Raw genomic sequence first — 57,671 nt, 5'->3', positions numbered from 1 at the left:
AGGGAACAGCGCCACCACCTCGCCTTCGCGTGGCGCCCAGCCCTCCAGCACATGCACCAGCCGGCCGTTGGCCAGGTATTCGCTAACCGCCTCCACAGGCAGCAGCGCTACGCCAACACCGGCCAGGACACCTTCGCGCAACACGGCCAGATCGTCCGAGACCAGCCGTGGACGAAACTCGATAGAGGCTTCGGCGCCCTGCGGCCCGACCAGATCCCAGGTGTAGTCGTGCACATTGATGCCCCAGCACAGGCTTGGCAGCGCTGGCAGTTGCGCGGGGGTTTGCGGCTGGCCATGTTCAGCGAGCAGGCTCGGGGCAGCCACCAGGCAATGCCGACTCGGCGCCAGCCGGCGCATGATCAACTCGCTACTTTGCAGCGGCTGGTGGCGCACGCTCAGGACCAAATCGAAGCCCTCGCCGATCACGTCGACCCGCCGGTTATAGCTTTTCACCAGCAGTTCCACCACCGGGCACTGGGCCATGAAACGCGCCAGGATCGGCGCCAGGCGCGAATCCAATAGCGACGTGCTGCTGGCCAGGCGGACGATGCCGCGTGGCTCGAGCCGATTACGCTCGATCGCATCCTCGGCAGCTATTGCTTGTTCGAGCATGCCCAGGCAATGGTGGTAATACTCCAGGCCCACTTCGGTAACCGCGAACTGCCGTGTCGAGCGCTGGATCAGGCGCACGCCCAAGCGCTCCTCCAACTTGGCCACGCGACGACTCAAGCGTGACTTGGGCAAGTCCAGGATGCGTCCGGCAGGGGCAAACCCGCCGTGCTCCACCACCTTGGCGTAAAGATACAGGTCGTTCAGGTCAAACATCGGCATCACTCGTCCACGACTCACGCGTACATCATCCGCCTTTACGCAAGGATTGTGGTGCCCGTCGTGGTGCCGACCCGGGCCTCCTTGCAGAGGCCCAGGTCTTGCGTCACTTGGACTCGGTGAGTGTGCTGTAGCTGGTCATCAGGTTGCGGTAATCGGGAATGTGGTTGGAGAACAGCGTCCCCAGCCCCTCGATATCGTTGCGCCAGTCGCGATGCAGCTCACAGGCCACGCCGAACCAGGTCATCAATTGCGCCCCAGCGGCCTCCATGCGCCGCCAGGCCGAATCGCGGGTCAGCTCGTTGAAGGTACCCGAGGCGTCCGTCACGACGAACACCTCGAAGCCCTCCTCCAGTGCCGACAGTGCCGGGAAGGCCACGCAGACCTCGGTCACCACCCCAGCGATAAGCAGTTGCTTCTTGCCGGTGGCCTTGACCGCCTTGACGAAGTCCTCGTTGTCCCAGGCATTGATATTGCCGGGCCGCGCCACGTAGGGCGCATCAGGAAATTGCGCCTTGAGCTCCGGCACCAGCGGGCCGTTGGGGCCACTTTCGAAACTGGTGGTGAGAATGGTCGGCAACTTGAAGTACTGGGCCAGGTCAGCCAGCGCCAGCACGTTGTTCTTGAAGCGGTCCGGATCGATGTCGCGCACCAGCGACAGCAAGCCGGTCTGGTGATCGACCAGCAGTACCGCTGCGTTGTTCTTGTCCAGACGCTTGTATTGAAATGCCATGGTGGATCTCCTTGCGTGGATGGGAAAACGCGCCCCGCGTGGGGTCAGCTACGTTGCGAATCCAACTGCTCGTTCTGGCTGACGACGGCCTGGGCCTTCATGTAGCTCTCGATCAGCAGCTGGTAGTGCGGGAATACTGCGCTGTAGGCCTCGGCCCACTGGGCGGCGTCCGGCCGGTTCCAGGTGCGTTGTACCTCCGAGCAAACCGCTGCGGTGTCCATCGGTACCACGCCAGCCTGGACCACCCGCGCCAGGGTCACTTCCTGGGCCATCTTCGAGTAGGTACCTGACGCGTCGATGACAGCGAACACCTGATAGCCGGCATTTACCGCGCTGATGCTGGGGAAGGCCATGCAGACACTGGTGATGGTGCCGGCGATGATCAGTTGCTTGCGCCCGGTCGCCTTCACGGCGGCCACGAACTCGGGATTGTCCCAGGCGTTGATCTCACCCTTGCGCGCGACGTACTGGGCGTGCGGAGCGGCTTCGTGAATCTCTGGAATCAGCGGGCCGTTGGGCCCCTGGGGCACGGAGGCGGTGGTGATGACCGGAATCTTGGCCAGGCTGGCGACTTTGGCCAGGGTGATGGCGTTGGCCCGCAGCTCGGTCATGGGCATGTCCTTGACCGTCTGGAACAGGCCACTCTGGTGGTCGATCAGCAGCATCGTGGCATTGTCAGGATCAATCCGGGGGATCTGGCCTTCGAAGTTGGCAGCTTGCGAGAAATTGCTCATCGTTCTCTCCTCTTGTTTGGAGAACCGGCCATCCTGGCCAATGCGGTCGGGCCGCGACCCACAGGTCCACAGTGGGGATTATGAGAGTAGGCAACGCAGGCTGAGTGAAACGACCGTCAGTCGGCGACCTGAAGTTATTGCGCTCGCCAAACAGGCTGAGCGCACGACAGGCGTAACGGTAAAGGCCGGACGAACCGGTCGGTAGCCCCATTGGCGCACCCTCAGAGTTCCATTGCGTGAACGATGACTGGCACTTGGACGGCAAAGCGCACGCTAGCGCTGCCCTGCTTTGTTCAGAAATTCCTGAAGTGATTATTTGCCCACAGCGATTTTTCCCTCGCCCCTCCCTCACCAGAATCGCATCACCACAATCACAATAACCGTGAGGCCACTCCCGTGGACCAGACACTCCAGGTACGGCAAGCCGCCGCCGACCTCGTCGCCGCCTTTGCCAGCAACGACAGCGCCCGCTACTTCGCCTGTTTCAGCGAAGATGCCACCTTCCTTTTCCACACATTGGCGCACCCCCTGCTGTCACGCCGCGCTTATGAACAGCTTTGGGCCCAGTGGCAAGCCGAAGGCTTTACCGTGCTCGCGTGCCAGTCGAGCAACGTCCACATCAGCCTGCAAGGTGAGCTGGCGATCTTCATCCACGATGTCGCCACGCGCATTCGCATCGCCGGTGAAGAGCACGCGCTGAGCGAGCGCGAGACCATCGTTTTCCGCCGCCAGGATGAGCGCTGGCTGGCCTGCCATGAGCACCTTTCAGTGGTTAGCCAAGCCTGAAACCGTTTTAGCCTTTGCGGCCCTGCCGCCACTGCCAACGCACCCACAAGAGGGTCTGCGCACTGCGCCGACCTACAACAACCGCGCTGGAGCATCATCATGAGCCACTCGACCGGTATCGAGACCAATGGCGTCGAACAGATCCCCGACGATCAACGCGACGCCACCCCGCTTGACCTGTTCCGCCTGATCTTCGGCGGCGCCAATACCTTCGCCACTGCGGTACTGGGGAGCTTCCCGGTGCTGTTCGGCCTGTCGTTCCAGGCCGGCGTCTGGGCGATTCTGCTGGGGGTCGGCATCGGCGCCTTGATCCTCGCCCCGATGGGCCTGTTCGGCGCGCTCAACGGCACCAACAATGCGGTGTCGTCCGGCGCGCATTTCGGCGTGCACGGGCGTATCGTCGGCTCGTTCCTGTCACTGCTGACTGCCGTGGCGTTCTTCTCGCTGTCGGTGTGGAGCTCGGGCGATGCCCTGGTCGGCGGCGCCAAGCGCCTGGCCGGGCTGCCGGAAACCGACCTGACCCTGGGCCTGGCCTATGGCTTGTTCGCGGTGCTGGTGCTGGTGGTGTGCATCTTTGGTTTCCGCTTCATGCTGTGGGTCAACAAGATCGCCGTGTGGGCCTCCAGCCTGTTGTTCCTGCTGGGCCTCTTCGCCTTCGCCGGGCCTTTCGACGCGGGCTTTGCCGGTAGCGTCAATCTCGGCCAGGCAGGCTTCTGGGCGGCCTTCGTCGGGGCGGCGATCCTGGCCATGAGCAACCCGGTGTCGTTTGGCGCGTTTCTCGGCGACTGGTCGCGCTACATCCCGCGTAAGACGCCCAAGGCGCGCATCATGCTGGCGGTGATCGCCGCCCAGGCGGCCACCTTGATCCCGTTCCTGTTTGGCCTGTGCACCGCCACCCTGGTGGCCAGCCAGGCGCCGGACTACATCGCCGCCAACAACTACGTCGGCGGGCTGCTGGCCATTTCGCCGAGCTGGTTCTTCCTGCCCGTGTGCCTGATCGCGGTAATCGGCGGCATGTCCACCGGCACCACCGCCTTGTATGGCACCGGCCTGGACATGTCCAGCGTGTTCCCCCGACTGCTCAGCCGCGCAGGTGCCACTTTGCTGATTGGCGTTGCAGCCATTGGCTTCATCTTCCTGGGGCGCTTCACCTTCAACCTGGTGCAGAGCGTGTCGACCTTCGCCGTGCTGATCATCACCTGCACCAGCCCATGGATGGTGATCATGATCCTCGGCCTGATCACCCGTCGCGGCTTCTACCATGCCGATGATCTGCAGGTGTTCACCCGCGGCCAGCGTGGCGGTCACTACTGGTTCCTGCATGGCTGGAACTGGCGTGGCATGGGCGCCTGGCTGCCGAGCGCGGCGGTCGGCCTGTGCTTCGTCAACCTGCCGGGGCAGTTCGTCGGCCCGCTTGGCGAACTGGCCGCAGGCATCGACCTGAGCCTGCCGGTAACCCTGGGAATCGCCGCTGTGCTGTACCTGCTCCTGCTCAATCTGTTCCCTGAACCTGCTGGCGTGTATGGCCCTCTAGGCCCGCGCTGGGTGCGCTGCAAAAGCACCCCACACATGCCGGTAACCCCTGCTGCCGAAATGGCCTGACTGGAATTCGCCCATGACCACTCCTCACTACATCGACGGCCGCTGGGTCGAAGGCCAAGGCAACGACTGCATCACGGTGCATGAGCCAGCGCTGGGCTTGCCCTTCGCCGAACTGATGTCGGCCAGCACTGCGCAAGTCGACCAGGCAGTGGCAGCCGCCCGCCGCGCCCTGCCGGCTTGGAAGCAGACCTCTGCCGCTGCAAGGGCGGCGCTGCTGCGCGGTTTCGCCGAGCAACTCGGCGCGCGCCGCGACCCGCTGATCGCCTTGCAGATGCGCAACAACGGCAAGCCGCGCCATGAGGCCGAGATCGATCTGGACGATGCCGTGGCGACTTTCGCCTACTACGCCGATCTTGCCGAGCAACTCCCAGAGAAGAATCGCGACGTGCCGCTGGCGGTGCCTGGCTTCAGTGCGCGCACGCGCCTGGAGCCGGTCGGCGTGGTGGGCCTGATCGTGCCGTGGAACTTCCCGCTGGTGACCAGCGCCTGGAAGCTCGCCCCTGCCCTGGCAGCTGGCTGCACGGTGGTGCTCAAGCCCTCGGAAGTCACCCCGCTGATCGAGCAAGCCTACGGCCAGATTGCCGACGTACTTGGCTTACCGGCAGGCGTGCTGAACATCGTCAACGGCAAGGCCGAAACCGGTGCGGCACTGAGCAGCCATAGCGGCTTGGACAAGCTGTCGTTCACCGGCAGCAATGGCGTTGGCAGCCAGGTGATGCGCGCCAGCGCGGCGCAGTGTCGGCCGGTGACGCTGGAGCTGGGTGGCAAGTCGGCGATCGTCGTGTTCGACGATTGCGATGTCGAGCAGGCGGTGCAATGGATCATTGCCGGTATCACCTGGAACGCCGGACAGATGTGCTCGGCGACCTCGCGCCTGCTGGTCCAGGACGGCATTGCCGATGCACTGCTGGCGCGCTTGCAAGCAGCGCTGGAGACGATGCAGGTAGGTAATCCCCTGACTGAAGAGGTGCAGATGGGGCCGCTGACCAGCCAGGCGCAATGGCTGAAGGTTGCCGGCTACTTTGCCACTGCACGGGAAGAGGGGTTGCAGTGCCTGGCGGGCGGCAAGGTGCTCGATCGCGATGGCTGGTTCGTCAGCCCCACGCTGTATGTCGATGTGCCTGAACACAGCCGGCTGTGGCTGGAAGAAATCTTTGGCCCGGTGCTGTGCGCTCGGCGTTTCAGCACTGAACAGCAAGCCATTGCCCAGGCTAACGACAGCCGTTTTGGCTTGGTCGCCACCGTCTGCTCAGCCGACTTGCAACGCGCCGAGCGCGTGGCCGATGCGCTGGAAGTGGGGCATGTGTGGATCAACTCGGTGCAGGCGGTGTTCGTTGAAACCTCGTGGGGCGGCACCAAGGGCAGCGGGATCGGGCGTGAGCTTGGGCCTTGGGGGTTGGCGGCGTATCAGTCGGTCAAGCATGTGACGCGGTGTCTGGGCTAAGCGCAGGCCGCTAAATGTGCTGCGTTCATGAGACTGAGCGCCGCTCGTGCGGCGCTCGATCTCAAAGCTGAAACACTGACTTACTGCGCAGCAGGCTCAAGCAGGCTCGTCGGCCGGCCGCTGGCCTTCTTGCACCAGCACCATGCTCTGCGGCGACGACAAGGGAATGTCTTCGTCTCGCAGACGCCCCAGCACAGTGAACAGCAGATCACTGCGCGCTCCCGACACCTGCCGTGGGCTGGCCACGTAGCCGCTGACACTCAGCACCATGCCACTGGCGGTGAGGTCCTTGAAGGTCACCGAAGGCGTCGGTGCATCGAGGATCGCTTCATGCTCGCGGTAGGCATTGAGCAACAGCTCGCGCACCTGGCTGGCGTCGGTCTCCAACGGCAAGGTCAGGGTAATGCTCACCACCCCCAGCGCATTGCCCATGGTCACGTTACGCACGTTCTGCGAAATGAACTGCGAGTTCGGCACGATTACCGTGGAGCGGTCAGACATCTGGATCTCGGTGGCGCGCACGTTGATGCGGCGGATGTCGCCTTCGACCCCGGCAAGGCTGACCCAATCGCCCACTTTGACCGGGCGCTCGGTCAACAGAATCAAGCCAGAAATGAAGTTCTGCACGATCTGCTGCAAACCGAAACCAATACCGACCGATAGCGCACTGACCACCCAGGTCAAGCTGGTCAGGTTGATGCGCAGGGTCGACATCACCAGCATCGCCAGGAACAGGAAGCCCAGGTAACCGACCAGGGTCACCAGCGACGCGCGCATGCCGGCATCCATGTCGGTTTCCGGCAGCAGGCGCTCGCTCAGCCAACGCTTGACCACGCGAATGGCGAACAGACCACCGAAGAACATCGCCAAGGCCAGGAAGATATCCTGCGGAACGATGTTGAGGTTACCGAGCACCTTACCGCCGCTGCCATCCCAATCGGCCAGGCTCATCAGCAGCTCACCCGGGCTGGTGCCCGACGGCATCAGCGCGAGCAGCGCGGCGGCGAACAACAGCAAGGTGCGGCCAATCCCGGCCAGGATGGTGCTGGCCTGGGCTTGGTGACGCTGGGCCAGGCCGAGTGCCGAGGCCAGCGCCAAACCGCCCGGCTGGCGCGGTGAAAGCAGAGTTTCGCAGAGGTCGCCGAACACCGTGACCAGCAGGTAGGCACAGGTCGCGACCACGCTGATCCACAACAGCTTGGCTGTAAGGAAGTAAGCCAGGGTCAGGTAACCGGTCAGCAGCGCCAACACGGTCAGCGCCAACCATACGACGATGACGAACGGGATCAGCCCGGCCAGGCCTGGCGGCCGCTCAAGCTTGTGCAAGCGACGGGTTCGGCGGTAGCGGACCAAGGCGGCGAAGAAGATCGACGCCACCACCAAGGCGGTCAGGCCGTTGGTGGCCAGGGTCAGCGCCAGGCTGGTGCCGATCACGCTGTTGATCCGCTCCTGGGTGAGCAGCACCATCAGCGCCAGTGCCAGCAGTTTCGGGAACCAACCCAGCGCACTGGCCACCTCGTCCGGGATCGGCGGCAAACGCCAAGAGGGACGCTGCAGCATCAACATGGCACGGCCCAGGCCAGTGATGAAGGCGCTGAACACCACCAGGGTCAACACATGGTTGATCAGGCTGGCGATGTCGGCGCCCAGCTCGGCGCTGGTCTCAAGGCCCCAACGCACCAGCGACACCGAGCCGGAAATGGTGCCCAGGGTCGCCAGGCTTACGCTCAGGGCCAGGGCGCTGCGGCGCAGGCGACCTTCAGGCAGCCAGCGGATCATCGCATCGGCCAGCAGCCGCTCGAGTACCCGTCTTACCAGGGTCCACACCAGCAGCGCCGCGATCAGGCTGGTGATGAACAGCCAGCGGTTTTCAGGGCTGAAGGCACTGGCCAGGGCATCGGCTGCTTCGCCGCGCAGGGCCCGCAGGCGGGCAACGTCATCGTCGGTCGGCCGGATAAAGCTCGACCAGAATGCTGGGCTCAGTGGGCTCGCCGCGCGGCTGGTGATCTGCGAGTTGAACTGGCTGCGGCGCAGGTTGACGATCTGGGTCGACAGGTCGCGCGCCGACTGGGTCAGCTGGGTGGCGGTCTGCTGCTGGGCGAGCAAGGCCTTCTTGTCGCTGGTCAGTTGCTGACGCTGGCGGGTGATGCTGTCGGCTTCGTCCGGCAGCACTGGGCCGAGCACCTTGAGCTGGTCTTCCACGCGCTCCAGATCGGTCGTGCGCAATGCCACCTGGGCATCGGCCTGGCGCTGCACCTGCATGGCCGCCTGGCGCAACTGCGAGAGCTGGTCGTCATTGGCATTGGTGGTCACGCCCTGGCGTATCTGGTCGAGCCGGTCGCTCAGTTGCTCCAGGCTGGCGTTTTCTTCCAGCGCAGGCATTTCCCCGGCCAGCAATTGCCCCACAGGGGTAGCACCCGCTGACCAAGCCGGTGTGGCCACCCACAAGAGCAAGGCCAGAATCCCTACGCAGAAACGGTCAAGGCTTATACGCCTCATTGAAATCCCCTAATGTTCACAAGCACAACTGGCGGGGAATTCTACGCTGCTGCGCGTGATCAGGAGAGTGCCGTCTCTCGGTCCAGCAATTGCCGCTTGCGCTCGCCCCCCCAGCGATAACCACTGATATCGCCATCCCGACGCACTACCCGGTGGCAAGGGATGGCCACGGCGATGCGGTTGGCAGCGCAGGCCTGCGCCACCGCGCGGACCGCCTTGGGCGCGCCGATACGCTCGGCGATCTCGCTATAGCTGACGCGCTGGCCTGCCGGGACCTCACGCAATGCCTGCCAGACCCGCTCTTGAAAGGCTGTGCCTTGAACGTCCAGTGGCAGGTCCAGACCGAGGGCGGGTTGCTCGACGAACCCCACTATCACGGCGATCAAGCGCTCGAAATCGGGATCAGCGCCGATCAGCTGCGCCTTGGGGAATTGATCCTGCAAGTCATTGAGCAACGCTTCAGGGTCGTCACCCAGGAGAATGGCGCAGATACCGCGCTGACTCTGCGCCACCAGAATGGCGCCCAGCGAGCATTGGCCAAGGGCGAAATGCATGATGGCCCCTTGGCCGCCTGCACGGTACTGCTTGGGCAGCATGCCCAGACGCTGGCCGGCGCTTTCGTAGAAGCGGCTGTTGGAGTTGTAGCCGGCGTCGTAAATGGCCTCGGTCACCGAGCTGGTTTTGTCGCCCAGGCGATCGCGCAGGCGCTGGGCGCGGAAGGCCGAGGCGTAGGCTTTTGGCGTCAAGCCGGTTTCGGCCTTGAACAGGCGGTGCAGGTGGAACGGGCTGAGGCACAGTTCGATGCCCAGCTGATCGAGGTTGGGGGCGCTGTCGCTGGCTTCGATCAGGCGACAGGCGCGGGCGATCAGATCGCTGCGCCGGGATGCTCCAGCGCAGCGTTGGCAGGCGCGAAAGCCTGCCGCTTCGGCGGCGCTAGGGTCAGCAAAGAAGCTGACGTTTTCGCGTTTGGCCAGGCGTGACTTGCAGCCAGGTTGGCAGTAGATGCCCGTGGTGCGCACGGCGTAGACGAAGTGCCCGGCTGCGCTGTTGTCGCGGTTTTGCACGGCGAGCCAGCGCTCGGCGTCGGTGGCGTAGGCGGGCTTCATGGGGAGTGGCTCCTGGCGGTGGATGGGAGTGAGATTGCCAGGTGCCGATGCCGGGTTCACTCCGATTCTTGCGCGTAAACTTCATGATTACTGGGCCGCTGCGTGGCCCTTCGCAGGCAAGCCCGCTCTCATGGAACAAAACATAATTCTTTGATTTGACTGGGGCAGCGTGGGAGCTGGCTTGCCCCGCGATGCAGCGTTTGGCACCGGCTTTGCCGGTGATCGCGGGGTAAGCCCGCTCCCACGCTGGAACCCTGTTTCCCTGCGCGGCAGCGCAGCCCCATCAACCTACCGCCCGCCACAGATACCAGGCGGCCACCGTCCGGTGCGGGCTCCACACACTGGCCAGCGATCTCATCTGGGCGGGTGTCGGCGCCTTGTCCAGCCCCTTGATCCGCCGATAGCCTTCGCGCACGCCGAAATCATCCACAGGCAGTATGTCCGAGCGCTCCAGGCAGTAGATCAAAAGCATCTCCACTGTCCACCGCCCTACTCCACGCAAGGTCACCAGCCGCTCGATCAGCACCTCATCGGTAAGCCCCAGCGCTTGCTCACGACTGGGCACGATACCTTCCAGGCGGGCCTGGGCAATGCCCTGCACGGTCGCCAACTTGCTCGCCGAAAAACCACAGGCGCGCAACGCCTCGGGGCGGGTCGCCAGCAGTTGTTCAGGGCTGGGAAACGCCGAACCAGGAAACAGTGCCAGCATCCGCCCCAGGATCGCCTCGGCCGCACGCGCATGCAGTTGCTGGTAGGCAATCGCTCGCACCAGCGCTTCATAGGGCTCGCGCCCGGGCGTTGCCTGATGCAGGCATGGCCCGGTCGCAGCAATGTGCTGGGACCAGTGCGGATCGAGCGCCGCGAGATAATCTGCAGCTTCGCGAAACGCGGCGGGCGAAAGATCGGCCAGAATCATCGACGACTACCCAGTGCAGAAAACCTTCATCTTAGCCCTAATACGGTTCACTCAAAGCCCTTGTCGCCTGCTTTTGGGCCGCTCTGCGCCGCTCGGACCGGCGGCGCTATACCTGTGGGAGCGGGCTTGCCCGCGAAGGGGCGCAGAGCGGCCCAAAAAATCTTAAGTGAACAGCATTATCACTTTAGCCCAGCCGTTTATCGGGGAAACGCCGGATCTTGCGCGATAATTTTCTGGTATACCGTTGCCCTGGCTCATCGACCCCGCCTAGAATTGAGAACTATTAACAAACGCAGTTACTTCCAGGGTCAAGGCCGTTGCCACGATGCAGATGAACGACACGCTCAAGCCGGCCGAAATCGATCTGCTCTATCAGTCCCATCATGCTTGGCTGCGCGGCTGGCTCAAGGCCCGGGTCGGTTGCCGGGAGAACGCCGCCGACCTGGCCCAGGACACCTTCGTGCGCCTGCTGCGGGCGCGCCAGGTTTCGCCGTTGAAAGAGCCACGCGCCTACCTGAGCAGCATCGCCCGTGGCCTGATGATCGATCAGTTCCGCCGTCGGGCGCTGGAGCGGGCTTATCAAGAGAGCCTGGCCAACTTGCCAGAAGGCGAGGCGCCCAGCGAAGAGTATCGACGGGTGATTCTCGACACCCTCGAACGCCTGGACCGTGCCCTGCACCAGTTGAAACCGCGGGTGCGCCAGGCTTTTCTACTGGCCCAACTCGATGGCCTGAGCATCGCCCAGATCGCCCTGCGCCTGGATGTCTCGCGCGCGACCATCGAACGTGACTTGGCCAAGGCCCTGGGCACCTGCTATCGGTTGCGCTATGCCGACGCCTGAGCGCATTCCCGCACAAGCCCAGGTCGATCAAGCCATCGACTGGCTGGTGAAGCTACGTTTCGACGAACCCAGTGCGCGCACCGAGCGGCAGTTCCAGCAGTGGCTGGCCAGCCACCCGCACAACGCCTTGGCCTGGCAGCGGGTGAGCACGCTGAGCGACGAACTCGCCGGCCTGCCCAGCGACCTCAGCCGGCGCACCCTCGAAGGCAGGCGGCGCCAGCAGATCAGTCGGCGCGATCATCTCAAGCTGCTCGCCGTCCTGGCGGTGGGTGGCAGCCTCGGTTGGGCGGCGCGCGAGCCGCTGGGCCTACCCGCCCTGCTGGCCGACAGCAGTACCGCCACTGGCGAGCGACGTGACGTGCAAGGCAGCGACGGCAGCCGCATCCAGCTCAACACCGCCAGCGCCATCGACTTGCGCTACAGCGCCGATCAACGCCTGCTGACGCTGATTCGCGGCGAGCTGACCCTGGACAGCAATGCCAACGACAAACGCCCTTTCATCATCGACACCCAACTCGGTGCGTTGAGCACCCACGACGGCCAACTGTTACTGCGAGAAAACGCTCAAGGCCTGTTACTGGCGGTGCGCCGCGGCGAGGTCACCCTGATGCCCAACTCGGCGCCATTACGCCAGGTGCACCCAGGCCAAGTGCTGCAGCTGGCCGCGTCCGGCGCAATCCAGCCAGCGCTGGTGCATGGCGACCCCTGGGGCTGGACCGATGGCGTACTCAGCGTGCAGCAAATGCCGCTCAGCGAATTTACCGCTGAACTGTCGCGTTATCGCCCGGGGCTGTTGCGCTGCGCACCTGAGGTAGCCGATCTGAAAGTGTCCGGCACCTATCAACTGGCCGACACCGAGCAAATCCTCCAGCTGCTGGCGCGCAGCCTGCCGCTGCGGATCGACTACCGCACGCGCTATTGGGTCAGCATCGGGGCTGCATGAAAAACCTGAAAATAAATGAGGTGGAATCTCATTCTCGCTCGGCCTGAAGGAACAAAGCCCGAAAAGTGGTCTTCACAACCTTCAGGAGCGCGTCATGATTCACCTTTGTTCTCCCCGCAACGACAGGCTACGCCACGCCGTACGCGCCGCCGTGCTCGGCTTGAGCCTGGCGAGCAGCTGCGCGCTGCCGCTGGTGGCCCACGCAGCGGCCAGCCAGAGCCAGCAGTTGGACTGGAACATTGCCGCTGGCCCATTGGCCCCTGCGCTGGACCAGATGGCCCGGCAAGGTGGCCTGAACCTGTCGTTCGATGCGAACAGCCTGCAAGGCAAGACCACCCACGGTGTGCAAGGCCACTATGACAGCGCCCAGGCCCTGTCGATTGTGTTGCAGGGCAGCGACGTGCAGGTGCAACAGGAGAGTGACAAGAGCTTTTTGTTGATCCCGGCAATCGACGCTGGCTCTGCGTTGGAGTTGGGAGCGACCAGCATTTCCAGCAATCGCTTGGGTGAAGTCACTGAAAACACCGGTTCCTACACGACTGGCGCGGTGACCATCGGCAAGATGCCACAGACCCTGCGCCATACCCCGCAGTCGGTAACCGTGGTCACCCGCCAGCGCATCGACGATCAGAACATCACCAACCTCACCAACTTGCTCGAGCAGACGCCGGGGGTGGTGGTCAACTACACCGACAGCGAACGCGTTCAGTATTACTCCCGCGGCTTCGCCATCGATGCCATCCAGTATGACGGCGCCACCGTGGTGCAAAGCAGCGGCGGTGGTTCATTCATTCAGAGCGATTCGGCCTTCATCGACCGCGCCGAAATCCTGCGCGGCGCAACCGGCATGTTGCGCGGCGCGGGCAACCCATCCGGCACCGTTAACCTGGTGCGCAAACGACCGACCCACGACTTTCAGGCCCAGGGCTTGGTCACCTTGGGCTCGTGGAACGCTCAGCGCTATGTCGCTGATGTTTCCGGCCCGCTGAACGAAACGGGTAACGTTCGCGGCCGAGTCATCGCCGTGCATGATGACCGCGACCTGTTCCAGGATTCGCGGATGGAGCGCAAGGAGGCCTTCTCCGGCCAATTGGCCTTCGACTTGAGCGAGAGCACAACACTGACTACCGGCGTTGAATGGACCAAGCTCGATGCCACCGGAGCCTGGGGCAATTTGCCGGCCAATTTCGACGGCTCGCCCCTGCCACTGGGCCGTAGCACGTACCTGGGCGCCGAATGGAATCGCTGGGATCGCAGCAATCTGCAGACCTTCGCAGAACTCGAGCATCGCTTCGACAACGACTGGACGCTCAAGCTGATGGCCCTGCGCACTCACTTCGAGCTGGACGACAATGGTTTCAAACAAACCTACATGTCGCGAGCCAGCGCCACCAACCCTTACTTGATGACCTACCAGGTCACTGAAGGGGACGGCGGTGAAAGTCTGCAGAACAACCTCAGCGCTACCCTCAATGGCCCCTTCGAGCTGTTGGGCCGCACCCACGAATTGATGCTGGGAGTAGAGCGAATCCGCAACGACTCCTACGCCTCCGGCACCAATCGCGTGGTGTACTCGGACATCATCGACATCCGCCACTGGGACCCCAAGACCAGCTTGCCAGAGCCCACCATTGACGGTATCCCCCATCCGTTACGCACGCGCACAACTCAAGAGGCGGCACATGCGACATGGCGGATTTCCCTGGCAGATCCATTGACCGCCGTAATCGGCGCACGGATCAATTGGTACGACTACGAACAGGAGTTCGCCGCTGCAGCTGACAAGACATTCAGCATCGACGAAGAGATCGTGCCCTACGCGGCGCTTATCTACGACCTGAATGACAACTTCAGCGTCTACGCCAGCTATACCGAAATCTTCAACCCGCAGACGGTTGTGGATAAGAACCTGACGGTGCTCGACCCGGTAGTGGGCGAGGCTTACGAGACCGGGATCAAAGGCGAGTTCTATGACGGGCGCCTGAATACCTCGCTGGCCTTTTTCCGTATAAACCAAGTCGGCACGCCGGTAGATGACTTCTCGACAGAACCCGGCTGCGGCGGTGGTACCGCTCGCTGCAAAATCGCCTCTGGCAAGAGCCGCAGCGAAGGGATCGACCTGGAAGTGAGCGGCGAGGTCTTACCCGGCTGGCAGCTAACAGGCGGCTATACCTACAACACAACCGAGTATGTAAAGAACACGGCGGCCACCAATGGCGACGCCATCCGCACCACCGACCCTGAGCACATGCTGCGCGTGTTCAGCAGCTATCGCCTGCCAGGTGCACTGGATGCCTGGACCGTTGGCGGCGGCGTGCAGGCGCAGAGCAATATCTACGCGCAAAGTGGCACCGCCAAGGCAACCCAATCGGGATATGCGGTCTACAACGCGCTGCTCAAATACCGCTTCAACGATAACTACACGGTTCAGTTGAATGCCAATAACCTGTTCGACAAGAAGTACTACCGACAGATAGGTACGACTGCCACGGGCTATTACTGGGGTGATCCGCGCAATGTGTCGGTAACCCTGCGCGGGACTTTCTGAGCCAAACGAGGGCTCTGCCCTCGTTCACGGTAAAGACATCATTCAGCCACTGCCTTGAGCCTTCCTGCCCGGCGATACGATTGCCGGGCAAAGCACACGAACAACCCTGCCATCAACGCCAGGGCCATCGGCAAGCCGTGCGGGGCAACGCCCATCGCCGCGCCACTGACCAATGGCCCGACCAGGCTGCCGACGCCCCACAGCAAGCCGACGCCGGCATTGGCCGTAACCAGGTCCCGGCCCTTGAAGCGCTGGCCGATCAACACCAGCGCCAAGGTATAGATGCCACCGGCAACCGCGCCCAGCAGCACCAGCATCGGCCACAGAAGCCAGGTCAAGTTGAGCAGCCACGGCAGAGCGATACCGATCGCCATCGCTATCAAACCGCACAGCAAATGCAAACCGGTCCGCTCGACCCGGTCAGCCAGCCAGCCCAACGGCAACTGGAACAGCATGTCGCCAGCGAACACCACGGTCACCATCAGTGCCGCCACCGCCACGGCAAAGCCATGGCTGCTGGCGTATACCGGCAGCAACGACAGCACCACGGCGTCGAAGAACGAGAAAAACAGCACGGCCACGCACAGCGCCGGGGCCACGCGGAAGAACCCGGCCAGGGTGAAGCTCTTCTCGCCGTCATCTTCGTGCTGCACATGGTCGTTCGGCACGGTCACCAGGATGCACAGCAAGGCCAGGCCATAGCAGGCCGTCACCACGCCGGTGACCCAAGGGCTGTTGGCACCGACCACCGCCAGCATCGCCGGCCCCAGCACCTGGAACCCGGTGAAGCTAGTCGCATACAAGGCCATGATCTTGCCGCGATTGTGCTCAGGGCACAGCTCGTTGACCCACGACTCGCCAAGGATGATCGCAATCCCCATGCCCAGGCCCAACCCCAGGCGCAGTAGCGCCAGCAGCCAGACCGAGGAGAACGCCCACTCCAGCAAGCCAATGCTCAAGGTGCACAGGCTAAAGCACAGCAGGTAGATGGTGCGCCGGGTCAGGTGCCGGCAGCAGGCATCGACCATGAACGCCGAAAGCATCATGCCCGCTGCCGGAATGGCCGACAGAATACCGATCTCAAGGGTGCTCGCGCCCGCCTCATGCAGACGCAACGACACCAGCGGCAGGCTCGCCCCCAGGCTGAAACCCACGACCGAAACGGCGAACAACAGGCCCGCCAGCAAACGCATGTTCATTACCACTCCTTGCAAGCCGACGCACCCAGGCCTTGCTGGCCCGGTCGGCTTAAAATCACTGAAAAATGTTCGCACGCAAACGCCCGCAATCACGCCGGGGAGGCGTTGGACGCAGGCACGCGGATCAGCTCAGGACAAGGTGTGGCGAGAAGGTGAAGGCAAACAGCACGCTGCGTCGCCGCTTGAGCACCGTGTCGCTCGGCCAGGCACGCCGACAGGCCTGGGCAGCAGGCTGGCGGGCTTGGAGGAGACGCTGAGTACGGCGCATTGCATCGACTACGCAGGTAAAGAGGAGGCGGCACTCTAGGCCAAGGCTGATCGATTCGTCAATTGTTGGGACCGCGCGATCCTTGTAGGCGCTGGCGTGCCTGCGATGGAGCGCGAAGCGGTCCCAACAATCTCAGCGCTTAGCAGTAGACGGCAAAAACACCGCCAACAAGCCAAACAGTGGCAGATACGAGCACAACCCATACACATACTCGATCCCGCGCAAGTCGGCCACATAGCCGAGCAGCGCCGCGCCAATCCCGCCAAAGCCAAACATCAGGCCGAAGAAGATCCCGGCAATCATGCCGACATTGCCCGGCACCAGTTCCTGGGCATACACCACGATGGCCGAAAACGCCGAGGCGAGGATAAAGCCGATCACCAGGCTCAGCACCGTCGTCCAGAACAGGTCGGCATACGGCAGGGCCAGGGTGAACGGCGCCACCCCAAGAATCGAGAACCAGATTACCGCCTTGCGCCCGATGCGATCACCAATCGGCCCACCGAAGAAGGTCCCCGCCGCCACCGCACCGAGGAACAGGAACAGATGCAGCTGGGAGCTGGCCACCGACAGGTCGAACTTCTCGATCAAATAGAAGGTGAAGTAGCTGGTGAAACTGGCCATATAGAAGTACTTGGAGAACACCAGCAGGCCGAGCACGATCAGCGCAGCGATCACCCGCTGGCGCGACAGGCCATGGGTCGCCTGCACCGCCTTGCGCGCCTTGGCCTGGTTGAGGTGGGCCTTGTACCAGCGGCGCAGCATCAGCGTCACGGCAAAGAAGAACAACCCTGCCAGGCCAAACCAGGCGACATGGCTCTGGCCGAACGGAATGACGATCGCCGCCGCCAGCAACGGGCCGAACGCGGAACCGGCGTTGCCCCCGACCTGGAAGGTCGACTGAGCCAGGCCAAAGCGCCCGCCCGAGGCCAGGCGGGCGATACGCGAGGTTTCTGGGTGGAAGGTCGAGGAGCCGATGCCGACCAGCGCCGAGGCCAGCAGAATCATCGGGAAGCTGCCGACAAACGCCAGCATCACAATCCCCACCAGCGTGCACAGGGTGCCCAGCGGCAGCAAGTTAGGGGTCGGACGCTTGTCGGTGAAAAAACCTACCCACGGCTGCAACAGCGAGGCGGTGATCTGGAACGTCAGGGTGATCAGGCCGATCTGGGCGAAGCTCAGGTCGTAGTTGGCCTTGAGCATCGGATAAATAGCCGGCAGCACCGACTGGATCAGGTCGTTGATCAGATGCGCCAGCGCGCAAAAGCCGATGATGCGCATCACCAAGGGGTTGGCGCCTTGGGCAGCCGACACAGGGGTGGTGGTCTGGGTACTACTGATGGCCATGGGCTAGATATCCGTCCGCAGGTTTGGGATCAGATTATCGGGAAACAAATAGATACATAGCTAGCTTTTTTGCCACCGGTCCGCCACGCACTTGTAAATGGTTCTCAATATATTTAGCATCCATGGCACATTGCCCTGCCACCATTGCGCGACTACGCCCTTTTTCGCGAGCAACCCGACCATGAGCCCGATGCCCGCCCTGCAGCTTCAGCCCGATCCCGAACGCGAGGCGCTGGAGTGGTTCTCCCGCCTGCGCCAGCCCGGTAGCGACGAGCAGCTACGCCGCGCCTTCGCCGCCTGGTGCCAGGAGCCTGACAATGCCCGTGCCTATGCCGAACTCGAGGCGTACTGGCAGCAGCTCAAGCCGCCCACAGCGCGGCCGCGGCCACGCCTGCTCAAGGCCCGTCGCAGCCATCTGGGCAAGGTTTTGGCGGCACTGTTCCTGTGGCTGCTGGCAGCCCTGGCCTACCTCTACTGGCCGCTGATGCAGCGCCTTGCCAGCGAGCTGCATACCGCCAGCGGCGAGCGGCGCAGTGTGCGCCTGGCCGACGGATCGACCCTGCACCTGGACAGCGCCAGCGCGATGAACGTCGATCTGCGTGGCCGCACCCGCCAATTGCATCTGGTGCAAGGGCAAGTCTATCTGGAGGTGATGCTCGATGGCCGGGCAATGGAAGTACAGGTCGACGATGCGCGGATCCAGGTGTTTGGCACTCGCCTGATGATCGCTCGCACGCCCGCGCACGACGAACTGGTGGTGCTCAACGGCAAGGCGATGGTTATTCAGGGGGGCGACCAACGCATGGTGTCGGCCGGCGAACGGGTGACCTTCTCCGACAGCCGCATCGATCCGGTACAGAAGATCGACGCCAAGCACGCCGATGCCTGGCGCAACGGTCACTTGCTGGCCAAGGACGTGCCATTGGCGCAGGTCCTGCAGCGCTTGGCCGGCTACCAGGGCAAGCGCGTCTGGCTGATGGATGAGCAAACCGCCTATCGCCGCGTCAGTGGCGACTTCAACCTGGATCGTCCGGCAGAAAGCCTGGAGCAGCTCGCCAGCGAACAGCAATTGCAGCTGCACAGCCTGCTTGGGCAGTGGCTGATCGTCCGCTGAATCGGCCCTAGCCGGCTAAGCTTTTGAAAGCGTGTAAATTTTTTTTGAAATGAGTGTTGACAGAGGGGCGTTTGAAGAGAATAATGCGCGCCAGTTGGCTACATAGCTCAGTTGGTTAGAGCATAGCATTCATAATGCTGGGGTCCGGGGTTCAAGTCCCTGTGTAGCCACCAAATTCGAAAAGGGCTTACCGCAAGGTAAGCCCTTTTTCTTTGTCCGGGCAAAAGCCATCAGCGCACGCCTGACACCATCACCGCCAAGCCCAGGCCAATCAGTGCTACACCTATCAGCCGATCGACCACCACCTGCCGCTCGATCATGGCCTTGCGCAAGGCTGCACTGGAAAAGAACACCGCCACCAGGCTGAACCACAGCCAATGGGCCACGGACATGAATGCGCCATAGGCGAAGTCCACTGCCAATGGGCTACCTGGCTGGACCACCTGGGTATAGGCACTGACCACGAACAGCATGGTCTTGGGGTTTAGCGCGTTGGTCAGAAAGCCGCTGCGCAATGCCATCCACAGGCTTGCACTGTCATCCTGCCCGAGCCCATCAAGGCGAATCCGCGTGGTGTTGGTCAGCGACTTGTAGCCCAAGTAGATCAAGTAACCCGCCCCCAGCACTTTCATGGCCAAAAACAGCGCCGGGCTTTGGCTGATGATCACGGCAATCCCCAGCACGGTGTACAGCACATGCACCTGCACGCCCAATGCAATGCCCAACGCGGCTGCCAGTCCAGCTTTGCGGCCCTGTGCATAACTGCTGCGGGTGACCATGGCAAAGTCCGCGCCCGGGCTGATGACAGCCAGGATGGTAAACAGGGCGACGGCGATCAATTCATTCACAGGATATGTCCTCGATAGACGATGAAAATGCACAGAGCGCTGATTATCGAAGGCTTATCCACAGGTAAAAATCGATTTATAGTGCGACTAATCTGCTAGTTTTATTCACACATTATCTTGTCTGTACCGGCATCATCGCGGGGCCGCTCCTACAGAAATGACATGGCCCCCGTGGGAGCGGGCTTGCCCCGCGATGAGGCCCGCACAACCGACGCCAAAAAAATGAAAACACCCCCACTTAACGCCTTTCGCTACTTCGACATCGCCGCACAAACCGAGAGCTTCGTGCGCGCCGCCGAGCACCTGCACGTCACCCACGGTGCGGTCAGCCGCCAGGTGCGCCTGCTTGAAGAGAGCCTCGGAGTGGCGCTGTTCGAGCGGCGCAACCGGGCGATTTTCCTCACCCCCGCCGGGCGCGATTTGCACGCCGCGACCCAATCGATCTTCGAGCAACTGCAAAGCGCCGTGCAGCGCGTGCAGCAACTAGAGCAGGACAAGGTGCTGGTGCTGTCCTGCGAGCCGACCATCGCCATGCGCTGGCTGATCCCCCGCCTGCCCGGCTTTCACGCTGCCCATCCAGATATCCAGCTGCATCTGGTCGCGGCCGGCGGCCCGGTGGATTTCGCCCGCGGCGGCATCGACCTGGCGCTGCGCCGCGATGATTTTCACTGGGACCGCCAGCTGCACAGCCTGAAGATCTGTGACGAATGGGTCGGCCCGGTCTGCCGCCCAGGCCAGGATCAGCGCCTGGATGGCCAACGCCTGCTGCACAGCCGCACCCGGGCAGACGCCTGGAGCAGTTGGCTGCGCTTGAGCAAGCAACACGCCCGGCATACCGAGCGCAGTGACTATGAGCATTTTTATCTGTCGATCCAGGCCGCCAGCGCCGGTCTAGGGCTGGCGATCGCCTCGGCGCTGATGGTGCGTGACGAGCTGGACAGTGGCCAGCTACAAGCCCCATTCGGCTTCCTGCGGGACGGCTCGGCCTATCACCTGCTCAGCCCGCAACCGCTGCAAGACGGCAGCCAACGGCAACGCTTCGCACAATGGGTGATCAACCAATGCCAGGCTTGCCTGACTCACTTGGGCTTGACGCAGAACGACGAACCAGCGCTGCCATCACCACCCCAGGTTCGATAGCCCGCCGTGTCGATATGAATGCGCCCCGACGGATAGCGACCCAAGCCCATGTTCCAGGCCTGGCCGTGTTGCTGCCAGAAGCTGCACAGTGGATTGGGATCGGCCCAGGCGGGCAACAACAGGTCGACCGCGAACGCCCGGGTATGCGCGCTACCCACCGCGCCCCCGGCGCAGGCGTTGAGGCGGGGGTCGCGATAGGCCGAAACCACCTCGAATTGGCGCAGCGCGCCCCGGTCGTCGAGGGTCTTGATCAAGGCCAGGGTCGAGCGTACCGCCGGCCACTGGCTGGCGGGCGGTACGGCGAAGGGTGAAGCCCGGCACAGGCGCCAATCAGAGGCTGAACGCAGCAATTGATGGATCGGCACGATGCCGTAGAGGCGAGCATCGACCAGCATCTGGCGAAACGGCCGGGTCTGATGGTCTCCCGCCCATTGGGCGAACATCCACAGGTCGCGCTCGTCGGCCTGGGTGACAGCAGCGCTCAGCAGACCCGCTGCCAGTATCAGTTTCCTTGCTCGCCCCATCCCTGCCCCCCTATCCGTCGGCTGCCTGAGATGCAGTTAAGCACGGCGAGCCGCTGCGCGACTCGTTCGCGGGCAAGCCCGCATCCACAGGGATGTGTGTCGTCCTGGTGCGGGCTTGCCCGCGAACAAGCCAACCCTGCTCAGGCAATACTCAGGGGCTTTACTCCAATGGCCGCAAGCGATACTGCGGCGGCAACTGGGCAAAGCCGCTGATGGTGGTGTCCAGGCTCTTCCAGCGGCCATCCTTGATGCCATAGATGCAACCATGGATCGACAGCTCCTGCCCCCGGTGCCAGGCATTCTGGACGATGCTGGTGTGCGCCACATTGGCCACCTGCTGGATCACGTTCAGCTCGCACAGACGATCGACCTGCGCATCGATGCTGTCCAGCTTGGCCAGCTCGCCACGCTTCTCGTAGTACAGATCGCGGATCGAGCGCAGCCAGCCATCGATCAGGCCCAGCTGACGGTCCTGCATGGCCGCACGCACCCCGCCGCAGCCATAGTGGCCGGTCACCAGGATGTGTTTGACCTTGAGCACCTCGACCGCGTACTGAATCACCGACAAGCAGTTGAGGTCGGTGTGCAACACCACGTTGGCGACGTTGCGGTGCACGAACAGATCACCCGGCAGCATGCCGACGATCTCGTTGGCCGGCACCCGCGCATCGGAGCAGCCGATCCAGAGAAATTCAGGCGTCTGCTGGCGGGCCAGCTTGGCAAAGAAATCGGGATCGCGCTGGGTAATGGCATCCGCCCAGCGCTGGTTGTTGTCGATCAATTCCTGCAGGTCGTGCATGGTCTTGCCTCATCAGGTTATGCCTGTGTGACTCGACCTACCCCCGCGGGGTCACTCTTCGAATAGAGTGCAGGCCATCACCAGGGCGTCTTCGCGTCCGCCAGCCATCGGGTAGTAGTCTCGACGCCGACCGACTTCGTTGAATCCGTAGCGTTCGTACAGGCGGTAGGCCGACTGGTTGCTGGCGCGTACTTCCAGGAAGCACTCGCGGCCGTTGAGCTGATAGGCCCGTGCCATCAGGTGCTCGAGCAGGCGCAGGCCCAGCCCGCAGCCCTGGTTTTCCGGCTTGACGGTGATATTGAGCAGATGCGCCTCATCGATGATCACGTTGATCACGCCATGTCCAACCTGCTGCTGACCGTCGAACATCAGCCACACTTCATATGACTTGAGCGCATCCTGGAAGATTCCACGGGTCCAGGGATGGCTGAACGCGGCATATTCGATCTTAAGCACGGCATCCAGATCCGCCTCGGTCATCGGGCGGAAACTGATCGAATCACTCATTCAACGCTCTTCCAGCGCGCCATCAGCTGGCGCATCGCTTGCCAGACGTCCGCTTTGCGTTGCGGCTCGTCCATCAACAGTTCAAGACCAGGCAAGGCCCAGGCATCGCCCAGACCGTCGACCTTCAGTTCTTGGTAATAGGCTTCAGTCTGAACTTCAGCGGCAAAGCGCAGCGCTGGCAGGCCGACCAGCCACAGGCAGGTGCAGGGGGTTTCTTCCAACCGCGCCTGGATAAAACCCTGGACGAAATCGCGGGCGGCGTCCGGGCCTTGGTCCATATTGCCGCGCACCAGCAGCGGCCAGCGCACCGGCTCGCCGATGATTTGCGGCGCATCGGGCAGACCGGCGGCGCGCAGCATGTCCTTGAGCAGCAGGTAGGACGGGTCGCGGCTCTGGAACGGCTGACCGGTGGCAAGCTCGACCAACAGCAGGCAACTGCCGGCGCGCAGCAGCTGCAAAGCAAAACGTGGCGGTGGCACCGGTGCCGGGCGTACCCCAGGCGCGGTTTCTTCGGCCTCGACCGCCTTGGGCGCAGGCTTGGCGGTGCTGGCTGGGCGAGGTATCTCGATTTTCGGTCGTTCGCCGGAGCGCGCTTGTGGCGCAGCTGGCGGCGGCGTAGCGCTGGGCGCGGCAGGGCGGACGTCGAACTCGATGTCCTCGACTGGCGCCTGCGGCAACAGCAGCTCCGGGCGCGACGGCGCGGCGAACGGCAGTTCGGCGCGCGGCAGCCAATGCACCACTTGCATGGCGCAAAGGTAGGCGCGGCGGCGGGACTCGATCAGCACAGCACGGTCATCCAGGGAGAAGTCAGTCGGCCATTCTACCGCCCTTGGCCCGCTTGCGCCGCTACTGGCTGGCGGAAATTTGTTGCCTGTACTGCCGCCATCGCGGGGCAAGCCCGCTCCCACGCGGCTCCTACGTATCTGTCCCGCGATAAGGGCGCTGCAGACCCTGCAAATCCTCATTACAGACCAAGGGGTGAAATCCTCCCCCCCGGATGCAGTACAATCGCCGCTTTTAACTTGGCAACGAGTCGACCCGCCAATGATCGAACCCAAGCGCGTCCTGCGCGCCCTAGCCGAACACTGGGCATTGATCGAGCCGCTGTGCGAGCGTTTCGACCAGGGCACCCTGAGCCTGATCGAGCTGCGCCAGCAACTGGGCCGCCAGCAGGTGGAAAGCACCCCGCAGGACATCACCCAGCTACTCGATGTGTGGATCCGCCTGGATATCCTGGTGCCGGTGGCGAAAAGCCCGAACCGTTTCGAGCTCAACGCCCAGATCCACGACTTCCTCGCCTACCTGCGCCGCGAACACCGCCTGGGCCTGTGCCTGGAGATCGAAGCCTACCTGCGCCACCTGGAGCGGTTGGCCGGGCATATCCAGGACGCCTTCGACAACCGCGACAGCGACGATTTGGCGCGCCAGCTGCGCCTGCTCGACATGCGTGTGCGCGACGTCCTCAAGAAGCTCGACAACGACGAGCAGGCGCTGGTCGCCGTGGCCGAACGGGCCAAGACCAGCAACCGCCAGATCCCCCTGCGTCAGCGCTATGCCGAGGTCCTGGCGACCTGGGACGAGTACGTCGAGCCGATGATCCAGCTGGTCAACGCCGACGGCGCTTTCGAGCAAGGCGTGCGCAAGGTCGAGACCGTGCTGCTGCGCCTGCTCGGCGAACAGGCGCGACTCGGTCACCTGGTCGATGACGACATGTTGCTGCGCACCCACGCGCGCATCCTCGAGATGCAGACCAGCGCCCAGCTGACCCTGCGTCACGCCCGCGAGCTGCTGCTGCCGCTGCGCGAAGAAGCGCGCCGGCATAACGCCGTGACCCGTGGCGCCGCCCTCGCCCTTTCGGTGATCCGCCGCAAGGGCATCGACGCCGTGCCACAGGCGGCGATGCCGATGTTCACCCGTCCGCAGAGCACCTTCCTCGGCAGCGCCAGCCAGGTCGAGGCCTACGTCTATGCCCTGGCCCGCTTCGAGCCCAAGCCTGCGCGCTTCCCCAAGGCGCACAAGACCAACAAGGGCCCGGCACCGCGCGCGCCGCGCACAGTCAAGGAAATGCTCGAACGCTGCCAGGACGCCCTGCCCCTGCCCGACCTGATGGTCTGGCTGCTGGAGCAGGAGCCCGAAGGCGCCACCGACGAACTGCTGTACTGGTTCTCGCGCCTGTCGCGAGAAAAGCGCTTCAGCCGCGAACGCCTCGAACGGCGTGACTACACCACCCGTGAACACCTGGTGAGTCTGCGCTCGTTCGCCCTGACCGCACCATCGCCTGAATCCAACGCGAGCCCAGCCAATGCATCTTGATCTTTCCGAACTGTCCCAGCTCGCGCCGATCTTCCGCGAGCTGTTCAAGGGCTTCCATGTCAGCCGCCGCGACCCGGAGCTGTACGCCCAACTGTCGAACTTCCAGGACCAGTACCGCACCCTGTTCAAGGCCCTGGGCTTCGAGCTGGTGTGCGATACCCGCGGCTTCTACTATTTCGTTCCGGAGCTGGCTGCCGCGCAGGTCAACAAGACCGCCCAGCGCCTCTCGCTGTTCACCTTCATCCTGGTCGAGCACCTGGCCGACCAGGGCCGCGACCCGATTGCCGTGCTCGATGGCGGCAGCATTGGCCGCGATGAACTGCCGTCGCTGCTGGAAAAATACCGCGACCTGTTCATCCAGGCCGAAGTGCAGACCGTCGACGAGCTGGAAGAAAAGATCCTGCGGCGCATGACCCAGCTGGGCTTCGCTCATGAAGAAGGTGGTATCTACCGCTTCCTGCCGCCGATGCACCGCTTCCTCGATGTGTGCCTGTCGGTCCAGCAGGACCGTGACCTGGCCGCCACCCTGCACAGCGACCTGCCCCTGCCGACGCCGGTACTGGTCGAAGAAGAAAGCCCCGAGGAGCTGGCGCGCACCGACGACCCGCTCGACCTGAGCCCGTTCGACGGCGAGGAAAGCGAAGAAGACGCCCTTGCCCGGGCCATCCGCGAAGAGCAACAGGAGATTGACGCATGAGCCAGGAACGCTACGGCATCCGCCGCTTCGCATTGCTCAACACCGCCGGCTACAGCCTGGGCCTGTTCCCCCTGGAACACCCGCTGTCGGTCTACGGCGCCAACAACCTGGGCAAGTCCGCCTCGATCAACGCCTTGCAGTTCCCGATCCTGGCGCGCATGTCCGACATGAGCTTCGGCAAGTACAGCCTGGAGCAGTCGCGGCGCTTCTACTTTGCCAGCGACACCAGCTACATCCTCTGCGAACTGAACCTGCCGCACGGCCCGCACGTGATCGGCGTGGTCGGCCGCGGCCCAGGCGGCGGTTTCGGCCACCAGTTCTTCGCCTACCAGGGCGAGCTGGACCTGGCCCACTACCAGAAAGACGACACCTGCCTGCGCCAGAAAGAGCTGTTCACCAACCTTGAGCGCAACGGCCTGAAGGCCTACGAGCTCAAGCCAGACGAGCTGCGTCGACTGCTGGTCGGCGGCCACACCTCAGTGCCGTTGGACCTGACCCTGATCCCGCTGCGCTCGACCAGCGAACAGAGCCTGAAGACCTTCCGCGCCCTGTTCATCAACCTGCTGCACATGCGCGAGATCACTGCTGCCAAGCTCAAGCAGCTGTTCCTCGATGCCTTCGAGCACAGCCTGCGCTCGGGTAGCGTCGACTACATCGCCGCCTGCGAAGAAGCCTTCCGCGACGTACGCCGTATGGAAGGCGACTACAACGCCCTGGTCGCTGCCGGGCCACTGGTCGAGGCCCTGGCTGGCGGCGTGGCCCAGCGCGACATCCTGCGCGGCAAGCTGCATCGCCTGTCGCCGCTGCTCGACAACCTGCTGGGCACCTGGCAGGACTACGCCATGGCGCGCAAGGAAGAGCTGGTGATCCAGTCTGAGCACTACCGCGCCGAGCAGGACCGCCTGCAAAACGACCAGCGCGGCGGCACCCAGGAGCTGATGCGCCTGGAGCGCGAGATCACCGGCATCCAGCGCTGGTTGGGCGAACTGTCGGTGCTCAAGCATCGCTTTGCCCTGGTCACCGACGTCAAGGTCCTGGAGCAGCAGTTGCTCGCTGCCAAGGACGCCCACGATGAGCTGGCCGGCGCCCTGGCCCAGTCGCGGCAGTTCTCTGCCGAAGACCTCGACGAGCGCGTGCGCGATCTGGAAAAGCGCGTCAAAGCGGTCAAGCAGCAGCTCGACCACGCCGACAACAACAGCTACGCCCGCCTGCGCGAAGAGTTCTCGCAACAGGACGTCGACCGCCTGATGCGCCTGTTCAACGGCGCCCTGTTCAGCCTGCCGCTGGGCGAGCGCGGCATCGAACTGGACGACAGCGACCTGTGGGTGAAATCCCTGGAAGCCGTGCTCGATAGCTTCAAGGGCGAGCGTTTCGAAGCGCCTGGCCTGTCCATCGACCTGTCGCACATCGATCCGCCAGCGTTGCAAGCACTGGCCGACCGCGCCGCCCTGCGCGACCAGAAAGACCGCCTGGATCGCGAGCTCAAGCAGCTCAGGACCCAGCAAGCAGTAGCCGCTGACCGTTCGGCGAGCAAGGCCCAGACCGAAGCCCTGTACCAGCAGGTACTGGATGCGCAGAAAGCCCTGGAAGACTTCCGCCGTACTGAAACCCTGAGCGCTGAAGAGCCGGAGAAGCTGGAGCAACTGAGCCAGCTGGAAGCGGCCCAGGACGAGCTCAAGCGCTCCAGCGATGCGTTCACCGAGCGCGTTCAGCAGCTCTCGGCCAAGCTGCAACTGGTGGGCCGGCAAATCGCCGACCTCGAAGCCAAGCAACGCACCCTCGAAGACGCCCTGCGTCGTCGTCAGCTGCTGCCGGCCGACCTTCCGTTCGGCACGCCATTCATGGAGCCGGTGGACGACTCGATGGACAACCTGCTGCCGCTGCTCAACGACTATCAGGACAGCTGGCAGGGCCTGCAACGGGTCGACAACCAGATCGAGGCGCTGTACGCCCAGGTACGCCTCAAGGGCGTGGCCAAGTTCGACAGCGAAGACGACATGGAGCGTCGCCTGCAGCTGCTGATCAACGCCTATTCGCACCGCACCGAAGAAGCCCTGACCCTGGCCAAGGCCCGCCGCGCCGCGGTCACCGACATCGCCCGGACCTTGCGCAACATCCGCAGCGACTACGACAGCCTCGAGCACCAGCTGGCCCTGTTCAACCGCGAGATCAACAAGCGCCAGGTGTCCAACCTGGAGAGCTTCCGCGTGGTGCTGGCGCCGAACAAGGAAGCGCTCAAGCACATCGACCAGATCATCCACAGCGCCGGCCAGTACGAAGAAGGCGAAACCCTGTCGGTGTTCGACCTGACCCAGAGCGCCGACCAGGATCACAAGAACGAAGAGGCCAAGGAGTATCTGGCGCGGCTGGTGGCGGCCAACCACAACCAGCTGGGCCTCAAGGACCTGTTCGAACTGGCGTTCGAGATCACCAAGATCAACAGCCAGCCGGTGATCCACGCCGACATCGACGGCGCCGCCTCCAACGGCACCACCATGACCATCAAGGCGCTGACCAACATGTACTTGTTGCTGCACCTGATGGACCGTGACCTGGCCGGACGTATTCGCCTGCCCTACTACCTCGACGAGGCGGCAGACATCGACGAACGCAACCAGGCGGCGCTGCTGGAAACCAGCCAGCAACTGGGCTTCGTGCCGATTCTGGCGAGCGTCAAGCCGCAGGTGTCGGCGCGGGTGGCAATCGATCTGGAAGGGGGTAGCGGGCCCAATGGTATCTACATCGACGAGTCGGACTGGAAGTACATCAGCCGCATCGATGAAGTGAAGGCCATCGTTCGCGAAGATCAGGCCGAAGAATTGGCCTGATCAGGGCGTAGAACCCTCGCGGGGCAAGCCCGCTCCCACGAAGCCCACCCAGCATGGCGGGATGGCATCGTGGGAGCGGGCTTGCCCCGCGATCATTTCAACGCAGTCTTACTGCGCCCACGGCACGATCGGAATCGCCGTCACCGCATTTTGCGGGCTGCCTTCGATCAGGCGGTCGCTGTACACCAGATAGACCAAGGTATTGCGCTTCTTGTCGAGGAAACGCACCACCTGCATGGTCTTGAACACCAGCGAGGTGCGTTCCTTGAACACTTCCTCGCCATCCTTGAGTTCGCCCTTGAAGTTGATCGGCCCAACCTGGCGGCAAGCAATCGACGCCTCGGCGCGATCCTCGGCCAAGCCTAAACCACCCTTCAAACCCCCGGTCTTGGCCCGCGACAGGTAGCAGGTCACGCCCTCGACCTTGGGATCATCGAACGCCTCGACGACAATCCGGTCATTAGGCCCGACGAACTTGAACACGGTGGACACCTGGCCAACTTCCTCGGCACTCGCGACCATCGGCAGCGCCAGCGCCGCCACGGCAATCAGCCTTTTCAACACAGTCATTTCCTCAGACCAGAACCAGGTTATCGCGGTGCACCAGCTCAGGCTCGGCGCTATAGCCGAGCAGGGCTTCGATGGCATCGGACGGCTGGCCGATGATCTTCTGCGCCTCCAGGGCACTGTAGTTGGCCAGGCCGCGCGCGACCTCTTGGCCATCAGGGCCGACGCAGACCACCATCTCGCCACGCCGGAAGCTGCCTTGGACGGTTTTCACCCCAACCGGCAACAGGCTCTTGTTGGCCCCACGCAGGGCCTGTACGGCACCGGCGTCGAGCACCAGGGTGCCACGGGTCTGCAAGTGGCCAGCCAGCCACTGCTTGCGCGCCGCGAGCATGCCGCGCTCGGGCGACAGCAAGGTGCCCAGGCGCTCGCCGGCCTTGAGCCGATCTAGCACGCGCTCGATGCGCCCGCCGACGATGATGGTGTGGGCGCCGGAACGCGCTGCCAGACGCGCAGCGCGCAGCTTGGTCTGCATGCCGCCACGGCCCAGCGCACCACCGGTGCTGCCAGCCACGGCATCCAGCGCCGGATCATCGGCGCGCGCTTCGAAGATCAGCTGGGCATCGGGGTTGTTGCGTGGGTCGGCGTCGAACATGCCGTCACGGTCGGTGAGGATCACCAGCAAGTCGGCTTCGACCAGGTTGGCCACCAATGCGGCCAGGGTGTCGTTGTCGCCAAAGCGGATCTCGTCGGTGACCACGGTGTCGTTCTCGTTGATCACCGGCACCACACCCAGGTCAACCAGGGTGCGCAGGGTGCTGCGGGCATTGAGGTAACGCTTGCGGTCGGAAAGGTCGTCGTGGGTCAGAAGAATCTGCGCGGTGTGCTTGCCGTGCTCGCCGAAGCTCGACTCCCAAGCCTGCACCAGGCGCATCTGGCCCAGCGAAGCAGCGGCCTGCAGCTCGTTCATCGCGCTCGGTCGCTTGCTCCAACCGAGCTGGCTCATGCCGGCGGCCACGGCTCCGGAGGAGACCAGCACCAGTTCCACGCCTGCTTCGCGCAAGGCCACCATCTGCTCGACCCAAACACCCATGGCGCCGCGGTCCAGGCCCTTGCCATCCGCGGTCAGCAGGGCGCTGCCGATCTTCACGACCCAGCGCTTCGCGCCCGTCACCTTGCTTCGCATCTTCTTCCAACCTATGTCGAATCTGTAGATACCAAAACGCCGCTCATTTGAGCGGCGTTTAGTGTACTGCAACCGGTCAGTCGCGCACGTAAATGATTTCCGGACCGTCTTCGTCGTCCTCGAAATCATCATCCCAGTCGTCATCGTCGCCGATGTCATGCACGCTCTTGACGCCAGTGCGGCGCAGAGTGCGGGCATCGTCCAGGGCCTGCAACTGAGCACGGGCTTCGTCTTCGATACGCTGATCGAGCTCGGCCAGCTCTTGGGCGTAGGCCGGGTCGTTGGCCAGGCGATCGGCGCGGTCTTCGAGATAGCGCATCAGGTCGCGGCTGAGCTGCTCGGTACCCTGCTTGGAGATGGCCGAGATCACGTAGACCGGACCTTCCCACTGCAGGCGATCGACCACTTCCTTGACGCGCTCGTCGCGCTCGTCGTCCATGATCATGTCCGACTTGTTCAGCACCAGCCAGCGCTCGCGCTGGGCCAGCGACGGGCTGAAGCTGGTCAGCTCGTTGACGATCACTTCAGCGGCATCGGCCGGGCTGGTTTCATCCAGCGGCGCCAGGTCGACCAGGTGCAGCAGCACGCGGGTACGGGCCAGGTGCTTGAGGAAGCGGATACCCAGGCCGGCACCGTCGGAGGCACCTTCGATCAGGCCCGGGATGTCGGCGATGACGAAGCTCTTCCAGCGGTCGACACTGACCACACCCAGGTTCGGCACCAGGGTGGTGAACGGGTAGTCGGCGACTTTCGGCTTGGCGGCCGAAACTGCGCGGATGAAGGTGCTCTTGCCGGCGTTGGGCAGACCGAGCAGGCCGACGTCGGCCAGCACTTTCATTTCCAGCTTCAGGTCACGCTGATCACCCGGCTTGCCTGGGGTGGTCTGGCGCGGTGCCCGGTTGGTGCTGGACTTGAAACGGGTGTTGCCCAGGCCGTGCCAGCCGCCTTGGGCGACCATCAGCTTCTGGCCAGGGGCGATCAGGTCGCCGATCACTTCCTGGGTCGAAGCGTCGATCACCGTGGTGCCGACCGGTACGCGCAGGATCAGGTCTTCACCTTTCTTGCCGGTGCAGTCGGTGCTGCCGCCGTTGGCGCCGCGCTGGGCTTCGTGGTGACGGGTGTAGCGGTAGTCGACCAGGGTATTGAGGTTTTCGTCGGCGATCATGAACACCGAGCCACCGTCGCCACCATCGCCACCGTTGGGGCCACCGTTCTCGATGAACTTCTCGCGGCGGAAGCTCATGCAACCGTTACCGCCATCACCGGCTTTGACCCGGATCGATACTTCGTCAACAAACTTCATAAAAACCGCCTCTCGTCAGGTGACGAGCTGAAATGACTCAAAAACATGAGGCTCTTGCAAAAATGAGCGCGGCGACCCCGATACGCAGAGACCAACGCCGGCAGCCCAGGCAAACAGCTTTGCAAGAGGCTCACCACAAACGAAAAAGCCCCGTCGCATGACGGGGCTTCTCCAGCGACAGCGCGATTAGCCCGCGACGACGCTCACGTAACGGCGGTTGAACTCGCCTTTCTTCTCGAACTTGATCACGCCTTCGATCTTAGCGAACAGGGTGTGATCTTTGCCCATGCCAACGCCGTAGCCGGCGTGGAACTGGGTGCCGCGCTGGCGGACGATGATGTTGCCGGCCTTGATGACCTGGCCGCCATACATCTTCACGCCAAGGCGTTTCGATTCTGAGTCGCGACCGTTACGAGTACTACCACCAGCCTTCTTGTGAGCCATGGTTCAATTCTCCAAATAAATTCAGGGGATCTAGGAAATTAAGCCTGGATGCCGGTGATTTTGATCTCGGTGAACCACTGGCGGTGGCCCATACGCTTCATGTGGTGCTTACGACGACGGAACTTGATGATACGAACCTTGTCGTGACGGCCTTGCGAAACGACTTCAGCAACGACCTTGGCACCAGCAACGACTGGAGCGCCGATGGTAACGTCGTCGCCGTTGGCGACCAGCAGGACGCGATCGAAAGTCACGGATTCGCCAGTAGCGACTTCCAGTTTCTCGATCTTGAGGAATTCACCTTCAGCGACTTTGTACTGCTTGCCGCCGGTAACGATTACTGCGTAAGACATGGTATTTCTCCGATAATCCTGCTCACCCAGCTCTTTATATGATGAGTATTGGCTGGCATGGCTGCACAAGGCTGGAACGGCCCGGCGCAATTGCGTAAGGCAGGTGCTGCCCAGGAAAGTTAGGGTGCGCGATTGTACGCAACCCAAGATTGCCTTGCAAGTCCCGCCCCCGGCCGCCAGGCACCGTGCCTTGACACACCGGGACCCGCGACCTAGCATGCCGCGCAACCCCAATGGAGCAGCCGATGCAACCCCAAACCTTCTACCGCGCGGTAGCTGACGATTTCAGCGCCGTCGACGAGATCATCAAGAAGCAGCTGACCTCGCGCGTGCCGCTGGTATCGAAGATCGGCGACTATATCACTTCCGCCGGTGGCAAGCGCCTGCGCCCCCTGCTGGTGCTGCTGTGCGGCAAGGCATTGGGCCGCGAAGGCGACGACCTGCGCCTGCTCGCCGCGACCATCGAGTTCCTGCACACCGCCACCCTGCTGCATGACGACGTGGTCGACATGTCGGGTATGCGCCGTGGTCGCTCCACCGCCAACGCCCTGTGGGGCAACGCGCCGAGCGTGCTGGTCGGTGACTTCCTCTATTCGCGCTCGTTCGAAATGATGGTCGAGCTGGGCTCGATGCCGGTCATGCAGATCCTCTCCAAGGCCACCCGGGTCATCGCCGAGGGTGAAGTGCTGCAGCTGTCGCGGGTACGTGACGCCAGCACCACCGAAGAGGTGTACATGGATGTCATCCGCGGCAAGACCGCGATGCTGTTCGAGGCGTCGACCCACAGTGCCGCGGCACTGGCCCAAGCCAGCAACGAACAGCGCGAGGCCCTGCGCACCTTTGGCGATCACCTGGGCGTGGCCTTCCAGCTGGTCGACGACCTGCTCGACTACAAGGGCGACTCGCAAACCCTGGGCAAGAACGTCGGCGACGATCTGGCCGAGGGCAAGCCGACCCTGCCGTTGATCTACACCATGCGCGAAGGCACTGCCGAACAGGCTGCCCTGGTGCGTCAGGCGATCCAAAAAGGTGGCCTGGATGATCTGGAGCAGATCCGCGCAGCCGTGGAAGCCTCTGGCGCCCTCGACTACACCGCGCAGATGGCCCGCGACTATGTCGCTCGTGCCATTGCCTGCCTGGAAGTGCTGCCAGCCAGCGAATACCGCGATGCGCTGGTCGAGCTGAGTGAGTTTGCGGTCGCTCGTACCCACTGATATCGCGTAACACCCATCGCGGGGCAAGCCCGCTGCCACGTATGCCCCTCGCTACGTGGGAGCAGGCTTGCCCCGCGATTGCATTTGCACGCTCAACGCACATTTGCCAGACAAAACCTTATATAATGTGGGTTTTTACCCGTCTGTCCGAGGAACCGTAGTGAGCACTTTGCCACCCTGCCCTAAATGCAACTCCGAATACACCTACGAGGATGGCGCTCAGCTGATCTGCCCTGAATGCGCCCACGAGTGGTCGGCCAACGGCGAAGCCGAAGCGACCAGCGATGACGTGGTGAAGAAGGATTCGGTGGGCAATGTCCTGCAAGATGGCGACACCGTCACCGTAATCAAGGACCTCAAGGTCAAAGGCTCGTCGCTGGTGGTCAAGGTCGGCACCAAGGTCAAGAACATCCGCCTGTGCGACGGCGATCACGACATCGATTGCAAGATCGATGGCATCGGCGCGATGAAGCTCAAATCCGAGTTCGTGCGCAAGGTCTGATCGCCCCTTCTTCGGGGCTGCCAGCCGGTGGCCCCGACAGATCCTGCAACAGGATCGAGTGACCATTGGCGAAAAAACGCCAATAGACCCTTGCTATTTTGATAATAAGAATTATTCTCATTGGAAATTGCTATCCAAGGAGAATAGCCATGACTTATCTGATCGACGCCTGGCTGGACCGCCCCCACCCTTACCTGAGAATTCTTCATCGCGAGACCGGCGAAGTGTGCGCTGTGCTTGAGGAAGAAGCGCTGGATGAACTGCGCGACCAGGGTGACCTGGACATGACTGGATTGAATTCGAGTGAGCCGGGGGTGCTCAAGGAGCTGGTGCGTAATTTGTTTCTGTTTTGCTATGCGCGGGCGTTGCGCCCTGGGGGGACAGACTGGAACTGATAGCAGAGCGCGAGGGCTGCGCCCTCGTTCGCGGGCAAGCCCGCTCCCACAAGGGCCCCACTGGTAGTGAGAACAGTGGTGATCCTGTGGGGGCGGGCTTGCCCGTGAAAGGGCACAACAGGTCTTACAGAACGTCGAGCAGCTCGACGTCGAACACCAGTACGCTGTGCGGCGGGATGCTGCCAACGCCTTGGGCGCCGTAGGCCAGCTCGCTCGGCACGTACAGGCGCCATTTGCTACCAGCGTTCATCAGCTGCAGGGCTTCGGTCCAGCCAGCGATCACGCCGCCAACCGGGAACTCAGCCGGCTGGCCACGCTCGTAGGAGCTGTCGAACACGGTGCCGTCGATCAGGGTGCCGTGGTAGTGGGTACGCACGTTGTCTTCACGGGTCGGCTTGGCGCCTTCGCCCGCGGTCAGCACTTCGAATTGCAGACCGGAAGCCAGGGTGGTGATGCCGTCACGCTTGGCGTTTTCAGCCAAGAATTCCAGGCCGGCAGCCGCAGCCAGCTCAGCCTTGGCGGCAGCTTCGGCTTGCATGATGTCGCGGATGGTCTTGAAGGCAGCCGACAGGTCAGCCTCGCTGACGCGGCTTTCTTTGCCGGCGAAAGCGTCGGTCAGGCCAGCCAGGATGGCTTCCAGGCTCACGCCTGGTGGTGGGTTGTCGCGCAGTTGGCCACCCAGCTGACGGCCGATACCGTAGCTGACGCGGGTTTCGTCGGTGGACAGATTGAGTTCGGACATTAGCTTGCTCCGCTGCAGGGCGCAGTGACGCCGCGCCCTTGATCAAAAGGGCGAGCAGCCTAGCACACTGCGGCGCAGCAGATCAGCTACCAGGCCGACCGCGGCGAGATCGGCACCTTGAGGTCTTCTTCGGGATGATTGCCCATGCCACACATTTCGTCCTGCACCGACCAATGGATCAGGTTCATCGAGAGCAGCGGCATGGCCTGCAGCAAATGCCGCGCATCCTCGACCGAGCGCACCCGCAAGCGCTCGCCACGGTTGTCGGCCAGTGGATGGGCACGCCCGCGCACACGGGCCTCTAGCAGATAGTCACCGCCTTCGATGGCGATCAGGTTGACTTCATCGACCCGGCCCGCCCTGGCCTCACCGTTCAGTTCATGCAGGTTCATGGGAGCACCTCGCTGGGGGAACCACGCGTGATCGCTCATCTTTTGTACAGCTGAAACAAAAGCACAAGGTTTAAACGCAACCGCCCGTCCGTTTTACAACGGACGGGCGGTTGTACAACCTCAACGCGCAGCGCGATCAGTGCTTGGTCAGCTTGTCCAGGTAGCCCATGACGAACGCCGAGATCACGAAGGTCATGTGGATGATCACGTACCACATCAGCTTGTCGGTGGAGATGTTCTGGGCATCCATGAACACCCGCAGCAGGTGGATCGAGGAGATCGCCACGATCGAGGCGGCAACCTTCATCTTCAGCGAGGAGGAGTCCATCTTGCCCAACCAGTTGAGCTTCTCCTTGCTGTCGTCGATGTCCAGCTGCGAGACGAAGTTCTCGTAGCCCGAGATCATCACCATCACCAGCAGGCCGCCGACCAGCGACATGTCGATCAGTGACAGGATCACCAGGATCAGGTCGGCCTCGCTCAGGGCGAAGACGTTAGGCAGGACGTGCAGGACTTCTTGGAAAAACTTCAGCGCCAGCGCCAGCAGCCCCAGCGACAGGCCAAAGTAGATAGGGGCAAGCAACCAACGCGAGGCGTACATCGCGTTTTCGAGGATACGTTCCATGGAGGATAGAGACTCGTCAGGTGAGCGGAAAGCGAGGGCGAGTATAGCCAGCCACCTGTGACAGCAAAAGCCTGCGGCGGGTTGCCGCAGTTGCCAGGTCAGGGAACCGAGTGGGCCTTTTCGCGGGCAAGCCCGCTCCCACAGGTACAGCGCTCATCTTCAGATCGGCGCTGTGCCTGTGGGAGCGGGCTTGCCCGCGAAAAGGCCGACTCGGTGTATCAGGTTTCTGGGTGGAATTGATAATCCCCAAGATTTCGACAGCGCTCGCCGTTGATCTTGCGCAGCTGCGCCTGCAAGTGCAGACACCAGATCTGCGGATCCTCGGCCACCTGATACCCATGCAAGGTCAGGCTGTCGACGATGGCGTTGAGCACCGACTCAGCCACCAATGGCCCATGGAAGGGCCCCTGGGCCTTGATTGCCGAGGGTTGTTCGCCGGCCATGCCGGCGGCGAACAGCAACGTCCACATGCCATTGTCGCCGGCAAGCGGACGGATGCTGCATTCGATGCGGGTCACCAGGCCCAGGCACTGGCGGGTGAGGCTGAGGTTGCGCATGGCCGCGTCCCCTCTGAAAAGCCCAGTTCAGCCTTCGATCACCAGGCTGTTTCCATCCTGAACGCTGTAGCCATCCTTAAGTTCCAGCATAGAAGAAAGCCGCAAAAAGATGGAAAACCGGCGCTGAACGGTAGCACATGGCCGCCAGCGCCGATTTATTGACTTACGCAGGCTTAGCCTGGGCCACCATCTCCTCCAAACGCTCCTTTTCTGCGTCCTTGATGTCTTCTTCGCTGATCATCTCGGCGATCTCGCTGAGCCGCTCGACCACCCGTGCGTTGACGCTGCCCTCGGGGAATTCGCCCTTGTCATCCGGCGTACCTGCCTCTTCGCCGACCAACAGGCTCAGCGCTTCATCGGCCTGGCTCACCGCATAGACATTGAACAGCCCCGACTCCACCGCTTGCAGCACGCGCTCATCGAGCATCAGGGTGGCGACGTTGGCGCGGGGAATGATCACCCCTTGCTCACCGGTCAGGCCACGCGCCTCGCACAGGCGGAAGAAGCCCTCGATCTTCTCGTTGACCCCGCCGACCGCCTGCACCTCGCCAAACTGGTTGATCGAGCCGGTAATGGCAAAGCACTGCTTGAGTGGCGTGCGCGACAGCGCCGAGATCAACGTGCAGGCTTCACCCAGCGATGCACTGTCGCCGTCGACATAGCCGTAGGACTGCTCCAGGGCAATGCTCGCCGAAATCGCCAAGGGGAATTCCTGGGCGTAGCGACTGCCCAGGTAACCGGTGAGGATCATCACCCCTTTGGAGTGGATCGGTTGGCCCAGGTTGACCTCACGCTCGATGTCGACGATGCCACTGCCGCCCGGGTATACCGTGGCGGAAATCCGCGCCGGCATACCGAACGCCGAATCGCCCACTTCAAGCACGGTCAAGCCGTTGCACTTGCCGATCGCTGCACCTTCGGTGTCGATCAGGATGATCCCAGCAAGCATGTCGTCGAGCACTCGCTGCGAAACCCGCCCGGTACGGGTGGCCTTGGCCTTGAGGGCGCGTTCGATATGCCCGGCGTCGGTCATCTCGTCATTGGCCAGCTGGCGAATGAAGTCGGCTTCGCTGACCAGTTGGAACAGGTCACCGATGCGCGCCGACAGCCGCGACTGGTTCTCCGCCAAGCGGGCGCTGTAGGTGGCCAGGCGCGCTACCGCATCGCTGGTCAGCGGCGCCATGCCCTCCTCATTGGTGCGGGTGCGCAGCAACTGGGCGAACTGCTCCAGGTTCTCGTCGACCATGGGCATGTCTTCGTCGAAGTCGACCAGCACCCGGAACATCTCCTGGAAGTCCGAGTCGTGATCCTGCAAGGCGTAGTACAGCTGACGCGAGCCGATGATGATCAGCTTGACGTTGAGCGGGATCACCTGCGGCGTCAGGCTCACCGTGGCCACCCGGCCCAGCTCGCCCAGCGGCGACTCCATTTTCAGCTTGCGCGATTGCAAGGCGCGCTTGAGGCCATCCCAGACGAAGGGCTCGCCGAGCATCTTCTCGGCTTCCAGGATCAGGAAACCGCCATTGGCCCGGTGCAGCGCACCCGGACGCAGCTGGCGATAGGAGGTGTACAGCGCGCCTTGGTCGGTGCTGTATTCGATCCGCCCGAACAGGTTGTCGTAGGTCGGGTGTGGCTCGAACACCACCGGCGCGCCGCCGCTGATGTGATGGCCGACCACCAGGCTCGGCGCGTACTGCTCTTCGAGCATCTTGCGCGCCACGGCGTCGGTCTTGCTGTCATCGACCAACTGCTCGACCACCGTGCGCAGCAGGTTCAGCTGCACCGATTGCAGGTAGGCGCAGACTGCCGCGTTCTCGGCGTACTTCTCCGACAGCGGGGCCAACAGTGGCTGCAGCGCCAGGGTGATGGTTTCTTCGTTGAGCTGGCGCAGCTGGTTGTTCGACTCACGCTTCCACTGCGGCAGGCTGGAGAGCTCCTCGTTGAGGCGCTCTTCAAGCTCGGCGATATCCTCGTGGAAACGCTCGCGCACCTCCTCCGGCAGCTGGGCGAACTCGGCCTCATCCAGCGCCTTGCCCTCGCTCATCGGGGTGAAGGCGACGTTGCTGGCATCGCGATAGAGCGCCACGTCTTTTTCCAGCGACGCCCGTTCGATCACATCCAGGGCGCGGTCGTAGCGTTGGTTGAAGGCGCGGTCGATGGCGCCTTTTTTCTGCTGGTAGGACGGGTGTTCGAACACGGCCGGGAAGGTCGCCAGCAGGTTGTCGATCAGACCGCCCATGTCGCTGATGAATTCGCTGGCGGTGCCCGACGGCAGCTCCAGCGCACGGGGTTCGCGCGAGTCCTCGAAGTTATTGACGTAGACCCAGTCAGCCGGGGTCTGCTGGCGCTTGCCCTCAGCCTTGAGGTAGCGCTTGACGAACGAGAAGCGGCCGGTGCCCGGCTCGCCCATCACATACACGTTGTAACCAGGGCGCGGCATGGCCACACCGAATTGCAGGGCCTCGACAGCACGCTCCTGGCCCAGGACTCCACGAAACGGCTCCAGATCGTCGGTATGAGTGAAAGCAAACTGCTCAGGAGAAAAACGCCGGGTCAGGGCTTCGGGCGCAAGACGCAGGCGCGCAGCGACAGGATCGGGCATTGGGTTTCCTTACTTCGGCGGGGCGATGAAGGCATTCTGGCGCTGCCTGCCCGCGCCTTGCAAGGCTCACTGGGACTTTATGTCGCAGCAAGGATACGGCGATTAGCGATGCAATTTTTCGCAATAAGCCACGCAACCTTTGGATCGTGCCTAAACTCCAACCTTGCGCGGGTTGGCGGTTTGCTTTCCCGACCTGGCAACGGCGTTGCCAGAACCCCTGACCATTGGTACGTCTACTGAGAAAGAGAACAAAGCTATGAAACGGATTCTTCTGGGTACCCTGTTCACCGTCGTCTCGCTCAACGCCATGGCCGAAGCGCCAGGCGGCCCGAATTGCGGCTGGGGCAACATGCTGTTCGAAGGCCAGCGCGGCACTCCCGCCCACTTCCTGGCTTCCACCACCAACGGCACGTCCGGCAACGCCACGTTCGGTATGACTTCCGGCACCAACGGCTGTTCGACCAAGGCTTCGCTGACCTACGGCGGCAAGTCCTGGTTCGCCATGAACGGCATGATGAACGAGCTTTCCGAAGACATGGCCCAGGGCCAGGGCGAAGCCTTGACCACCTATGCCGTGGTCCTCGGTGTAGCGCCTGAAGATCGTGCGCACTTTGCCGCGGTCACCCACCAGCACTTCGGCGAGATCTTCTCCAGCGCCGATGTCACCGCCGAAACCGTGCACAGCAACACCCTTGCCGTGCTCAAGAGCGACCCACAACTGGCCAAGTACGCCACCGAGGCTTGAGTCCGGCCCTTCCCGCCCCGGTTTCGGGGCGGGTTTGGCATTCCACCATCGGCATCATTCAGACGTAGTTGCCCGACATGCTCAAACGCCTTGCCCTTTTGACGCTGCTTGCCAGCGCCGAGCTTCACGCTGCGCCCCAGGTTGACCCGGCACGCTTGCAACAACTGGCGGCGACGCCCTACTGGATCGCCCTTGGTCACTATGAGACCGGCAAGCTTGGCGGCTGGCGCAGCTATGTCGACGATAAAAACTTCTTCCTTGCCGAGGATGGCGGCCACCACCCCGATCGTGAGCTGGCGGCCACCGTGCAGGCGCTGTATGCGCCGCCCACCCTTGGCGATAAACATGCCCAGTGCGTGTTCCCGGCGCGCACCCGCTGGCTGCGCGAGCAGCTTGACCTCAAAGACCTGCCGCAGCCCGATTGCCAGGAGTATCGCCAGTGGTACCAGTCAGTCGACCCGCATAGCGCGGTGTTGATCTTCCCGGCGGCCTACTTGAACAGCCCGTCGTCGATGTTCGGCCACACCCTGTTGCGCATCGACCAGGCCAAGACCCGCGATGACGACACCACCCTGTTGAGCTACGCGATCAACTTCGGCGCCTATATCGAAGGCAGCGACAACAGCATCCTGTACGCCTGGAAAGGGCTGATGGGCGGCTATCCCGGGTTGTTCGCGCTGATGCCCTACCAGGAAAAATTGTCCGAATACCGCAGCCTGGAAAACCGCGACCTGTGGGAATACCAGCTGGACCTGACCCCACAAGAAACCGGGCGCATGGTCGAGCATGTCTGGGAGCTCAAGCAGATCCAGTTCGATTACTTCTTCTTCGACGAAAACTGCTCCTATCGGCTGCTGGAGCTGTTGCAGGTAGCCCGACCAGGGCTGGACCTGACTTCGCAGTTCCCGCTGACGGCGATCCCGACCGATACGGTCAAGGCAGTCAAGCAGTCGGGGCTGGTCTCCGGTGTGCGCTACCGCCCCTCGCGTGAGCGTGAATTGCTGGCGCGGGCAGATGCGCTCGATCATCAGGAGAAACAACAGGTGCTGGCGCTAAGTGCCGACACCGCACACCTGCAAAACCCCGACTTCACCGCCCTGCCCCGTCAGCGCCAGGCGCTGGTGCAGGACGCGGCGTATCGCCTGGAGCGCTACCGTGCGAACGGCCAGGAGCGCGATCCAGGCCAGGCCAAACGCAGCTTCGAGTTGCTGCGGGCGATCAACCGCAATCCACCGCCGCCGCTGCAGATCGAGCGCCCTGGGCTGCCAGAGAACGGCCACCAGTCGCGCACCTGGCAACTGGGCGTGGGCAGCCGTGACGACCGTGCCTATGCCGAGTATGGCTTGCGCATGGCCTATCACGACCTCAACGACAACGCCTATGGCTTCCCGCTAGGCGCGCAGATCGAGATTCTTCAGCTCAAGCTGCGCCAATACGAAGGCAACGACTGGCAGGTACAGCGCTTGGACTTGGCGACTATTCGCTCGCTGACACCGCGTAACGAGCTGCTCAAGCCACTGTCGTGGCAGGTGGCCGGGGGGCTTGAGCGGGTGCCGGGCAAGCATGATGACGAAGTGCTGGTGAGTCACGTCAACGGCGGTGCTGGTGGGACATGGCAGCTGGCCGATGGCTTGCTCGGCTTTGCCCTGGGTACGGTGCGGGTCGAGCATCACAACGACTTCGCCGAATTCATCTCACCGGCTGCAGGCTTCAATGGTGGGCTGCTGTGGCGCAATGGCCTGGGCAACCTGACCCTGGAGGCCAAGGGCGATTACTTCACCAATGGTGAGGTACGACGCAGTGTGAGCCTGAACCAGCAGTGGGAAATCAGCCAGGACCTGGGGCTGCGCTTGAGTGCCAAGCGCGAGTTCAGCCATGTGGCTTCAGCGCAGAACGAGGTGATGCTGGAGCTCAAGTGGTATCACTACTGAGTAGGCGTCTATCACTATAGGAGCTGGCCAAGCCTGCGATGCGCCGCAAGGGCGGCGCTGGCTAACGCCTCCAGGCATGCGCCTGGAGGCCCTGACGCAATCGCGTGTTAAACCACACCCTGCGCCAGCATCGCATCGGCCACTTTAACGAAGCCCGCGATGTTCGCGCCCTTGACGTAGTTGACCTTGCCATCGGCCTCTTCGCCGTAATGCACGCAAGCATGGTGGATCGACTGCATGATGTTGTGCAGCTTGCTGTCCACTTCACCGGCAGTCCACAGCAGGCGCATGGCGTTCTGCGACATTTCCAGGCCGCTGACGGCCACACCGCCGGCGTTGGAAGCTTTGCCCGGGGCGTAGAGGATGCCCGCTTCGATGAAGATATCCACAGCGTCGAGGGTGGTCGGCATGTTGGCGCCTTCGGCCACGCAGATGCAGCCATTGCGCAGCAGGGTATGGGCGTCCTCGGCGTTCAGTTCGTTCTGCGTCGCGCACGGCAGGGCGATGTCGCAGGCCAGGGTCCACGGGGTCTGGCCCTTGCGGAACTCCAGGCCGAATTGATCAGCCAGCTCGCTGATGCGCCCGCGCTTGACGTTTTTCAGCTCCATCAAGGCATCCCACTGCGCATCGCTCAGGCCGGCTTCGCAGAACAGGGTGCCTTCGGAGTCGGACAGCGAGATGACCTTGCCGCCCAGGTCCATGACCTTGCGTGCAGCGTACTGAGCGACGTTACCCGAACCAGAGATGGCGACCCGGCGTCCGTCGATGCGCAGGCCTTGGCGCTTGAGCATTTCTTCGGCGAAGTACACGCAGCCGTAACCGGTGGCTTCTGGACGAATCAGGCTGCCGCCGTAGGTCATGCCCTTGCCGGTCAGCACCGAGGTGAACTGGTTGGCCAGGCGCTTGTATTGGCCGAACATGAAGCCGATTTCGCGCGCACCCACACCGATATCGCCAGCAGGTACATCCAGGTCGGCACCGATGTGGCGGTACAGTTCGCTCATGAACGCCTGGCAGAAGCGCATCACTTCGGCATCGCTCTTGCCCTTCGGATCGAAGTCCGAACCGCCCTTGCCGCCGCCCATGGGCAACGAGGTCAGGGAGTTCTTGAAGGTCTGCTCGAAGGCCAAGAACTTCAGCACGCTGAGGTTCACCGAGCGGTGGAAACGCAGGCCACCCTTGTACGGGCCGATGGCGCTGTTCATCTGGATGCGGTAACCGCGGTTGACCTGGACCTTGCCCTGGTCATCGACCCAGGACACGCGGAACAGGATGGCGCGCTCCGGCTCGACGATGCGCTCGAGAATACCGGCTTGCAGGTAATGCGGGTTGGCTTCGAGGAAAGGCCACAGACTGCGCAGGACCTCTTCCACGGCCTGGTGGAATTCGGGTTGGGCAGGGTCGCGTTGTTGCAGACGCGCGAGGAAGTCGTCGACGGATTCGATCATGCTAGACATCTCACCAAGAGAGGATTGGACTTATTGGTTTTTTCCCGAGTTTACCAAGAAGCAATCGCACTGGAACAGGGCGAAATGTCGTTTTTATGAAATTATTTGGTGCGTTTTATATAAGTGTATACAAAACAACAGACACCATCGTGGGAGCGGGCTTGCCCCGCGATAGCAGCAGAACTAACGACCACGTAGTCCTTAAAGCGCAATCGCAGGCCAACCCCCGCTCCAACGCAGCGCTTGCAACAGGCACAAAAATGGGGCCCCGAAGGGCCCCATTTTTGTGCAACTAAAACCGGCTTACTGCGCCAGCTTCTTGTGCCGTACCCGATGCGGCTGGGCAGCAGCATCGCCCAGGCGCTTCTTGCGATCGGCTTCGTACTCGGTGTAGTTACCTTCGAAGAACACCACGTTCGAGTCGTCTTCGTATGCCAGGATGTGGGTAGCCACACGGTCCAGGAACCAGCGATCGTGAGAAATCACGATGGCGGCACCCGGGAAGTCCAGCAGGGCTTCCTCCAGCGAACGCAGGGTTTCGACGTCGAGGTCGTTGGACGGTTCGTCGAGCAGCAGGACGTTACCGCCCTCCTTCAGGGTCAGGGCCAGGTGCAGACGGCCACGCTCACCACCGGAGAGGTCCTTGACGAACTTCTGCTGGTCGCCGCCCTTGAAGTTGAAGCGGCCAACGTAGGTGCGCGCCGGGATCTCGTAGTTGCCGATGCGGATCTGGTCGGAACCGTCGGAGATCTGCTGGAACACGGTCTTGTTGCCGTCAAGATCTTCGCGGCTCTGGTCGACACAGGCCAGCTGCACGGTTTCACCGATCTCGATGCTGCCCGAATCTGGCTGCTCCTTGCCCATCAGCATGCGGAACAGAGTCGATTTACCGGCACCGTTACCACCGATCACACCCACGATGGCGCCTTTAGGCATGGCGAACGAGAGGTTCTCGACCAGTACGCGATCGCCGTAGCCCTTGGTGACGTTCTTGAACTCGATGACCTTGTCGCCCAGGCGCGGACCGGCCGGGATGTAGATCTCGTTGGTCTCGCTGCGCTTCTGGAATTCCTGCGACTGCATTTCTTCGAAGCGAGCCAGACGGGCCTTAGATTTCGACTGACGAGCCTTGGCGCCTTTGCGCACCCACTCCAGCTCTTCCTTCATGGCCTTCTCGTGGGCGCTCTGCTGCTTGGATTCCTGCGCCAGACGATCCGACTTGGCTTCCAGCCAGCCCGAGTAGTTGCCTTCGTACGGGATACCCGCACCGCGGTCCAGTTCGAGGATCCAGCCGGCGACGTTGTCGAGGAAGTACCGGTCGTGGGTAATCGCCACCACGGTGCCCGGGAAGTCGTGCAGGAAGCGCTCCAGCCAGGCCACCGAATCGGCATCCAGGTGGTTGGTTGGTTCGTCGAGCAGGAGCATGTCAGGGGCCGACAGCAGCAGGCGGCACAGGGCCACACGGCGCTTTTCACCACCGGACAGATGCTCGACCTTGGCGTCCCAGGCCGGCAGGCGCAGGGCGTCGGCGGCGACTTCCAGCTGGCGCTCCAGGTTATGGCCGTCGGCCGCCTGCAGGATCGCCTCGAGCTTGGCCTGTTCGGCGGCCAGCTTGTCGAAGTCGGCATCCGGGTCAGCGTAGGCGGCGTAGACCTCATCCAGACGCGCTTGGGCGTCCTTGATCACGCTGACCGCTTCCTCGACCACTTCACGCACGGTCTTGGTAGGGTCCAGCTGCGGCTCCTGCGGCAGGTAGCCGACATTGAGCTCCGGCATCGGCCGGGCTTCGCCGTCGAACTCTTTGTCGACGCCGGCCATGATTTTCAGCAAGGTCGATTTACCCGAGCCGTTGAGGCCGAGCACGCCAATCTTGGCGCCAGGGAAGAACGACAGGGAAATGTTCTTCAGGATTTCCCGCTTCGGCGGCACGACCTTGCTCAGCCGATGCATGGTGTAGACGTATTGAGCCAAAACCAAGCCCTCTATCAGATAGGTAAAGACATCGACGTACGACCTGGCTGATGCCAGGGGGATGTGTTTACGGGGTGTCATTGAACAAAGTCGACCATTCTACGCCAAGTCGTGACGTTATACAGATGGCCGGATGGCGGACCGGAGCGAAGCCGGTCCGCGAGAAAATTGCGCGCCCTGCTCCCACGACAGCCAATGGCAGTTGCGTGGGAGCGGGCTTGCCCCGCGATCAGGGCGCAACAGGCTGCTAGCGGGCTTAAGCTTGACGCTGCTTCGCTTGCACGCCACGCGGCAGGCGGTTGCCGGCCTGCTCGGCCAGACGCGCAGCCCACGCAGCCTTGGCATTGTAGCCAGGCGTCGCCGCGGGTTTGCTGACAGGCTTGGCGGCGGCCGGCTTGGCCACAGGTGCGCCAGCAGCGGCGCCAGCAACAGCGGCAGGCTCGGCAACCGCCTTCGCCGACTTGCGCAGTTCAGCCAACGACGGGCTCTTGCGCACAGTAGCGGCAGCGGCATCAGCTTTGCTCAGCGTGCGCTGGCAGGACTTGCAAGATACGTCATCGGCCACGACAGTGCTGACCAGGGTCTGACTGCTGCGCCCGCAGGCGGAATCGAGGCCATTGGTGGAATAGTGGGTAACCAAAACCGTACATCTCCAGAAGCGTTGACAATGAAGCGGCCGGCATTCTCGCACAGGTTGCAGGGACTTGCCGACCAGCCCCAGCCAAGCACGACCGTCGGCAACCCGACTGTACACTGGCACTTTGCCATATTTGCAGGCATGCTAGCCGGCTCCATGTCTGCAGATTTATAGTGCGCGCCGTGCTCAGGCACAGGCACGGCCCATGCATGTTCCGTCCCTGCCATCGCCAGCCCAATCGCAGGACCACCGCTTGACCAATCTCAACCAACCGTCAATCTTGCGCCCTGCCCCCACTGCCGGGGCCCCCTCCCTGCGTGGCTCACTCAAGGGCACCTTGGCCTTGCTGGCGCTGGTTTTACTGGGCCTGCTGCTGTGGCAGCTGTTCGCCCAGTTCCGCCATACCCAGGCCGATCTGCGCCAACACAGCCTGATAGCGAGCGCTGAACTGGCCGATCACCTGAACCTGAACATGGCACTCAAAGCGCAGCAGGCGGTGAATCTGGTGCAGCCCTATGTCAAACCGCCGACGCCCGAAGCGCTGCCATCGCTGCGCGCAACCTTGCAAGGGCGCCTGCCTGGCCTGCGCCATCTGGCCTGGTTGGACAGCAGCGGACGGGTTCTGAGCGACAGCTTCGAGGGCAGTCCCGACCGCCAGATGATTGACGAGCTACTCCAGCTCAATCAAGGTCGCAGCTACTTCTTCACCAATTCGCCCGACAACAGCTTGATCTATCTGCTGTTGCGCCAACCTGCCGAACAGGGCCGCGGCTACTGGCTACTGCGCCTGTCGGCAGACTACTACCTGCAACTGACGGCGCACCTGGACGGTCCCGATCACCCACTCTGGTTGCTGGAAAACAGCCGCAGTGGCGAAGTGCTCGAACGCCATGGGCCGACCCCGGTCAGTGACCAGCCGCTACAAAGTGTGATGCTGGCATTCATCGATAACAGCACCTGGCAACTGCGCGGTCTGTATGACGTCGGCCAGGCGCAGCAGAAACTACTGCCCGCACTGATCGGCAAATGCCTGCTGGTGCTGATCTGCGCGCTGCTGCCATTGCTCGCGCTGATCAACATGCGCCGTCGTCAGCGCGCCTTGCAGGAAGACCGGCGACGCTATCAAGAAATCTTCGAGGGCACGGGCGTGGCCTTGTGCGTGCTGGACTTGTCCAGCCTGCCCGGACAACTCGACCGCTATCACCTGCGCAATCATGCCGCCCTCAAGCAGAGCCTGGCGCTCGACCCTGGCTTGCGCCGCTCGCTGCTGCAAGAACTGAAGATCACCGAGATCAATGAAGTCGCCCGCCAGTTGCTCAATGTCCAATGCAACGAGGGCGCCTGGCAGCGGCTGATCGAAGGCACCGGCGATGGCCGCGACAGCGTTGGCATGCAACTGATCGATGCGTTGATCGAGCAGCGCATGCTGCTCGAACTGGAAGTACGCCTACCCGCCCCCCTGGGCGGCGAGCTGCACCTGTGGCTGATGTCGCGCCTGCCGCTGCAACGCCGCGACTACCAGGCGGTGATCCTCAGTATCAGCGACATCACCAGCCGCAAACAGGTCGAGCTGTCGTTGCTCGAGCGCGAGAGCTTCTGGTCGGACGTAGTGCGCACCGTGCCCGACCAGCTCTATGTGCAGGACGTAGCCAGCCAGCGGATGATCTTCAGCAACCGCCACCTGGGCCAGACCCTGGGCTACGACCGCGCCGAACTGGCGCAGATGGGCGACCGCTTCTGGGAGCTGCTGCTACACCCCGAAGACGCCGCGCATTATCGCGAGCTGCGCCAGCTACAACGCGATAGCGGGCATAGCCAATCGCTGCACTGCCAGCTGCGCTTCCGCCACCGGGATGGCAACTGGCGCTGCTACGACATCCGCGAGCAGGTGCTGACCCGCGACAGCGATGACCAGGTCACCCGCATCATCGGCGTAGGCAAGGACGTCACGGTGCAGATCGAGGCCAGCGAATCGTTGCGTGACAGCGAGCAGCGCTACCGCATGCTCGCCGAAAGCATCAGCGACGTGATCTTCTCTACCGACAGCAAACTGCAGCTCAACTACGTCAGCCCCTCGGTGCTGGCGGTACTGGGTTATCAGGCCGACTGGATCTTCGATAACGGCTGGCAATCGATCGTCGCCAATCCAGCTCAACTGACGGGCATCTATAGCCTGATGGAGCGGGTCAGCAAGGTCCTTGATGACGCTGAGCAGCTGGCCAAACTGCGCCGCGAACTGCCCACCCAGCTGTTTGTATTCGACTGCTTGCGCGCCGATGGCCGCAAGATCCCCATCGAACTGCGCCTGGTGCTGGTGTGGGATGAGCACGAGCGCTTCGAAGGCGTTCTCGGCGTGGGCCGCGACATCAGCCAGCAGCGCAGAGCCGAAAAAGACCTGCGCATGGCCGCCACGGTATTCGAGCACTCGACCTCGGCCATCCTCATTACCGACCCGGCCGGCTATATCGTCCAGGCCAACGAAGCGTTCAGCCGGGTCAGTGGCTATGCGGTCGATGAGGTGCTCGACCAACTGCCGGGCATGCTCACCGTCGAAGAGCAACAGGATGCGCACCTGGGCTATATCCTCAAGCAGTTGCACCTGCGTGGCAGCTGGGAGGGCGAGGTGTGGCTCAAGCGCCGCGATGGCGAGCACTATCCGGCCTGGGTCGGGATTACCGCAGTGCTCGACGACGAGGGCGACCTGGCCAGCTACGTGTGCTTCTTCACCGACATCAGTGAACGCAAGGCCAGCGAACAACGCATCCACCGCCTGGCGTACTACGACGCCCTGACCCACTTGCCCAATCGCACGCTGTTCCAGGACCGGCTGTATACCGCCCTGCAGCAAGCCGAACGGCAAAAATCCTGGGTGGTGCTGATGTTCCTCGACCTTGACCGGTTCAAGCCGATCAACGACTCGCTCGGCCATGCCGCAGGCGATCGCATGCTCAAGGACATGGCCCAGCGTCTGCTTGAATGCGTCGATAACGACGACACCGTGGCGCGCATGGGCGGCGACGAATTCACCCTGCTGCTGCAACCCAAGGCTTCGCGCGAGCAGGCTTTGAACCGCGCCATTCATGTGGCCGAGAATATCCTCGGCAGCCTGGTGCGGCCGTTCGTCCTGGAGAACCGCGAGTTCTTCGTCACTGCCAGCATCGGCATCGCCCTGAGCCCGCAGGATGGCAGCGAACTCAGCCAGCTGATGAAGAACGCCGACACCGCCATGTACCACGCCAAAGAGCGCGGCAAGAACAACTTCCAGTTCTACCAGACCGAAATGAACGCCAGCGCCCTGGAGCGCCTGGAGCTGGAGAGCGACCTGCGTCACGCCCTGGAGCAGAACGAGTTCATCCTTTATTACCAGCCGCAGTTCAGCGGTGATGGCAAACGCCTGACCGGCGCCGAGGCGCTGCTGCGCTGGCGGCATCCGCGGCGTGGCCTGGTGCCGCCGGGCGACTTCATCCCGGTGATCGAAGAGCTCGGCCTGGTGGTCGACGTTGGCGATTGGGTATTGCGCGAGGCCAGCCGCCAGCTCAAGGCCTGGCACCTGGCAAAGGTTAGGGTACCCAAGGTCTCGGTGAACATCTCGGCGCGGCAGTTCTCCGATGGTCAGCTCGGCACGCGGATCGCCACCATCCTTGAAGAAACCGGCCTGCCGCCGGCGTGCCTGGAGCTTGAACTGACCGAAAGTATCCTGATGCGCGAAGTGCATGAGGCGATGCAGATCCTCGACAGCCTGAAAAAGCTGGGGCTGAGCATCGCGGTCGATGACTTCGGCACCGGCTACTCGTCGCTCAACTACCTCAAGCAGTTTCCCATCGATGTGCTGAAGATCGACCGCACCTTCGTCGATGGGTTGCCTGAAGGCGAACAGGACGCGCAGATCGCCCGCGCCATCATCGCCATGGCTCACAGTCTCAACCTGGCGGTGATCGCCGAAGGCGTGGAGACCCATGAGCAGTTGGAGTTCCTCCGCGAGCATGGCTGCGACGAGGTGCAGGGCTACCTGTTCGGCCGGCCGATGCCGGCCAATCAGTTCGAGGCGCAGTTCAGTAACGAGACGCTGTTCATGTTCCAGTGATCCCACGTCAACTGGCGCGATCCCTGTAGGAGCGGGTTTACCCGCGAACACCGGCGAAGCCGGTGCCATGCACCGCGTTGCCTGCTTCGCGGGTAAACCCGCTCCCACAGGTACGGTGTTGTGGCTGAAATCTGCGCCGAAAAAGCGGACCTAAAAGTCAACTCCAGCCCCCAGCCAACCCAGGCGGGGCGCGGTGTGCCACATGAACTCCATTGGTCCGCGACATGACGCCACTTCATATGCCAGGGGCGAATCAATCGGTTAGAATGCACACCCAATTCTGCCCCGATCCTTGAGGACCGCCATGTTCAGCCGTGATTTGACCATTGCCAAGTACGACGCCGATCTGTTTGCCGCCATGGAGCAAGAAGCTCAGCGTCAGGAAGAGCATATCGAGCTGATCGCTTCGGAAAACTACACAAGCCCAGCTGTCATGGAAGCCCAGGGTTCGGTACTGACCAACAAGTACGCCGAAGGCTACCCAGGCAAGCGCTACTACGGTGGTTGCGAGTACGTCGACGTAGTTGAGCAACTGGCCATCGACCGCGCCAAAGAGCTGTTCGGCGCCGACTACGCCAACGTCCAGCCACACGCCGGTTCCCAGGCCAACGCCGCAGTCTACCTGGCCCTGCTGTCGGCGGGTGACACCATCCTGGGCATGAGCCTGGCCCACGGCGGTCACCTGACCCACGGCGCCAGCGTTTCGTCCTCCGGCAAGCTGTACAACGCCATCCAGTACGGCATCGACGGCAACGGCCTGATCGACTACGACGAAGTCGAGCGTCTGGCTGTCGAGCACAAGCCGAAGATGATCGTTGCTGGCTTCTCTGCCTACTCGCAGGTGCTGGACTTCCCACGCTTCCGCGCAATCGCCGACAAGGTCGGTGCCTACCTGTTCGTCGACATGGCTCACGTCGCCGGTCTGGTCGCCGCTGGCGTCTACCCGAACCCAGTGCCATTCGCCGACGTGGTCACCACCACCACCCACAAGACCCTGCGCGGTCCACGTGGCGGCCTGATCCTGGCCCGTGCCAACGCCGACATCGAGAAGAAGCTCAACTCGGCAGTATTCCCAGGCGCCCAAGGTGGCCCGCTGGAGCACGTCATCGCAGCCAAGGCGATCTGCTTCAAGGAAGCCCTGCAGCCTGAGTTCAAGGCTTACCAGCAGCAAGTGGTGAAGAACGCCCAGGCCATGGCCAGCGTGTTCATCGAGCGCGGTTTCGACGTGGTTTCCGGTGGTACTGAAAACCACCTGTTCCTGCTGTCGCTGATCAAGCAGGAAATCTCGGGTAAGGACGCTGATGCCGCACTGGGCAAAGCCTTCATCACCGTCAACAAGAACTCGGTGCCGAACGACCCACGTTCGCCATTCGTCACCTCGGGCCTGCGTTTCGGCACCCCAGCCGTCACCACCCGTGGCTTCAAGGAAACCGAGTGCCGCGAGCTGGCCGGCTGGATCTGCGACATCCTCGCCGACCTGAACAACGAAGCAGTGATCGATGCCGTGCGTGAGAAGGTCAAGGCTATCTGCAAGAAGCTGCCGGTTTACGGCAACTAAGAGCGCCTAGCCGACGGCCTGATCGTCGGGTATGAAAAAACCGCTGCCAGGTAACTGGTAGCGGTTTTTTGTTGGGCTTGCGCCAAGTGCAGAACCTGAAGTGCGTTACAAAACTTACCGGCATGCGCCAGGCAGCCTTGATGCGATCTGCATCTTCAGTCCGCGCTCAATGCGTCGAAGCCTGTACGAATCTTCTCCTCTGGCAACTCATCACCAATAAACACCATCACGCTCTCCCGCGCTTCCCCTTGCTTCCACTCAGCATCCCAGTCAAAGCCATACAGCTTCAGCACGCCCTGGAACACCAGCCGGCGCTGTTCTCCGGCGATGTTCAACACGCCTTTATAACGCAGCAGTTGCTTGCCATGGGTTTCCAGCAGCTCGTTCATGAAGTCGCTGAGGCGGTCGATATCCAGCGCGGTTTCGGTGCGCAGGACCAAGGTCGAAATGCGGTCCGGGGTGGCCGGTTTGAGCACCGGGCGCAAGCTTGGCTTGAGGCTCACACCCAAATCGGTATTGAGGTTGAAGCCGCGCACATCGAGCAGTTCGGCCAGATCGATGCGGCCATGCTCAACCACGCGGATGCCCGCTCGACCGTTGATCCGCGCCAGCCGTTCGCGCAGTGCTTGCACCGCCTGCGGCTCGACCAGATCGGTCTTGCTCAGCAGTAGACGATCGGCAAAACCCACCTGCGCCTGGGCGATGGCCTGGGTCAGGTGCAGCTCGGCATGCGCGGCATCGACCAAGGTGATGATGCCGTCGAGGATGTAGCGCTCGCGCAGTTCCTCGTCGATGAAGAAGGTCTGCGCCACCGGCGCAGGATCGGCTAGACCGGTGCATTCGATCACCAGCCGGTCAAAGGCGATTTCACCAGCGTCCAGGCGCTCGAGCAGCAGGTACAGGGCCTTGGTCAAGTCGGTGTGGATGGTGCAGCACACGCAGCCGTTGGCCAGGGTCATGACCTGTACTGGTTCATCGCCCAGCAACTGGCTGTCGATGCCGGCTTCGCTGAACTCGTTTTCGATCACCGCCAGCTTCAGGCCATGCTCGGCCTTGAGCATGTGCTTGAGCAGGGTGGTCTTGCCGGCACCGAGAAAGCCGGTCAGGACAGTTACGGGAATGGGCGCTTGCACGCAGAAATCTCCTCAAGCCGAAAATGAAAGTGGGAGCCGGTTACCCAGGCTCCCACAGGTTCACGCTTGCCGCTGGTTCAACAGCACTTAGGCCCCGACTTGCCACCGTAACGGGCTTCCTGGCGCTCTCGGAAGAACTCCTCGTAGCTCATCACCGGCTTGTCCGGATGCTTGCCCTGCATGTGTTCGACATAGTTGTCGTAGTCGGGCATGCCGACCATCAGGCGGGCAGCCTGCCCCAGGTACTTACCCAGTCGACCCAGGTCGTTGAACATAGCTGCAATCCTCTCATTTACGCGTCAGGCAAGGCCTGGAATGGGGTTTCTTTATCGCTGCGCTCCTTGTGACCCAAGGCGCGGTAGCCAACCTTGAGGGCGAAGAACAGGATGCTGAAGACCACCAGCAGGAACAGGATCGTCAGGCCAGCGTTGGTGTAGGCGTTGAAGATCACGTGCTGCATCTGGCCGATGTCCTTGGCCGGCGCCAGCACCTGACCGGCATCCAGCGCTACGCTGTACTTGTTGGCCAGGGCCAGGAAGCCGACTGCCGGGTTCGGATCGAACAGCTTGATCAAGCCAGCAGTGGTGGTGCAGATCAGCAGCCATACCGCAGGCAGCAGGGTGACCCACATGTAGCGCTGACGCTTCATCTTGATTAGCACCACGGTGCCGAGCATCAGGGCGATACCCGCCAGCATCTGGTTGGAGATACCGAACAGTGGCCACAAGGTGTTGATGCCGCCCAGCGGATCGATCACGCCCTGGTACAGCAGGTAGCCCCATAGCGCTACGCAGCCCGCAGTAGCGATCAGGTTGGCCGCCCACGACTCGGTACGTTTGAGCGCCGGCACGAAGCTGCCCAGCAGGTCTTGCAGCATGAAGCGCCCGGCACGGGTACCGGCGTCCACTGCGGTGAGGATGAACAGCGCCTCGAACAGGATCGCGAAGTGGTACCAGAAGGCCATGGTGTTCTCACCCGGCAACACCTGGTGGAGGATCTGTGCGATACCCACCGCCAGGGTTGGCGCACCGCCGGCCCGGGCCAGGATGGTGTGCTCGCCGATGTCGCGGGCGACCGCCTCGAGTTGCTCAGGGGTGATCAAGAAGCCCCAGCTGCTGACAGTCTGCGCCACCGATGCGACGTCGGCGCCGACCACTGCGGCCGGGCTGTTCATGGCGAAGTACACGCCTGGCTCGATCACCGAAGCGGCAACCATGGCCATGATGGCGACGAACGACTCCATCAGCATGCCGCCGTAGCCGATGTAACGGGCGTTGGTTTCGTTGTCGAGCAACTTGGGCGTGGTCCCCGAAGAGATCAGCGCATGGAAGCCAGACACCGCACCGCAAGCGATGGTGATGAACAGGAACGGGAACAGCGTGCCCTTCCACACCGGGCCGGTGCCGTCGGTGAACTGGGTCAGGGCCGGCATCTTCAGTTCCGGCGCAATGATCAGGATACCGATGGCCAGGCCAACGATGGTGCCGATCTTGAGGAAGGTCGACAGGTAGTCACGCGGCGCCAGCACCAGCCAGACCGGCAGCACCGCCGCGACGAAGCCGTAGCCGACCAGCATCCAGGTGATCTGCACGCCAGTGAAGGTGAAGGCCGGGCCCCAAACCGGATCTGCGGCAATCAGGCCCCCCAGCCAGATCGACAGCAGCAGCAAGACCACACCGATGAGCGAAATCTCACCGATACGACCCGGGCGGATGTAGCGCATATAAATGCCCATGAACATCGCGATCGGGATGGTCGCCATTACCGTGAACATGCCCCATGGGCTCTCGGCCAGGGCCTTGACCACGATCAGCGCCAGCACCGCGAGGATGATGATCATGATCAGGAAGCAGCCGAACAAGGCGATGGTGCCAGGGATCCTGCCCATCTCCTCGCGCACCATGTCGCCCAGCGAGCGGCCGTTGCGGCGGGTGGACATGAACAGGACCATGAAGTCCTGTACGGCACCGGCCAGCACCACGCCCGCGATCAGCCACAGCGTACCGGGCAAATAGCCCATCTGCGCCGCGAGCACCGGACCGACCAGCGGCCCTGCACCGGCGATCGCCGCGAAGTGGTGACCGAAGAGGATGTGCTTGTTGGTCGGGACATAGTCCAGACCGTCGTTATTGAGTACCGCGGGCGTAGCCCGACGGGGGTCCAGTTGCATCACCTTGGTGGCGATGAACAGGCTGTAGTAGCGATAGGCGACCAAGTAGATGGCCACTGCCGCGACCACGATCCACAAGGCATTGATCGCCTCGCCGCGACGCAGGGCAACCACACCCAGCGCACAGGCTCCCAGGACTGCCAGCGCCAGCCACGGAAGGTGGCGTAGCAGGCTATTATTGTTGTTCATGGTTTACTTCCAGCTGGTGGATTGGAAAGACCGCCCATCGAGTCTAGGGCGTGTCATCGCGCATTGCCACACTTGCTTTGGTCTAGAGCCTTTGCTGCCCGTTTGCTTTACCTGATGCAGGTACGAAATTAACTATAGTCAGGATGTACTCCGGAGGGCTTTCCCATGAGCAACCACGATGAACGCCGGCGCTTTCAGCGCATTGCCTTCGATGCGCCCACTGAATTGCGCCAGGGCAACCGACGCTGGCCGGTAAAATTGCTCGATTTATCGCTCAAAGGACTGTTGATCCAACGACCTGAACCGTGGGACGCCGATGCCACGCAGGACTTCGATGCAGTCATCCATCTTAGTGACCAACAGACCCAGCTGCGCATGCAGGTCGAACTGCGTCACGAAGAACCCGACCGGCTCGGATTCGTCTGCCTGCACATCGACCTCGACTCGATGAGCCATTTGCACCGTCTTGTGGAATTGAACCTGGCTGACAGCACCGAAATGATGCGTGAACTGCGCGAACTCATCGAAGATTGATATCTCTTAGCTAGCTAACGTACTTCCCACCTACTGTTTCCTGTCTACCCAGACAGCTTCTTGCGGGGCGTCTGGGCGCTTGTACACATCCATCCTGCACCGCCTCTGACCAGTTGGAACGCATTCTGCATTCAGTAAACGCGCTGTTTGCGGCCACCCTTGTGCGCGCTCCAATCAAAATATTGTATACAATTTTTGTGGCCATCTAATGTAGGAAGTGTCTACAGTAGCGGCACAACAATAAACAGAGAGCCTGCTCCATGACTACGTCCCCTAGCACGTCTCCCGCCCAACGCCCCGAGGACGAAAACCTCGGCCTGGGTGCCAACCTGGCTTATGGTCTGCAACATGTGCTGACCATGTATGGAGGGATCGTTGCAGTACCCCTGATCCTGGGGCAGGCTGCAGGATTGAACCCTGCGGAAATCGGCCTGCTGATCGCCGCCTCGCTGTTTGCCGGTGGCCTGGCGACGCTGTTGCAGACCTTGGGCCTACCGTTCTTCGGCTGTCAGTTGCCGCTGGTACAGGGTGTGTCGTTCGCCGGTGTGGCGACCATGGGCGCGATCCTCAGTAGCGAAGGCGGCGGTGGCCTGCAGGGTGTACTGGGTGCGGTCATGGCGGCTTCGCTGATCGGCTTTCTGATTACCCCGGTGTTCTCGCGCATTACCAAATTCTTCCCGCCGCTGGTGACCGGTATCGTCATTACCACCATCGGCCTGACCCTGATGCCAGTCGCTGCACGCTGGGTGATGGGCGGCAACAGCGCCTCGCCGGAGTTCGGCAGCATGGCCAACATCGGCCTGGCGGCGGCGACCTTCGCCATCGTCCTGCTACTGAGCAAGCTGGGCAGCGCGGCTATCTCGCGGTTGTCGATCTTGCTGGCAATGGTCGCCGGAACCCTGATCGCCTGGTCGCTGGGCATGGCTGACTTCAGCAAGGTCACCGAAGGCCCGATGTTCGCCTTCCCAACCCCCTTCCACTTCGGCATGCCGACCTTCCACATCGCTGCGATCCTGTCGATGTGCATCGTGATCATGGTGACCCTGGTGGAAACCTCGGCGGACATCCTCGCCGTCGGTGACATCATCGACACCAAGGTCGATTCCAAGCGCCTGGGTGATGGCCTGCGCGCCGACATGGCCTCGAGCATCCTCGCGCCGATCTTCGGCTCCTTCACCCAGAGCGCCTTTGCCCAGAACGTCGGCCTGGTGGCCGTGACTGGGGTCAAGAGCCGCTACGTGGTCGCTACCGGTGGTGTGATCCTGGTCGTGCTGGGCCTGCTGCCGATCATGGGCCGGGTGATTGCCGCAGTGCCGACGCCAGTGCTGGGCGGCGCAGGGATCGTGCTGTTCGGCACCGTTGCCGCCAGCGGCATCCGCACCCTGTCCAAGGTCAGCTACAAGAACAACGTCAACCTGATCATCGTCGCCGCCTCGCTGGGCTTTGGCATGATCCCGATCGCCGCACCGAACTTCTACCACCACTTCCCGAACTGGTTCGAGACCATCTTCCACTCCGGCATCAGCTCGGCGGCGATCATGGCGATTCTGCTCAACCTGATCTTCAACCACTTCACCACGGGCAACTCGGACCAACAGTCGGTATTTGCCGCTGCCTACGAGCGCACCATCCAGTACTCGGACATCTCGGCATTGCGCGATGGCGACTACTTCAAGGATGGCAAGCTGTTCGATGCCGAAGGTAATGAAGTGCCGCTGCTCGAAGCCGATGAGCATGGCGACGAGGCGCCACGGCGCAAGGCCATTGCCGAGCATTGATCGCTGATCGAAGCGGTCAGGGGGGAGCCGATGCGCATCGTCGGCTCCCCTTTTTTGTGGGTGTTGATGACGCTATCGCTGGCCAAGTCCACGCCCGCGAGGTCCTT

Annotated in this window: 49 protein-coding genes and 1 tRNA gene (1 of these 50 running past the window's edge); 21 read left to right on the top strand and 29 right to left on the bottom strand. The window is 62.6% G+C overall.

Annotation, left to right across the window (positions count from 1 at the left end):
• From HU737_RS00515 to HU737_RS00505, 3 genes are all read right to left on the bottom strand, one after another.
• Nucleotides 1–825: the 5' portion of a LysR substrate-binding domain-containing protein gene (locus tag HU737_RS00515; RefSeq protein WP_186554203.1), read on the bottom strand. Its footprint begins 141 nt before the window's first position; the window shows 825 of its 966 coding nt (coding positions 1–825); it begins with the start codon at nt 823–825; its stop codon lies off the left edge, out of view.
• 109 nt (nt 826–934) lie between these two features.
• Nucleotides 935–1,561 (bottom strand): isochorismate family cysteine hydrolase YcaC, encoded by a 627-nt coding sequence (ycaC, locus tag HU737_RS00510; protein ID WP_186554204.1) that lies wholly within the window; start codon nt 1,559–1,561, stop codon nt 935–937.
• A 44-nt stretch (nt 1,562–1,605) separates the two neighbouring features.
• Nucleotides 1,606–2,295, bottom strand: a complete 690-nt coding sequence (locus tag HU737_RS00505) for a hydrolase (protein ID WP_186554205.1) — start codon at nt 2,293–2,295, stop codon at nt 1,606–1,608.
• A 396-nt stretch (nt 2,296–2,691) separates the two neighbouring features.
• Here HU737_RS00505 and HU737_RS00500 point away from each other — a divergent pair, with 396 nt between their 5' ends.
• The 3 genes from HU737_RS00500 to HU737_RS00490 all read left to right on the top strand — a co-directional run bounded on the left by HU737_RS00500 (nt 2,692) and on the right by HU737_RS00490 (nt 6,127).
• Nucleotides 2,692–3,081: a YybH family protein gene (locus HU737_RS00500; RefSeq protein ID WP_186554206.1), complete on the top strand. Its 390-nt coding sequence runs from the start codon at nt 2,692–2,694 to the stop codon at nt 3,079–3,081.
• 99 nt (nt 3,082–3,180) lie between these two features.
• On the top strand, nt 3,181–4,683 hold the full coding sequence (locus HU737_RS00495) for a purine-cytosine permease family protein (RefSeq protein WP_186554207.1): 1,503 nt from the start codon (nt 3,181–3,183) through the stop codon (nt 4,681–4,683).
• A 13-nt stretch (nt 4,684–4,696) separates the two neighbouring features.
• Nucleotides 4,697–6,127 carry an aldehyde dehydrogenase family protein gene (locus tag HU737_RS00490; RefSeq protein WP_186554208.1) on the top strand — a complete coding sequence of 477 codons (1,431 nt, stop codon included), beginning with the start codon at nt 4,697–4,699 and terminating at the stop codon, nt 6,125–6,127.
• Nucleotides 6,128–6,223: 96 nt separating this feature from the next.
• Here HU737_RS00490 and HU737_RS00485 read toward each other — a convergent pair whose 3' ends face one another.
• The 3 genes from HU737_RS00485 to HU737_RS00475 form a co-directional block, all read right to left on the bottom strand.
• Nucleotides 6,224–8,626, bottom strand: a complete 2,403-nt coding sequence (locus HU737_RS00485; RefSeq protein ID WP_186554209.1) for a DUF3772 domain-containing protein — start codon at nt 8,624–8,626, stop codon at nt 6,224–6,226.
• A 59-nt stretch (nt 8,627–8,685) separates the two neighbouring features.
• A complete protein-coding gene (ada, locus tag HU737_RS00480; RefSeq protein ID WP_186554210.1) occupies nt 8,686–9,732 on the bottom strand; it encodes a bifunctional DNA-binding transcriptional regulator/O6-methylguanine-DNA methyltransferase Ada in 1,047 nt (348 codons plus the stop codon).
• Between the two features lie 283 nt (nt 9,733–10,015).
• Complete coding sequence (locus HU737_RS00475) at nt 10,016–10,648, bottom strand: DNA-3-methyladenine glycosylase family protein (RefSeq protein WP_186554211.1); 633 nt, start codon at nt 10,646–10,648, stop codon at nt 10,016–10,018.
• Nucleotides 10,649–10,973: 325 nt separating this feature from the next.
• Here HU737_RS00475 and HU737_RS00470 point away from each other — a divergent pair, with 325 nt between their 5' ends.
• From HU737_RS00470 to HU737_RS00460, 3 genes are all read left to right on the top strand, one after another.
• Nucleotides 10,974–11,489 (top strand): sigma-70 family RNA polymerase sigma factor, encoded by a 516-nt coding sequence (locus HU737_RS00470; RefSeq protein WP_186554212.1) that lies wholly within the window; start codon nt 10,974–10,976, stop codon nt 11,487–11,489.
• Nucleotides 11,476–12,432 carry a FecR domain-containing protein gene (locus tag HU737_RS00465; protein ID WP_186554213.1) on the top strand — a complete coding sequence of 319 codons (957 nt, stop codon included), beginning with the start codon at nt 11,476–11,478 and terminating at the stop codon, nt 12,430–12,432. Before HU737_RS00470 ends, HU737_RS00465 begins: the two co-directional genes overlap by 14 nt.
• A 94-nt stretch (nt 12,433–12,526) precedes the next feature.
• Complete coding sequence (locus HU737_RS00460; protein WP_186554214.1) at nt 12,527–14,980, top strand: TonB-dependent siderophore receptor; 2,454 nt, start codon at nt 12,527–12,529, stop codon at nt 14,978–14,980.
• A gap of 38 nt (nt 14,981–15,018) precedes the next feature.
• On the opposite strand, the gene HU737_RS00455 is transcribed toward HU737_RS00460, so the two are convergent.
• Both HU737_RS00455 and HU737_RS00450 read right to left on the bottom strand, forming a co-directional pair.
• Entirely contained in the window at nt 15,019–16,179 is a 1,161-nt protein-coding gene (locus HU737_RS00455; RefSeq protein WP_186554215.1) for an MFS transporter, read from the bottom strand.
• Between the two features lie 400 nt (nt 16,180–16,579).
• Nucleotides 16,580–17,794 carry an MFS transporter gene (locus HU737_RS00450; protein WP_186554216.1) on the bottom strand — a complete coding sequence of 405 codons (1,215 nt, stop codon included), beginning with the start codon at nt 17,792–17,794 and terminating at the stop codon, nt 16,580–16,582.
• 190 nt (nt 17,795–17,984) lie between these two features.
• Here HU737_RS00450 and HU737_RS00445 point away from each other — a divergent pair, with 190 nt between their 5' ends.
• The gene (locus HU737_RS00445; protein ID WP_186554302.1) at nt 17,985–18,908 is read left to right on the top strand and encodes a FecR family protein; all 924 of its coding nucleotides are present in this window, start codon (nt 17,985–17,987) and stop codon (nt 18,906–18,908) included.
• Nucleotides 18,909–19,004: 96 nt separating this feature from the next.
• A tRNA-Met gene (locus tag HU737_RS00440) sits at nt 19,005–19,081 on the top strand.
• 57 nt (nt 19,082–19,138) lie between these two features.
• Here the strand turns inward: HU737_RS00440 and HU737_RS00435 are convergent.
• Complete coding sequence (locus HU737_RS00435; RefSeq protein WP_186554217.1) at nt 19,139–19,756, bottom strand: LysE family translocator; 618 nt, start codon at nt 19,754–19,756, stop codon at nt 19,139–19,141.
• A gap of 222 nt (nt 19,757–19,978) precedes the next feature.
• Between HU737_RS00435 and HU737_RS00430 the strand changes: the two genes are divergently transcribed.
• Nucleotides 19,979–20,896: a LysR substrate-binding domain-containing protein gene (locus HU737_RS00430; RefSeq protein WP_186554218.1), complete on the top strand. Its 918-nt coding sequence runs from the start codon at nt 19,979–19,981 to the stop codon at nt 20,894–20,896.
• Here the strand turns inward: HU737_RS00430 and HU737_RS00425 are convergent.
• From HU737_RS00425 to HU737_RS00410, 4 genes are all read right to left on the bottom strand, one after another.
• On the bottom strand, nt 20,836–21,420 hold the full coding sequence (locus HU737_RS00425; RefSeq protein WP_186554219.1) for a D-Ala-D-Ala carboxypeptidase family metallohydrolase: 585 nt from the start codon (nt 21,418–21,420) through the stop codon (nt 20,836–20,838). The two genes, HU737_RS00430 and HU737_RS00425, sit on opposite strands and share 61 nt — an antisense overlap.
• A 160-nt stretch (nt 21,421–21,580) precedes the next feature.
• Complete coding sequence (gene can, locus HU737_RS00420; RefSeq protein WP_186554220.1) at nt 21,581–22,219, bottom strand: carbonate dehydratase; 639 nt, start codon at nt 22,217–22,219, stop codon at nt 21,581–21,583.
• A 51-nt stretch (nt 22,220–22,270) separates the two neighbouring features.
• The gene (gene rimI, locus HU737_RS00415) at nt 22,271–22,726 is read right to left on the bottom strand and encodes a ribosomal protein S18-alanine N-acetyltransferase (RefSeq protein WP_186554221.1); all 456 of its coding nucleotides are present in this window, start codon (nt 22,724–22,726) and stop codon (nt 22,271–22,273) included.
• Nucleotides 22,723–23,511: an energy transducer TonB gene (locus HU737_RS00410; RefSeq protein WP_186554222.1), complete on the bottom strand. Its 789-nt coding sequence runs from the start codon at nt 23,509–23,511 to the stop codon at nt 22,723–22,725. The genes rimI and HU737_RS00410 overlap by 4 nt, the downstream gene beginning before the upstream one ends.
• Nucleotides 23,512–23,770: 259 nt before the next feature.
• Here HU737_RS00410 and mksB point away from each other — a divergent pair, with 259 nt between their 5' ends.
• From mksB to mksF, 3 genes are read left to right on the top strand one after another with little or no spacing between them, the layout of a single operon-like run.
• Nucleotides 23,771–25,039 carry an Mks condensin complex protein MksB gene (gene mksB, locus HU737_RS00405; RefSeq protein WP_186554223.1) on the top strand — a complete coding sequence of 423 codons (1,269 nt, stop codon included), beginning with the start codon at nt 23,771–23,773 and terminating at the stop codon, nt 25,037–25,039.
• A complete protein-coding gene (gene mksE, locus HU737_RS00400) occupies nt 25,029–25,736 on the top strand; it encodes an Mks condensin complex protein MksE (RefSeq protein ID WP_186554224.1) in 708 nt (235 codons plus the stop codon). The genes mksB and mksE overlap by 11 nt, the downstream gene beginning before the upstream one ends.
• Complete coding sequence (mksF, locus tag HU737_RS00395) at nt 25,733–28,564, top strand: Mks condensin complex protein MksF (RefSeq protein ID WP_186554225.1); 2,832 nt, start codon at nt 25,733–25,735, stop codon at nt 28,562–28,564. Before mksE ends, mksF begins: the two co-directional genes overlap by 4 nt.
• Before the next feature lie 108 nt (nt 28,565–28,672).
• Here the strand turns inward: mksF and HU737_RS00390 are convergent, their stop codons facing one another.
• From HU737_RS00390 to rplU, 5 genes are all read right to left on the bottom strand, one after another.
• Nucleotides 28,673–29,134: a CreA family protein gene (locus HU737_RS00390; protein WP_186554226.1), complete on the bottom strand. Its 462-nt coding sequence runs from the start codon at nt 29,132–29,134 to the stop codon at nt 28,673–28,675.
• Between the two features lie 4 nt (nt 29,135–29,138).
• Nucleotides 29,139–30,257 (bottom strand): glutamate 5-kinase, encoded by a 1,119-nt coding sequence (gene proB / locus HU737_RS00385; RefSeq protein WP_186554227.1) that lies wholly within the window; start codon nt 30,255–30,257, stop codon nt 29,139–29,141.
• A gap of 76 nt (nt 30,258–30,333) precedes the next feature.
• Nucleotides 30,334–31,560 carry an Obg family GTPase CgtA gene (gene cgtA, locus HU737_RS00380; RefSeq protein ID WP_186554228.1) on the bottom strand — a complete coding sequence of 409 codons (1,227 nt, stop codon included), beginning with the start codon at nt 31,558–31,560 and terminating at the stop codon, nt 30,334–30,336.
• Nucleotides 31,561–31,746: 186 nt separating this feature from the next.
• On the bottom strand, nt 31,747–32,004 hold the full coding sequence (gene rpmA / locus HU737_RS00375) for a 50S ribosomal protein L27 (protein WP_101316402.1): 258 nt from the start codon (nt 32,002–32,004) through the stop codon (nt 31,747–31,749).
• Between the two features lie 38 nt (nt 32,005–32,042).
• A complete protein-coding gene (rplU, locus tag HU737_RS00370) occupies nt 32,043–32,357 on the bottom strand; it encodes a 50S ribosomal protein L21 (RefSeq protein WP_011532169.1) in 315 nt (104 codons plus the stop codon).
• 245 nt (nt 32,358–32,602) lie between these two features.
• On the opposite strand from rplU, the gene HU737_RS00365 reads away from it, so the two are divergent.
• From HU737_RS00365 to HU737_RS00355, 3 genes are all read left to right on the top strand, one after another.
• Entirely contained in the window at nt 32,603–33,571 is a 969-nt protein-coding gene (locus HU737_RS00365) for a polyprenyl synthetase family protein (protein ID WP_186554229.1), read from the top strand.
• 160 nt (nt 33,572–33,731) lie between these two features.
• Nucleotides 33,732–34,073, top strand: coding sequence for a zinc ribbon domain-containing protein YjdM (locus tag HU737_RS00360; RefSeq protein WP_186554230.1), 342 nt, complete (start codon nt 33,732–33,734; stop codon nt 34,071–34,073).
• A gap of 149 nt (nt 34,074–34,222) precedes the next feature.
• Nucleotides 34,223–34,468, top strand: a complete 246-nt coding sequence (locus HU737_RS00355) for a PA4570 family protein (RefSeq protein WP_186554231.1) — start codon at nt 34,223–34,225, stop codon at nt 34,466–34,468.
• Between the two features lie 124 nt (nt 34,469–34,592).
• Here the strand turns inward: HU737_RS00355 and bamJ are convergent, their stop codons facing one another.
• The 5 genes from bamJ to HU737_RS00330 all read right to left on the bottom strand — a co-directional run bounded on the left by bamJ (nt 34,593) and on the right by HU737_RS00330 (nt 39,386).
• Nucleotides 34,593–35,210 carry a BamJ family beta-barrel-assembly machinery protein gene (gene bamJ, locus HU737_RS00350; RefSeq protein WP_186554232.1) on the bottom strand — a complete coding sequence of 206 codons (618 nt, stop codon included), beginning with the start codon at nt 35,208–35,210 and terminating at the stop codon, nt 34,593–34,595.
• 86 nt (nt 35,211–35,296) lie between these two features.
• Complete coding sequence (locus HU737_RS00345; protein ID WP_186554233.1) at nt 35,297–35,602, bottom strand: DUF6482 family protein; 306 nt, start codon at nt 35,600–35,602, stop codon at nt 35,297–35,299.
• 136 nt (nt 35,603–35,738) lie between these two features.
• The gene (locus HU737_RS00340; RefSeq protein WP_186554234.1) at nt 35,739–36,227 is read right to left on the bottom strand and encodes a TIGR00645 family protein; all 489 of its coding nucleotides are present in this window, start codon (nt 36,225–36,227) and stop codon (nt 35,739–35,741) included.
• A 218-nt stretch (nt 36,228–36,445) separates the two neighbouring features.
• Entirely contained in the window at nt 36,446–36,784 is a 339-nt protein-coding gene (locus HU737_RS00335; protein WP_084297418.1) for a PA4575 family protein, read from the bottom strand.
• A gap of 163 nt (nt 36,785–36,947) precedes the next feature.
• Nucleotides 36,948–39,386: a Lon protease family protein gene (locus HU737_RS00330; protein WP_186554235.1), complete on the bottom strand. Its 2,439-nt coding sequence runs from the start codon at nt 39,384–39,386 to the stop codon at nt 36,948–36,950.
• 256 nt (nt 39,387–39,642) lie between these two features.
• Between HU737_RS00330 and HU737_RS00325 the strand changes: the two genes are divergently transcribed.
• Together HU737_RS00325 and HU737_RS00320 are read left to right on the top strand one after the other, a co-directional pair.
• Complete coding sequence (locus HU737_RS00325) at nt 39,643–40,131, top strand: DUF3015 domain-containing protein (protein ID WP_186554236.1); 489 nt, start codon at nt 39,643–39,645, stop codon at nt 40,129–40,131.
• Nucleotides 40,132–40,208: 77 nt separating this feature from the next.
• Nucleotides 40,209–42,062, top strand: a complete 1,854-nt coding sequence (locus tag HU737_RS00320; RefSeq protein ID WP_186554237.1) for an Lnb N-terminal periplasmic domain-containing protein — start codon at nt 40,209–40,211, stop codon at nt 42,060–42,062.
• A 107-nt stretch (nt 42,063–42,169) separates the two neighbouring features.
• Here HU737_RS00320 and gdhA read toward each other — a convergent pair whose 3' ends face one another.
• The 3 genes from gdhA to HU737_RS00305 form a co-directional block, all read right to left on the bottom strand.
• Entirely contained in the window at nt 42,170–43,510 is a 1,341-nt protein-coding gene (gene gdhA / locus HU737_RS00315) for an NADP-specific glutamate dehydrogenase (RefSeq protein ID WP_186554238.1), read from the bottom strand.
• Nucleotides 43,511–43,813: 303 nt separating this feature from the next.
• Nucleotides 43,814–45,481 (bottom strand): energy-dependent translational throttle protein EttA, encoded by a 1,668-nt coding sequence (ettA, locus tag HU737_RS00310; RefSeq protein ID WP_186554239.1) that lies wholly within the window; start codon nt 45,479–45,481, stop codon nt 43,814–43,816.
• A 256-nt stretch (nt 45,482–45,737) separates the two neighbouring features.
• Complete coding sequence (locus HU737_RS00305; protein ID WP_186554240.1) at nt 45,738–46,121, bottom strand: hypothetical protein; 384 nt, start codon at nt 46,119–46,121, stop codon at nt 45,738–45,740.
• A gap of 250 nt (nt 46,122–46,371) precedes the next feature.
• Here HU737_RS00305 and HU737_RS00300 point away from each other — a divergent pair, with 250 nt between their 5' ends.
• Nucleotides 46,372–50,202, top strand: a complete 3,831-nt coding sequence (locus HU737_RS00300; RefSeq protein ID WP_186554241.1) for a sensor domain-containing protein — start codon at nt 46,372–46,374, stop codon at nt 50,200–50,202.
• A 304-nt stretch (nt 50,203–50,506) separates the two neighbouring features.
• Nucleotides 50,507–51,760 carry a serine hydroxymethyltransferase gene (gene glyA, locus HU737_RS00295; RefSeq protein WP_186554242.1) on the top strand — a complete coding sequence of 418 codons (1,254 nt, stop codon included), beginning with the start codon at nt 50,507–50,509 and terminating at the stop codon, nt 51,758–51,760.
• A 155-nt stretch (nt 51,761–51,915) separates the two neighbouring features.
• Here glyA and yjiA read toward each other — a convergent pair whose 3' ends face one another.
• The 3 genes from yjiA to HU737_RS00280 form a co-directional block, all read right to left on the bottom strand.
• Entirely contained in the window at nt 51,916–52,893 is a 978-nt protein-coding gene (gene yjiA, locus HU737_RS00290; RefSeq protein WP_186554243.1) for a GTPase, read from the bottom strand.
• 77 nt (nt 52,894–52,970) lie between these two features.
• Nucleotides 52,971–53,168, bottom strand: coding sequence for a YbdD/YjiX family protein (locus tag HU737_RS00285; RefSeq protein WP_119145888.1), 198 nt, complete (start codon nt 53,166–53,168; stop codon nt 52,971–52,973).
• A 17-nt stretch (nt 53,169–53,185) separates the two neighbouring features.
• A complete protein-coding gene (locus tag HU737_RS00280; RefSeq protein ID WP_186554244.1) occupies nt 53,186–55,252 on the bottom strand; it encodes a carbon starvation CstA family protein in 2,067 nt (688 codons plus the stop codon).
• 165 nt (nt 55,253–55,417) lie between these two features.
• Here HU737_RS00280 and HU737_RS00275 point away from each other — a divergent pair, with 165 nt between their 5' ends.
• Complete coding sequence (locus HU737_RS00275; RefSeq protein ID WP_186554245.1) at nt 55,418–55,786, top strand: PilZ domain-containing protein; 369 nt, start codon at nt 55,418–55,420, stop codon at nt 55,784–55,786.
• A gap of 260 nt (nt 55,787–56,046) precedes the next feature.
• Nucleotides 56,047–57,564: a nucleobase:cation symporter-2 family protein gene (locus tag HU737_RS00270; protein WP_186554246.1), complete on the top strand. Its 1,518-nt coding sequence runs from the start codon at nt 56,047–56,049 to the stop codon at nt 57,562–57,564.
• Nucleotides 57,565–57,671: the final 107 nt, after the last annotated feature.

The organism is Pseudomonas urmiensis, from assembly GCF_014268815.2.
In the GTDB taxonomy this organism is placed as follows: domain Bacteria; phylum Pseudomonadota; class Gammaproteobacteria; order Pseudomonadales; family Pseudomonadaceae; genus Aquipseudomonas; species Aquipseudomonas urmiensis.
The sequence above is the reverse complement of the archived record's forward strand: the minus strand, read 5'-3'. Positions and strand labels throughout refer to the sequence as shown.

Coding starts and splice junctions, on each gene's coding strand:
- bamJ (WP_186554232.1), bottom strand. CDS start 35,210: ATGTCCGAACTCAATCTGTCCACCGACGAAACCCGCGTCAGCTACGGT.
- HU737_RS00455 (WP_186554215.1), bottom strand. CDS start 16,179: ATGAACATGCGTTTGCTGGCGGGCCTGTTGTTCGCCGTTTCGGTCGTG.
- HU737_RS00495 (WP_186554207.1), top strand. CDS start 3,181: ATGAGCCACTCGACCGGTATCGAGACCAATGGCGTCGAACAGATCCCC.
- HU737_RS00465 (WP_186554213.1), top strand. CDS start 11,476: ATGCCGACGCCTGAGCGCATTCCCGCACAAGCCCAGGTCGATCAAGCC.
- HU737_RS00460 (WP_186554214.1), top strand. CDS start 12,527: ATGATTCACCTTTGTTCTCCCCGCAACGACAGGCTACGCCACGCCGTA.
- ada (WP_186554210.1), bottom strand. CDS start 9,732: ATGAAGCCCGCCTACGCCACCGACGCCGAGCGCTGGCTCGCCGTGCAA.
- gdhA (WP_186554238.1), bottom strand. CDS start 43,510: ATGATCGAATCCGTCGACGACTTCCTCGCGCGTCTGCAACAACGCGAC.
- HU737_RS00285 (WP_119145888.1), bottom strand. CDS start 53,168: ATGTTCAACGACCTGGGTCGACTGGGTAAGTACCTGGGGCAGGCTGCC.
- HU737_RS00280 (WP_186554244.1), bottom strand. CDS start 55,252: ATGAACAACAATAATAGCCTGCTACGCCACCTTCCGTGGCTGGCGCTG.
- mksF (WP_186554225.1), top strand. CDS start 25,733: ATGAGCCAGGAACGCTACGGCATCCGCCGCTTCGCATTGCTCAACACC.
- mksB (WP_186554223.1), top strand. CDS start 23,771: ATGATCGAACCCAAGCGCGTCCTGCGCGCCCTAGCCGAACACTGGGCA.
- rplU (WP_011532169.1), bottom strand. CDS start 32,357: ATGTCTTACGCAGTAATCGTTACCGGCGGCAAGCAGTACAAAGTCGCT.
- HU737_RS00485 (WP_186554209.1), bottom strand. CDS start 8,626: ATGAGGCGTATAAGCCTTGACCGTTTCTGCGTAGGGATTCTGGCCTTG.
- HU737_RS00445 (WP_186554302.1), top strand. CDS start 17,985: ATGCCCGCCCTGCAGCTTCAGCCCGATCCCGAACGCGAGGCGCTGGAG.
- HU737_RS00340 (WP_186554234.1), bottom strand. CDS start 36,227: ATGGAACGTATCCTCGAAAACGCGATGTACGCCTCGCGTTGGTTGCTT.
- HU737_RS00450 (WP_186554216.1), bottom strand. CDS start 17,794: ATGGCCATCAGTAGTACCCAGACCACCACCCCTGTGTCGGCTGCCCAA.
- proB (WP_186554227.1), bottom strand. CDS start 30,257: ATGCGAAGCAAGGTGACGGGCGCGAAGCGCTGGGTCGTGAAGATCGGC.
- ycaC (WP_186554204.1), bottom strand. CDS start 1,561: ATGGCATTTCAATACAAGCGTCTGGACAAGAACAACGCAGCGGTACTG.
- HU737_RS00490 (WP_186554208.1), top strand. CDS start 4,697: ATGACCACTCCTCACTACATCGACGGCCGCTGGGTCGAAGGCCAAGGC.
- HU737_RS00475 (WP_186554211.1), bottom strand. CDS start 10,648: ATGATTCTGGCCGATCTTTCGCCCGCCGCGTTTCGCGAAGCTGCAGAT.
- cgtA (WP_186554228.1), bottom strand. CDS start 31,560: ATGAAGTTTGTTGACGAAGTATCGATCCGGGTCAAAGCCGGTGATGGC.
- HU737_RS00330 (WP_186554235.1), bottom strand. CDS start 39,386: ATGCCCGATCCTGTCGCTGCGCGCCTGCGTCTTGCGCCCGAAGCCCTG.
- glyA (WP_186554242.1), top strand. CDS start 50,507: ATGTTCAGCCGTGATTTGACCATTGCCAAGTACGACGCCGATCTGTTT.
- HU737_RS00270 (WP_186554246.1), top strand. CDS start 56,047: ATGACTACGTCCCCTAGCACGTCTCCCGCCCAACGCCCCGAGGACGAA.
- HU737_RS00390 (WP_186554226.1), bottom strand. CDS start 29,134: ATGACTGTGTTGAAAAGGCTGATTGCCGTGGCGGCGCTGGCGCTGCCG.
- HU737_RS00505 (WP_186554205.1), bottom strand. CDS start 2,295: ATGAGCAATTTCTCGCAAGCTGCCAACTTCGAAGGCCAGATCCCCCGG.
- HU737_RS00470 (WP_186554212.1), top strand. CDS start 10,974: ATGCAGATGAACGACACGCTCAAGCCGGCCGAAATCGATCTGCTCTAT.
- HU737_RS00275 (WP_186554245.1), top strand. CDS start 55,418: ATGAGCAACCACGATGAACGCCGGCGCTTTCAGCGCATTGCCTTCGAT.
- HU737_RS00430 (WP_186554218.1), top strand. CDS start 19,979: ATGAAAACACCCCCACTTAACGCCTTTCGCTACTTCGACATCGCCGCA.
- can (WP_186554220.1), bottom strand. CDS start 22,219: ATGCACGACCTGCAGGAATTGATCGACAACAACCAGCGCTGGGCGGAT.
- HU737_RS00320 (WP_186554237.1), top strand. CDS start 40,209: ATGCTCAAACGCCTTGCCCTTTTGACGCTGCTTGCCAGCGCCGAGCTT.
- rpmA (WP_101316402.1), bottom strand. CDS start 32,004: ATGGCTCACAAGAAGGCTGGTGGTAGTACTCGTAACGGTCGCGACTCA.
- HU737_RS00425 (WP_186554219.1), bottom strand. CDS start 21,420: ATGGGGCGAGCAAGGAAACTGATACTGGCAGCGGGTCTGCTGAGCGCT.
- mksE (WP_186554224.1), top strand. CDS start 25,029: ATGCATCTTGATCTTTCCGAACTGTCCCAGCTCGCGCCGATCTTCCGC.
- HU737_RS00355 (WP_186554231.1), top strand. CDS start 34,223: ATGACTTATCTGATCGACGCCTGGCTGGACCGCCCCCACCCTTACCTG.
- HU737_RS00345 (WP_186554233.1), bottom strand. CDS start 35,602: ATGAACCTGCATGAACTGAACGGTGAGGCCAGGGCGGGCCGGGTCGAT.
- HU737_RS00365 (WP_186554229.1), top strand. CDS start 32,603: ATGCAACCCCAAACCTTCTACCGCGCGGTAGCTGACGATTTCAGCGCC.
- HU737_RS00335 (WP_084297418.1), bottom strand. CDS start 36,784: ATGCGCAACCTCAGCCTCACCCGCCAGTGCCTGGGCCTGGTGACCCGC.
- HU737_RS00325 (WP_186554236.1), top strand. CDS start 39,643: ATGAAACGGATTCTTCTGGGTACCCTGTTCACCGTCGTCTCGCTCAAC.
- rimI (WP_186554221.1), bottom strand. CDS start 22,726: ATGAGTGATTCGATCAGTTTCCGCCCGATGACCGAGGCGGATCTGGAT.